General features: G+C 52.3%; 43 protein-coding genes. 20 read left to right on the plus strand and 23 right to left on the minus strand.

Annotated features, from left to right (window positions below; genetic code table 11):
• Positions 1-1026 (plus strand): O-antigen ligase family protein (locus tag ACP5D4_RS03010; RefSeq protein ID WP_428010142.1); only part of this gene is annotated, 1026 nt, incomplete at its 5' end.
• Positions 1027-1376: 350 nt separating this feature from the next.
• Here ACP5D4_RS03010 and ACP5D4_RS03015 read toward each other — a convergent pair.
• The 10 genes from ACP5D4_RS03015 to ACP5D4_RS03060 form a co-directional block, all read right to left on the minus strand.
• Complete coding sequence (locus tag ACP5D4_RS03015) at positions 1377-3794, minus strand: peroxidase family protein (protein WP_428010143.1); 2418 nt, start codon at positions 3792-3794, stop codon at positions 1377-1379.
• A complete protein-coding gene (locus tag ACP5D4_RS03020; protein WP_428010144.1) occupies positions 3791-5176 on the minus strand; it encodes a hypothetical protein in 1386 nt (461 codons plus the stop codon). Before ACP5D4_RS03020 ends, ACP5D4_RS03015 begins: the two co-directional genes overlap by 4 nt.
• Positions 5177-5279: 103 nt before the next feature.
• Positions 5280-5714 carry a type II toxin-antitoxin system VapC family toxin gene (locus ACP5D4_RS03025; protein WP_428010145.1) on the minus strand — a complete coding sequence of 145 codons (435 nt, stop codon included), beginning with the start codon at positions 5712-5714 and terminating at the stop codon, positions 5280-5282.
• Complete coding sequence (locus ACP5D4_RS03030; protein ID WP_428010146.1) at positions 5686-5916, minus strand: antitoxin AF2212-like protein; 231 nt, start codon at positions 5914-5916, stop codon at positions 5686-5688. The genes ACP5D4_RS03025 and ACP5D4_RS03030 overlap by 29 nt, the downstream gene beginning before the upstream one ends.
• Before the next feature lie 92 nt (positions 5917-6008).
• Entirely contained in the window at positions 6009-6278 is a 270-nt protein-coding gene (locus ACP5D4_RS03035) for a hypothetical protein (RefSeq protein ID WP_428010147.1), read from the minus strand.
• A 231-nt stretch (positions 6279-6509) separates the two neighbouring features.
• Positions 6510-8054: a glycosyltransferase family 39 protein gene (locus tag ACP5D4_RS03040; RefSeq protein WP_428010148.1), complete on the minus strand. Its 1545-nt coding sequence runs from the start codon at positions 8052-8054 to the stop codon at positions 6510-6512.
• Positions 8041-9573, minus strand: coding sequence for a glycosyltransferase family 39 protein (locus ACP5D4_RS03045; RefSeq protein WP_428010149.1), 1533 nt, complete (start codon positions 9571-9573; stop codon positions 8041-8043). The genes ACP5D4_RS03040 and ACP5D4_RS03045 overlap by 14 nt, the downstream gene beginning before the upstream one ends.
• 92 nt (positions 9574-9665) lie before the next feature.
• Complete coding sequence (locus tag ACP5D4_RS03050; RefSeq protein ID WP_428010150.1) at positions 9666-11237, minus strand: glycosyltransferase family 39 protein; 1572 nt, start codon at positions 11235-11237, stop codon at positions 9666-9668.
• Positions 11234-12955 (minus strand): hypothetical protein, encoded by a 1722-nt coding sequence (locus ACP5D4_RS03055; protein WP_428010151.1) that lies wholly within the window; start codon positions 12953-12955, stop codon positions 11234-11236. The genes ACP5D4_RS03050 and ACP5D4_RS03055 overlap by 4 nt, the downstream gene beginning before the upstream one ends.
• A gap of 15 nt (positions 12956-12970) precedes the next feature.
• Entirely contained in the window at positions 12971-14845 is a 1875-nt protein-coding gene (locus ACP5D4_RS03060; protein WP_428010152.1) for a hypothetical protein, read from the minus strand.
• 246 nt (positions 14846-15091) lie between these two features.
• On the opposite strand from ACP5D4_RS03060, the gene ACP5D4_RS03065 reads away from it, so the two are divergent.
• Positions 15092-17176 carry an ArnT family glycosyltransferase gene (locus tag ACP5D4_RS03065; protein ID WP_428010153.1) on the plus strand — a complete coding sequence of 695 codons (2085 nt, stop codon included), beginning with the start codon at positions 15092-15094 and terminating at the stop codon, positions 17174-17176.
• 44 nt (positions 17177-17220) lie between these two features.
• On the opposite strand, the gene ACP5D4_RS03070 is transcribed toward ACP5D4_RS03065, so the two are convergent.
• From ACP5D4_RS03070 to ACP5D4_RS03080, 3 genes are all read right to left on the minus strand, one after another.
• Positions 17221-18177 (minus strand): RNA polymerase sigma factor, RpoD/SigA family, encoded by a 957-nt coding sequence (locus tag ACP5D4_RS03070; protein WP_428010195.1) that lies wholly within the window; start codon positions 18175-18177, stop codon positions 17221-17223.
• Between the two features lie 560 nt (positions 18178-18737).
• On the minus strand, positions 18738-19748 hold the full coding sequence (locus ACP5D4_RS03075; RefSeq protein WP_428010154.1) for an EAL domain-containing protein: 1011 nt from the start codon (positions 19746-19748) through the stop codon (positions 18738-18740).
• A gap of 116 nt (positions 19749-19864) precedes the next feature.
• Positions 19865-21028: a response regulator gene (locus ACP5D4_RS03080; RefSeq protein WP_428010155.1), complete on the minus strand. Its 1164-nt coding sequence runs from the start codon at positions 21026-21028 to the stop codon at positions 19865-19867.
• A 277-nt stretch (positions 21029-21305) separates the two neighbouring features.
• Between ACP5D4_RS03080 and ACP5D4_RS03085 the strand changes: the two genes are divergently transcribed.
• Both ACP5D4_RS03085 and ACP5D4_RS03090 read left to right on the plus strand, forming a co-directional pair.
• The gene (locus tag ACP5D4_RS03085; RefSeq protein ID WP_428010156.1) at positions 21306-24644 is read left to right on the plus strand and encodes a PAS domain S-box protein; all 3339 of its coding nucleotides are present in this window, start codon (positions 21306-21308) and stop codon (positions 24642-24644) included.
• Positions 24645-25059: 415 nt separating this feature from the next.
• Positions 25060-25740, plus strand: coding sequence for a response regulator (locus ACP5D4_RS03090; protein WP_428010157.1), 681 nt, complete (start codon positions 25060-25062; stop codon positions 25738-25740).
• Here ACP5D4_RS03090 and menD read toward each other — a convergent pair.
• The 6 genes from menD to ACP5D4_RS03120 all read right to left on the minus strand — a co-directional run bounded on the left by menD (position 25737) and on the right by ACP5D4_RS03120 (position 30129).
• Positions 25737-27488, minus strand: a complete 1752-nt coding sequence (menD, locus tag ACP5D4_RS03095) for a 2-succinyl-5-enolpyruvyl-6-hydroxy-3-cyclohexene-1-carboxylic-acid synthase (RefSeq protein WP_428010158.1) — start codon at positions 27486-27488, stop codon at positions 25737-25739. The genes ACP5D4_RS03090 and menD overlap by 4 nt on opposite strands.
• Positions 27489-27603: 115 nt before the next feature.
• A complete protein-coding gene (locus ACP5D4_RS03100; protein ID WP_428010159.1) occupies positions 27604-28473 on the minus strand; it encodes a M56 family metallopeptidase in 870 nt (289 codons plus the stop codon).
• Positions 28473-28892 carry a BlaI/MecI/CopY family transcriptional regulator gene (locus tag ACP5D4_RS03105; RefSeq protein WP_428010160.1) on the minus strand — a complete coding sequence of 140 codons (420 nt, stop codon included), beginning with the start codon at positions 28890-28892 and terminating at the stop codon, positions 28473-28475. Before ACP5D4_RS03105 ends, ACP5D4_RS03100 begins: the two co-directional genes overlap by 1 nt.
• Positions 28893-29116: 224 nt before the next feature.
• On the minus strand, positions 29117-29404 hold the full coding sequence (locus tag ACP5D4_RS03110; protein WP_428010161.1) for a hypothetical protein: 288 nt from the start codon (positions 29402-29404) through the stop codon (positions 29117-29119).
• A gap of 198 nt (positions 29405-29602) precedes the next feature.
• On the minus strand, positions 29603-29776 hold the full coding sequence (locus ACP5D4_RS03115) for a chlorophyll a/b-binding protein (protein ID WP_428010162.1): 174 nt from the start codon (positions 29774-29776) through the stop codon (positions 29603-29605).
• 125 nt (positions 29777-29901) lie between these two features.
• Positions 29902-30129: a TOBE domain-containing protein gene (locus tag ACP5D4_RS03120; protein ID WP_428010163.1), complete on the minus strand. Its 228-nt coding sequence runs from the start codon at positions 30127-30129 to the stop codon at positions 29902-29904.
• A gap of 76 nt (positions 30130-30205) precedes the next feature.
• Between ACP5D4_RS03120 and ald the strand changes: the two genes are divergently transcribed.
• Complete coding sequence (ald, locus tag ACP5D4_RS03125) at positions 30206-31291, plus strand: alanine dehydrogenase (RefSeq protein ID WP_428010164.1); 1086 nt, start codon at positions 30206-30208, stop codon at positions 31289-31291.
• Between the two features lie 109 nt (positions 31292-31400).
• Here the strand turns inward: ald and ACP5D4_RS03130 are convergent, their stop codons facing one another.
• From ACP5D4_RS03130 to ribE, 3 genes are all read right to left on the minus strand, one after another.
• Positions 31401-32348: a lysylphosphatidylglycerol synthase transmembrane domain-containing protein gene (locus ACP5D4_RS03130; RefSeq protein ID WP_428010165.1), complete on the minus strand. Its 948-nt coding sequence runs from the start codon at positions 32346-32348 to the stop codon at positions 31401-31403.
• A gap of 121 nt (positions 32349-32469) precedes the next feature.
• A complete protein-coding gene (locus tag ACP5D4_RS03135) occupies positions 32470-32997 on the minus strand; it encodes a hypothetical protein (protein WP_428010166.1) in 528 nt (175 codons plus the stop codon).
• A 60-nt stretch (positions 32998-33057) separates the two neighbouring features.
• A complete protein-coding gene (gene ribE / locus ACP5D4_RS03140) occupies positions 33058-33771 on the minus strand; it encodes a riboflavin synthase (RefSeq protein ID WP_428010167.1) in 714 nt (237 codons plus the stop codon).
• A 234-nt stretch (positions 33772-34005) separates the two neighbouring features.
• Between ribE and ACP5D4_RS03145 the strand changes: the two genes are divergently transcribed.
• From ACP5D4_RS03145 to ACP5D4_RS03190, 10 genes are all read left to right on the plus strand, one after another.
• On the plus strand, positions 34006-34515 hold the full coding sequence (locus tag ACP5D4_RS03145) for a bifunctional nuclease family protein (RefSeq protein WP_428010168.1): 510 nt from the start codon (positions 34006-34008) through the stop codon (positions 34513-34515).
• Between the two features lie 129 nt (positions 34516-34644).
• Complete coding sequence (locus ACP5D4_RS03150; RefSeq protein WP_428010169.1) at positions 34645-35775, plus strand: aldo/keto reductase; 1131 nt, start codon at positions 34645-34647, stop codon at positions 35773-35775.
• A gap of 174 nt (positions 35776-35949) precedes the next feature.
• Positions 35950-36165, plus strand: coding sequence for a hypothetical protein (locus tag ACP5D4_RS03155; RefSeq protein WP_428010170.1), 216 nt, complete (start codon positions 35950-35952; stop codon positions 36163-36165).
• Positions 36141-36599, plus strand: coding sequence for a hypothetical protein (locus ACP5D4_RS03160; protein ID WP_428010171.1), 459 nt, complete (start codon positions 36141-36143; stop codon positions 36597-36599). The genes ACP5D4_RS03155 and ACP5D4_RS03160 overlap by 25 nt, the downstream gene beginning before the upstream one ends.
• A 121-nt stretch (positions 36600-36720) precedes the next feature.
• Positions 36721-37452, plus strand: coding sequence for a hypothetical protein (locus ACP5D4_RS03165; protein ID WP_428010172.1), 732 nt, complete (start codon positions 36721-36723; stop codon positions 37450-37452).
• 269 nt (positions 37453-37721) lie between these two features.
• Positions 37722-38801, plus strand: a complete 1080-nt coding sequence (gene psbA, locus ACP5D4_RS03170) for a photosystem II q(b) protein (protein WP_428010173.1) — start codon at positions 37722-37724, stop codon at positions 38799-38801.
• Between the two features lie 602 nt (positions 38802-39403).
• Positions 39404-40501 carry a photosystem II q(b) protein gene (psbA, locus tag ACP5D4_RS03175; RefSeq protein ID WP_428010174.1) on the plus strand — a complete coding sequence of 366 codons (1098 nt, stop codon included), beginning with the start codon at positions 39404-39406 and terminating at the stop codon, positions 40499-40501.
• 169 nt (positions 40502-40670) lie between these two features.
• Positions 40671-41276 carry a 4Fe-4S single cluster domain-containing protein gene (locus ACP5D4_RS03180; RefSeq protein ID WP_428010175.1) on the plus strand — a complete coding sequence of 202 codons (606 nt, stop codon included), beginning with the start codon at positions 40671-40673 and terminating at the stop codon, positions 41274-41276.
• 291 nt (positions 41277-41567) lie between these two features.
• Entirely contained in the window at positions 41568-41924 is a 357-nt protein-coding gene (locus tag ACP5D4_RS03185; RefSeq protein ID WP_428010176.1) for a rhodanese-like domain-containing protein, read from the plus strand.
• A gap of 70 nt (positions 41925-41994) precedes the next feature.
• On the plus strand, positions 41995-43167 hold the full coding sequence (locus ACP5D4_RS03190) for an NAD(P)/FAD-dependent oxidoreductase (RefSeq protein ID WP_428010177.1): 1173 nt from the start codon (positions 41995-41997) through the stop codon (positions 43165-43167).
• A 94-nt stretch (positions 43168-43261) separates the two neighbouring features.
• Here ACP5D4_RS03190 and ACP5D4_RS03195 read toward each other — a convergent pair whose 3' ends face one another.
• Positions 43262-43885 carry a TetR/AcrR family transcriptional regulator gene (locus tag ACP5D4_RS03195; protein ID WP_428010178.1) on the minus strand — a complete coding sequence of 208 codons (624 nt, stop codon included), beginning with the start codon at positions 43883-43885 and terminating at the stop codon, positions 43262-43264.
• A 156-nt stretch (positions 43886-44041) separates the two neighbouring features.
• Here ACP5D4_RS03195 and ACP5D4_RS03200 point away from each other — a divergent pair, with 156 nt between their 5' ends.
• The 5 genes from ACP5D4_RS03200 to ACP5D4_RS03220 form a co-directional block, all read left to right on the plus strand.
• The gene (locus tag ACP5D4_RS03200) at positions 44042-45607 is read left to right on the plus strand and encodes a M16 family metallopeptidase (RefSeq protein ID WP_428010179.1); all 1566 of its coding nucleotides are present in this window, start codon (positions 44042-44044) and stop codon (positions 45605-45607) included.
• A gap of 144 nt (positions 45608-45751) precedes the next feature.
• Entirely contained in the window at positions 45752-47185 is a 1434-nt protein-coding gene (locus tag ACP5D4_RS03205) for a M16 family metallopeptidase (RefSeq protein WP_428010196.1), read from the plus strand.
• 361 nt (positions 47186-47546) lie between these two features.
• Positions 47547-49373 (plus strand): ABC transporter ATP-binding protein, encoded by a 1827-nt coding sequence (locus ACP5D4_RS03210; RefSeq protein ID WP_428010180.1) that lies wholly within the window; start codon positions 47547-47549, stop codon positions 49371-49373.
• A 158-nt stretch (positions 49374-49531) separates the two neighbouring features.
• Positions 49532-52372, plus strand: a complete 2841-nt coding sequence (locus ACP5D4_RS03215; protein WP_428010181.1) for a CBS domain-containing protein — start codon at positions 49532-49534, stop codon at positions 52370-52372.
• 519 nt (positions 52373-52891) lie between these two features.
• Positions 52892-55962: DUF4347 domain-containing protein (locus tag ACP5D4_RS03220; RefSeq protein WP_428010182.1), on the plus strand; the 3071-nt coding region annotated here is incomplete at its 3' end.

Raw genomic sequence — 55962 nt, forward strand, 5'->3', positions numbered from 1 at the left:
GATCGCTCTTTTTTCGGACAACCTGAAATGGGAGATGGTTGGCTGTACTGGTGTCTGATTGCAGCGTTCACCCTATCCAATAGCCTACTGCTGAAACAATCTCCTCAACTGATGCGATCGCAGGCGATCGGTTTACTCGTCGGTGGCGTTCTCCTCGCCATAGCAAGTCTTCCACAACTGGTGAACTGGAAAATCGACTATACTGCGACATCTGGACAACTTCTTCAAAGCCATATTCTCGCCAGTACGATTTTTCAAAATCACCAACCGATCGGATTCTATTCTCATCGCGGTCATGCTTCGGTGGTTCTGGCCATAAGTGCCACATTAGCACTTGCCTTATGGCAGCAACACGGGTTGAAACGCAGAGACTTCATTCTTGCGTTCAGTTTACTCGTCTTGGCGCTGCTTTTCAATGGAACTCGCATGGCAATTCTGGCACTTGTGGTATCTTTGGCTTATCACTTCGGACAAAAGTATTACAAACAACTTGCGATCGCCGTTTTACTTAGCTCGATCGTGGTGGGAATTCAAACAAGTAACAAACAAATTTCAGGACTCTCGATCGCCAAACAAATTACCTCCGATCGCATTTATTTGTGGGACATGACACTTCAAGGAATTCGAGAAAGACCTGGGTGGGGGTGGGGATTCGATGGCTTTGGCGTGGCATTTATTCACGTCAAAGAGACACCTGGACTGATAGAAATAGTAAGTATCGATGATTTTAAATTTACCTATCTCCACCGAGATGGCAGCTTTCGACAGGATTTGATTCGGTCGAGTAAGGGACATAATATCGTTTTAGATTCCCTCGTCTCTATTGGAATCATCGGAACGTCTATCTACTCGCTCTTATGGATATTTTATTCGATTAGTTTATACCGATCGCCCTATCGTCGATTGGCGATCGCTGTTATCGCCTACCTCATGTTTACACTGACTTGGTTTGAGTGCGCTCAGTACACACATTTAGTTTGGTGGATATTAAGTTGTGCCGATTGTCAAGATTTAGCAGCTAAATAATTCCCGAGGCTTTTTGGGTTTCTCAATATTATTTCATCGACATTTTCTTGATGCTGTTCGAGTCATCAGAAGATTATGATGAATTGCGATAAGACTCGCTCCTGATACGGAATCCGCACACCATAGCCCCTTTTAACGAGATTGCCCAAAATCGATTTAAGTCCTGGCGTACAGGGAATTTACGACGAGGACTGCAAAACAGGTTTTTCAAAACTGGATTCCGTATCACCCTCTCAGGGTCGAACTATCAAAAAATAAAGGGTAGCTTAGATGGAGCAAACGCGAAACCCAACAGAAGCTAAATTACCCCGATCGATTTACGATTTTGAGATGCACCCCTAAATTTGGATTCACACCACTCGAAAATCTGCTTCAGAAAGCGTCAAACCCGGTTGTAGGGTGGCGAACTGTCCGCCGAAATCGAAGCCGATGTCCGGACCGTCGGGATTGTAAAATAACGTGCCAGTGGTGCGATCGAACACGATCGCAGCCTCTGACCTATCTGCATTTTCTTCGACCGTTTCCACGGAAATCGTTCCGTCTGAATAAGGTAAAACAAAACTTTCCGCCGAAAGTGCGATCGCATCTTCACCGCTGACAAAATCCGTAATTTCATCGATTCCCAATTCCGAAAATCTCACCCCATCCCGTCCGAATTCAAACGTATCCGATCCCGCACCGCCGATGAGCGTATCGCTGTCGCCATCGCCGTTGAGACGGTCGTTTCCCTCACCTCCCGACAGGCGATCGAAGGCTTTTCCTCCCATCAATACGTCGTTTCCCAACTCGCCCTCGAGAACGTCGTTTCCCTGATTTCCGGCGATCGCATCGTCACCCGCCGCAGCGTACATCTCGTCATCGCCAGCCATTCCCAAAATCGAATCCGCTCCCACCCCGCCGTTCATGGCTTCAGGGTCGCTTTTTCCCACCTTCATTAAGAAAAAGGGATTGTCTTGAATCTCTTCAATGTCGGTGTTTCGTTGGAGAATATCGGAAAACGAGGTATCGCGAATCGCGGCGAGTTCTTCTGCTGTAAAAAATCCCCCTTCCTCCAAAGTTCGATCGAACCAAAAGCGATCGGCGTTGCGAATCCGCTCGAACTGTTCCCGAAAAATCGCCCCCTGCGTCGGACCGAAACTCGACCCCGGAACCGGATCTTCAATTAACAACCCAATCCAAGGATCGATATCCTCAACCGTACCGTAAACCGATTCTAAGGCTGCATGTAATTCCGGGTCGGAGGTAATTTCCGCGAAACTCGTCACCGGACGAATTCCCAATTCCGGGTACTGTTCAGCCAGCGTTCTCCGAAGTTGATTGTAATCCGCCACGCCACGATCGCGTCCCCGTTGCAGATTCGCCGACACCAAATCGAACCCCACCGCACCCAAGGGAATCGGAATCGCTCCAATAAAATTGGGGAGCGCGTTTCGCAAATCGTCAGCCACCCTCGTATCCACATCTTGAGATAACTTCGAGGTCAAACCGCGAAAAATCACATCTAAATCGCTCCCTTCCCTCACATCGGGAGCATCGAAATTGCGGAAAAAGCTGATATTTCCCCGAGAATCGACTTCGCCGTTTTCGTCGAGACGCCAAATCGTCGGACTGACGAGGGTATGACCGATGCGGAACGACGCCGTGACGAAAGCATTGCTAGTTTGAGGATTGAGGCTGTCGTCGTATCCGGTATAAGGACGAAGCGAATTGGGGTTATTTTCCCCCAGCAACGTCGGAAGCCACTGATTGAGAACGACATTTTGATATTGAGCGATATTGAGTTGTCTGGCTCGTTGAAACAGTTGTTCGTCCGTCCAATCCGGGTGAAGTTCTCCCAGTTCCGCCGCGAGGCGGTTGTGATTTCTCAGCCACAGAGTATGTTGCGCGGCGAGGCTGTTGTTTTCGCTGACTCGTTCGTCCCCAGCGGCGAATCCCACTCCTTCAAACGCTCCCGGTAGGGAAATCGGTTTTCCTTCCTGGGTGGGACTGGGACTGTTGACGGGAAGCAAATCCCCCGTTTCCGTGGGAGTCACCCGCAGTTGTCCCCCAGAAAACGATCGCAATTCCCGCGCAATTTCCACGTTCGACCCGTACACTGTGGAGAGGTCGAGCCATCCGGTAATCCGATTCACTCCCGTTCCGGGGATATCGTTCACCCCAGTTCCGGGAGCTAACGCATCTCGCTCGAAGGGAAACTGATTGTTGGGACGCGCACCGGGAGTATTTTCGCCGAAATCGGGATCGTCGAGGGGAATATCGATGGGGAAGGAGAGGTCGCGGTTGGAGTCGGTTTCCCCAAAGCCTTCGAGGGCTAAATCCAAATCGTGGTTGACGAACTGTCCGAAACTCCAGGTTAAATCCGTAGTGTAGCGACGGTTGGGGATACTCTCTCCATCTTGGTCGGCCAGGAGGTTGCTGATAACGCGGGGACTGGGGCGATCGGGGGGATCGAGTTCCAGAAACGGCGCGTTAATGGCAGGATCGGTATTGGGGACAACTGTACGACCCAGCGCAGTCAGGCGATCGACCTCTTCTTGAGTGTAGATGGGAATCGGCTGGCGGTTCCCCACCCCCGCAGGCGCCGCCTCGCCGTCTTCGTACTCCGGCGGAAACCGCCGTAAAAACGGCTGTCCCGAGGCGCCGTAAGCAATTCGTTCCGGCGTCAGGTTGTTACGAGTTCCGTCGTAAGTGCGAATTTCGAGGATTGGGTCGTCGGTGGTTCCGTCTGCGAAGGGGTCTCGTTGAAGTAAGGTCGTCTCGTCGCTCATGTATCCTCCGAAATACGCTGTTGGTTAAACAGACGACGCAACCGTTCGAGTGTTTCGGCGGGGGATTCTCCGGTATTTTGGCGGTGGCGTTCCCAGAATTTCTCCCACCAGTCTTCCGGTTCTTCGTGAGACCCCGGATAATCCGTCAGACGCTGGCTTCGGTCGTCCACGACGAGACTTCCCACGTAATCCGCATCAACGTAAATGCGGGTAATTTGTTCGTGAATGTCGGCGATGTCGGCTTCGGAGACGACACCGTTGTCGGTGGCTTTGTAAAACTGAACGGTGACGCGAATCGGGAAATCCGGGTCCCGCTGGATGGCGAGTCCGTCGATTTCCGTAAACGGTCCTTCGATTTCTCCATGTCCGATAACGGCGTCTTCTACGTTACTGGCTGCACCGTCCTCGTATTCAGCGGACATGGGAACCGCCATCAGTTGGCCGAACCCTCCGCGTATCCGCATTGGGTATTTTTGTTTCAGGGGAACTTGAATCACCATCACCATGTTTAACCCGGATTCTCCAGCGGCTTCGGTGGTGGATGTGTCGGAGGCGTCGCCGGGAGATTCGGCTTGAAAATCGCTCGATCGCTGGCCGGTGAGACTGGCTCGATCGCCGTTTTGGTTGAAAAACAGCCGTTGTCCCCAGGTTTGACCCGCTTCAAACGCATCGCGAGTGTTGTCGATGATGGTGACGCTGGTTCCTTCGCGGGTGGCGAGAATGGTGAGTACGGCGGGGTCGCCTTCGTAAGATTGGTAATTAAAGAGGACAGGGTTGAACTGCGCTTTGTCTCCTTGGGGAATGGGGAGAAAACAGGCTTGTGCGCTGACGAGAACGTGGCTGTCTCGTTCGGCGAGGAGGGAAGTCTTGTCGCCGTCCCAGGAATTGGGGTCGTGGAGGTAGTCTCGCAGGTTCTCGAGTACCTCGCGCAGGGGAACTCGGCGCAAGTCTTCCCCCTGTTCGTTTCCCACGAGAAGGGAGAAGCGATCGAGGGGAATGTCGGCGGTAAAGTCGCTAAAGTTAGGGTAGCGGATGACGGGCATCAGGTGCAGTTCGTATTCGTCGCTACGGGGGTTGTGCTGTTGAACCTGAATCGTCAAGTCGCTGATATTCGGTCCGACGGCGGAATTGGCGTAGCGTCCGGTATCTTCCCACATGACGTTGACGATATCGAGGCCGTATTCGCTGGCGATCGCTCGTGCGGCGTCGTCCCGTACCATTGAGGTGGTTCGATCGAGGACTTGGCGATAGCGATCGTAGTCGTTGAGGGTTTCGTCGGTGGTGTCGTTCATGGTGGAAGCGTCTGGGGATTCCGCCGCCAGAATCGGCGAGGTTAGGGTGAGGGAGGCTGCAAACAGCAGCGCAATGGAGAGGTTGCCCATAATTGGAGTGAAAAATAGAGGTGAATATATCCTCTTTTTGCTCCTAATTTAGCCTCGCTCCGGACGAAAGTATTCAATTTTTTATAATTTTTAATAGTTGTAATCAATCAAGCAATAACGCTTGAAAACCAGCTTGACGAAAATGAACGTCGGCTGTCAGAGCCGCCTGAATTTGATGGTCTTCCATCACTACAAACGAGATACAATCCACGAGTCCCCACTGTTTATCCAAACGTTGGCTATATAGTTTAAATGCTCTAAAATACAAAGCTTCAGACAAAGGAATAATGGTGACTTGTGAATCTTTTTCTAAGATTCTTAAAATTTGAATTGATTGAGAACGAAGGCGAAACCGCGATAAAGCATTACCAATCTCAAGCAAAATGCCTCTAGTCGTGACAACCTTAATTTTTTCGGATTTCAGTTGTCTAGACAATTGAACTGCTCGAGAATGATATTCATCAGAGAAGTTTGCCAAAGCAATAATATAGGAAGTATCTAAAAAAACTTCAGCCTTCCTCGTCACTTTCAAGTCCATACAAGTATTTGTCTAAGTTTTTTGCCCAATCTGAAGGCCCTTCTAAATTGAGAGATTCTACAACATCGAAAAAAGATACTTCTTGGGATTCAGGCATATTTACTGTCTCAATCTCAATTTCAACGATCGTATTCGGTTCGAGTTCAATGGGTTCCGAAGGACGAAACACTTCTCCATCAAAAACAGCTTTAATTTTACTCATAATACAAGATTTTTTGGGATTTTAACCAATTTTGGCGTTTGTCAATTTGCCAGTCACTCGATGCGTTACAGCGGAGCTTTTTCCTCACTTCCCTAGTTTACTCCAATTTCAAATGCCTCCCAGTCTGCTTTAGCGAATTCCGATTCTAATTGCGTCACTTCTTGGATATAGTCCGGATCTTTAGCCATTTCCGCCAATTCAGCATCAATTTCAGTTTGCCTTCTTGCTTCAAGTTCTCGACGCAGTGCCATTTCAACAAATTCATCTAGATTGCCGATTTTTCCAGAATTAATTGAAGTTTCTATTTTATGCAATATCTCAAGAGATATTGCAATGCTTTTTGAGACTTTACGTGATGTCATTTTCTTTTTTACCGCTACTTTGCCAAGAAGATCGAATTTGAATTAGATAAATTATAGTAAATTTTTTTGCGACGGAAAATTCTGCTAAAACTTTAGTGTTTAGAATCTGGTTTTTGTTGTTTTTTAGACATATTTAAAAATCGACTTTTTACCCGTTCGTATTTTTGCATTAAAATCCTCTGTACTCTCTGTGTCTCTGTGGTGATGTTACTCCCTACAAGTTTTATATTTTCAGCGAAGTACCTGCCATAATTTTAGCTCGTCTTTTCGATTTTCAACAAGCTCGAGTTGCGTGTTCGGTAAGGCTTGTACTTGCTGCTGTAAAACCGGAGAGGGATTGAATAAAAAGACAGAACGCTTGTCGGGAAAATCAGGAAGTCTCTCTTCTCGGAAAAGCTGAAATTGGGTTTCGGGTTTGACGCGATAACTGAAGGTGAGAACTTTGACGGGATCTTCTGTGGTAATTAACAGCGGATTGGGGGCTAAGTTAATCTTTTCAGCGGCGGGAATGTAGAATCTGGCTTTGTCGTCGCTTTTGTTCCAGGTGACTTCTTTTTGAAGGTCGATCGCTCCCATAATTGTCCCGACTGTCAGAAACAAGACAAAGACAACGCGCCAGGTTTTCTGTTGCCACAGTTTGACGGAATTAAACTTGGTTGAAAATAAATAGGCAACCGCGATTTGGATTCCCGTATAAGAGGCGAATAAGTAACGCAATCCCGCCGACCGCCGAGAACCCCAGATAATATCAGGTATCACTAAAAATATAGCATTAGTTGCCACAATTGTCAAGACCAAAAACCAAGTTTTTCGCGGATTTTCTCGGATTAAAATATAGAGGGCGTATAGAACAAACAGGACTAAAATAAAGTTGATATCCCCGAGATTGGCGTCGAAGAAGACGCGGTTGAGGTTGCGAAACCAACGATAGACTAAAAAGGAGAATTCTACACTCGACTCCCCTTCTTCAATGGCTTCGCTGGTTCGGGCGGTTTTGGTGACGATAATCCAAATCCAGGGGGAAAATAGCAAGCCGCCGAGAATGCTGGAAACGAGATAGGAAATTACGGTTTTGCTGCGGCGGATTCCTTCGGTTGCAAAGACGTAAATGGCGTGAGCGATCGCCACCAATGCAAAAAGCAAATGCGAGTACAAACCGAGGGCGATACTGAAAGCGTAAATCCCCCAGTTTTTTACGGTAGAACGGCGGAGCGATCGAACCAACATTCCACTAGAAAACAGCGTCACCAACACCCACAAACTATACTGTCTCGCTTCGTGGGCGTATAAAATATGTAACGGGGAAATTGCGACTAACGCCGTTGCAACCCAAGCCACCCGGGAATCGGCGAATATTTCTCGACACAGCCAAAACGCGCAGGGAATCGCCAGTAAGCTAAACACCGCCGAGAGACTCCGCGTCACCGCCACGGAATCGGAAAACCACTGCATCCAAAACTGCACCCAAAATCGCGATGACAGGTAATATAAGGGTGGATGTTCGGGATGGTGGGCGAGGGCGGAAAGGGTATCGGAAACGGTTCTGTTTTGCGGATAGTGATAGGCTTGCAGTTGGCTAAATTCGAGGATTTCTCCGGTGTAGCTGGTTTCGATAACTTCTTCTTCGGTATATCCCGAAATTCGCATGGAAGTCCGAACTTCGTCGCCCCAGTAAAATTTAAAGCCTAAGTTGGTGACGCGATAGAAAATCCCGAGAACGATGACGGCGATACACAGCAGTTTTAAGCTGAAGTTGAGAGATTTAGGGAGTTTCATCGTTGGCTGTAAAGTCGTACAACAAAGCGAAGGCACCGGGGGCGTCGTATCGATCGCGCTTTTGTCCTAAACTGTCAATGTAGCCTAAGACGCGATCGCGTTCTTCTTCTACATCGTCGATATGGGAAAAAATCAGCCAGACGCGAGGATTTCCCTGCAACGCATTTAAATCTTGGGTGTAACGTTCCCACTCTGGCGGCGAGACTTCTTTTCCATCTTCTAAGTCGTCAACGCCGACGATGTAATCGCCCTCTTCATAGCCGAATTTTTCGGCGTAATATTGAAACTGATATTCTCCTCGCTGGAAGATATAGAGAACGTCTCCCGGTTGCTGGTGTTCTTTCACGTAGGCGATGACGGGGCGAATTTCTTCTCGGGTGATAGGATTGACGAATAAGGCGGTAGTTTGGAAAAGGGGTTGGATAATCAGAAGGATGAAGAAAACTGTTCCGATGTGTTTGAATTCGATAAATTTGCGAGAGTCGGTATTTCGTAAGTAATGAAGCCCCTCGGCGATGAGGAGAATGATAAACGGCGTCAGAAACAGAAGTAAGCGATTGCGGAAGGGGTATTGACGCAGATACGCCGCGAGAATCGTCGCCAGGAGAGGCGAGGTGAGGAAAGCCAGGATGGAGGGGTTGCGGCGAAAGAGGGAAAATACGCCGATGAAGAAGAAAACGTTCGCGGCGATGATGTAGTAATTTTCGGAAAATCCCAAGGGATTCTCGAAGAGTTTCCACCATTTTTCGGCTAACCAGTTAATATCGGTAAGTTCTGAGGGAAATGCACTCCGCCATGATTCCATCAGGGTTTCGTTGTTACTCAACGATTGGATGGAGAGGAAGTAAAAGCCGAGAAAGCTGATTCCCCACACGGCGAAGACGGTAATGAGTTTGGGGAGTCGTTGAAAATCCCGGTTTCGCCACAGTTTGATGAGGGAAAATAGGGCGAAACCTCCTGCGACGAGAACGGCGGGATGGGAAAACCAGATGATAACCGCCCCGATAATGCTGTAGATTGCGGTGTTTTTGAAGTTTAAGTCTCGTTTGAGTAAATCCTGTGTCAGCCACGCCAGAATCAAGGCGACGGCGACATCGCTGGAATATTGTTTTAATTCGGTGGTGTAATACACCAAATATTCTAAAGTGGCGAAAAACGCCAACGCCATCGGAACGCCGTAGTGGTTTAAGCTGCGTTTGGCTAAGTCGTAAAATAGGAAAATTGAGGCGATTCCGCAGATAAAGGGAAATAGCCTCAAGGCGTATTCGTTATTTCCAAGTAGCTGTATTGCGAGTTTTTCTACCCAGAGAAATCCAATGGGGGCGCCTTGGTTGTAATCGAGAGGTTCGAGAAGTTCTAGATAGTTACGATCGACGATATTTAACGCCAATACTGATTCGTCCGCCCAGAGCGATCGATTGGCAATATACTGTACGAAACGAACGGCGATCGCATATATAATTATAATCCAAGATAGCGTCTTCGGCGACGTTATTTGAGATTTATTGATAAACAACATTTCCTCTAGCGTCTCCAATTTGAGATTGAATCAATTTTAGAATCCGAAAGCGATGGGCGGTTGGGTTTCGCCAACTCAACGGTTATCAATTCTCAATTATCAATAACAAACAGCCATCCTTGATACGCCCGTTCGATGGGAGCGTTATATCGCTGTGCGATCGCCCCTTTTAACGGTTCTGACGGGCGATACAAAAACACCGGAGAATAGCCATCGGGAATTTCGGGAACTTGGGAAGGTTTCAAAATCTGAATATCGACATCGGGGGGAAGTAAGTGACTCAACGAGAGCAATCTCCCCGGCTTTTCATCGCTAATCACCAACGGGCGATCGCTTTGAGCGATAATTTCAGCGATGGCGGGGTTGTAGCGGCTTTTGGCGTAACTTTTGTTCCACCAAACGGGAATCTGGGAACTCACCGCACAGGAAATAAATCCGCAGAAAAACAGGAATAAAATCGCGTATTTCCAGCGTCGGTGTTGGCGCACTCCCAGCCACAGCGTCGAAAGTTTCGTTCCGAAGAGATACGTCACCGCTAACTGAATTCCGATGACGCAAGGAACCACATAGCGAAGGTTGTTCGATCGTCGTCCCCCAACCAGGATATCAGGAACCAATAACGCCGTTCCCGTCACCCCCATTAACAGTACGACAAACAGCCAAGTTTTCGGGGGGGTCGATCGAACCAAAACCACGATAGAATAGAGAACCAGAAAAATTGCCAAGTACAGCAACGGATTGAGGGGGCTAGTTCCCTGATTTACATCGATAAAAATTCGACTGAGATTCAAACCCCAAATTAAATGCAGGTTATCCCGAGGCGACATGGTACTTTGAGTATTTTTGACGAAATACGATATATTTTGGACAACAACATAGAGCCAAGGCGAAAATAAAATAATTCCTAAAAGCGACGCCCAGCCGTAAGAAATTACGTTTTTAAGTTTTTTCCATCCTTGAGTCAACACCACGTACAACCCGTGAGAAACCGAAACGAACGCCGCAAAAGGATGAGCGTACAAATTCAAAGCCACGATAACGCCGTACAGCAACCACATCGGCGTCGCCACGCGATATTTCGATTCTCGAACCGCCCGTAACAAAACAACACTCGATAGTAAAATTGTTACTGTCCACAAACTATATTCTCTGGCTTCCTGAGCGTACAGTACGTGAAACGGAGAAATGGCGAAAATGGCGACCCCCAACCCGGACATTAACGGCTGGGAAAATAACTCGCAACAGAGCCAGTACATTAACGGAATCGCCAAAATTCCAAAAACGACCGAAAGACTGCGAATAGCAATTACAGAATTCCCGAAAACTTGCAGCCAAAACCGAGCCAGGATATAATATAAAGGAGAATGTTCGGGATGCCGAGCCAGGGCATCGATGGAATCCGATAAATCTCGGGTTTCGTTCGGATACTGATAGATGTTTCTCAGACGTTCGATACTCGTAATTTCTCCGTTCGCCGCTTCGCGAACGAACTCCGCCTGCGTGTATCCAGCGACGCGAAGGGAAGTCATGGTTTCGTCGTACCAATAGACTTTTCCATCGAGGTTGTAAATTCGGAAAAACACCCCGCAAATCACCACAAAGGCGATCGCTCGCTGTAGCCAAACCAAGGAAAACTTTCGATACGCCATACCGACGAAACTCACTGTGGTTCAGCTTTCACGATACAGGATTTCGCGACAACCGCTAAATTTTCGGTTGGATCTTCATTGTAAAAACCTCCGCAGGTTTCGAGGAATCCTTGTAACGCGGGGATTTCTCCGCTGAGAAGCCGTCGGCGAATCGCGTCGGTTTCCTGGGGATACGATCGACGCCATCGGGATTCGAGAAGATATTCCGGAGAAAAGGCGTCGGTATCGATGAGGAAAAAATCGATGTCGTGGGCTTCCACAAACTGCCTCAACTGATTCTCATCTGAGGTATAGTGAGCCTCGAGGAGATCGATCGCCCGTTGGCGAAGTAAGTGATAATAGCCTCGGTGGAAAGGAATCGCGTATTCGTAACCCACGAAGATCGATCGCTGGGCGAAAGTGGGGAGATTGTTGGCTTCCGGCGACAGAGACGCGATGAGAGTATCCTTCGGTTGCTGCTGGAAAAACTCGTAAAGTTGAGGATGGGAACCGACAATATAGTTGGTTTTCGGGTAATTTCCCAAAGAAAACGGATACGCCGCGAGATATCCGAAAATCGCCACAGTCACCGTCACGGCGACACCTCCTCTAAATCTCCGAGATGACGGTTTCGCCCAACGCCACAGACTCTCGAGAATCCAGACGATCGAAATTCCGGCGGCGATCGAGATCGCAATCCGCAAACTATGCTGCGTGTAGCGACTGGGGAGATGCAGGCGAAACGCCAGCAGGTGGGCGAGGAAGAACCACGTCAAACTCGAAATTACCAACGCCGACACTATATATATATGGTGTAAATGAGATTTTAAAGGCGATTTTAAAGGAGATCGCCCTCGCAGCCACAGCGGAAGCAGCAATCCCAAACAGAGTAACGGGGGATCGAGGGCGGGTTGTAATCCGGTTCGACTTCCACTCAGCCAAAACCGCCCCCAGTCTTTCGCGAAATAGGCGGTTCTCCCTCCCGGTTGGAATTCGGGGAGATGACGGGCTTCCACCAGAGAAAACGCCGAACCGAAATCGGAAGTTTTGAAGGCGTAGGGAAGCAGAATCGCCCCGCAGAGGGCGAGGGCGAGGAGATTTCCCGCTGGGGGGAATTTGAGTTGGAGGAAGTTTCGCGGAAACAGCAGCAACACCCCCGCCGCCACGAGTAGATATTGCGGGTAAAAATAGCCCACCCCCAACAGCGACAGCAGCATCCAGGGGGTTTTTCGCCGCATCAGAAAATAGAGAAACGCCAAAAACAGGGGGTTGAGAAACGCCCTCGCTGACGCCGAGGCGAGATCGTCTCGCATCCAGAGATTTTGAATCAACAAAACGCTGCTGAAAAACGCCGCTGAAGGAATCGGGAAAATTTCCAACGTCAGCCCAAAGGCGAACCCCGTCGCCAACAACGCCAGGGGAAAGGGAATCACCCTCGCCACGTCGAGAGGATCGATTCCCAGTTGGGCGAAGATCCAGTAAAACCCCTGATAGCCCAGGGGGGCGACGGATTGGAAATAATCGGCGATCGCATCGTCGGGAAACAGCCCCGAATCGAGAAACCGCCGCATCCAAAACAGATGTTGTCGCCCGTCGTCAGAAACCAGATACTCGTGAGACAGGGCTTGCGAGACGACTCGAAGGCTGTAAAAACTACTCGCCGCCAAACTCAGGGCGAACCAAAACCCGGTAACGAACCGGGGAATTTGGGAAATGGGGCGAATTAAGAAGGTTTGGAGATGTGCGATCGCCATTTTTCTCGCCATTCTCTAGGGGGCTGATAGGAGACAAGACGCCGATAATACCTGATGTTCGGGTGTCTCGAACACTTTACAGGCGGGAACCGAGGCGGCGAGGGCGGGGGGAACGCCACTTTCGAGACGGGCGATAAGTTGGGGATCTCGGATAAACTGGCGTCGCCAGCGACTTCCCCACTGGCGATCGCTGAGATAGTCGGGGGAAAAGGCGTTTCTGTCTAACAGCCAAAAGTCAATGTTATAGTCGCTAATGGTTTGTTTGACGGGTTCGAGGGTGGGGCTGTATTGTGCCTCGAAGACGGCAACGGCTCGATCGCGAAACTGTTGGTAATAGCCGTAATGGTAGGGAATGGCGTATTCATGTCCGACGAGGATCGATCGCTGGGCGAAAGTGGGGAGGTTGTCGGCTTCTTTAGCGGTAGACGCGATGAGAATGTCTTTCGGTTGTTGCTGGAAGAATTCGTAAAGTTGCGGGGCTTCGCCTTCGACGAGACTGTAGGTTTTTGGGAATCGATCGAGGAACACCGGAAAAACGACGATCGACAGAATTAAAAGTAACGCCAACCCCGCTTTCAACCGCCGTCGCTGGCGACAACGCCAAGCCGCATCGAGGAGTGTCGTCGCCGAAATTCCCGCCGCAAAAGACAGTAAAACAATCAGCGTATGTTCGCTGTAACGGCTGGGAAGATGTAATTTGAACAGTAGGGCGTGGGCGATAAAAAATAGGGCGATCGACGTAATCAGGATTTGAAAAAACAGCTTGGCGTTGGCGGTGAGCTGTTGCAATAAAGGAAAGCGATCGCGCCGATACCACAAAATCGGCAACAGCATTCCAACCCACAGCGTCAACGCCGTTTTTTGCGGCAAAAAACCGCTGCGATTTCTCAACAGCCAAAACTCAAAAGGATCGGAGTGAAAGAAATAAATCCGTCCGCCTTTAAGAAATTCGGGAAGTTGTTTCGCGAGTTCCGCATTGACGACAGGGGCGTATTCGTTGGTTTTTAAAGCATAACTTGCCAGCATCGCCACGATGACGGCAATATTCAATAAATGAAATATCGAAGCCCCATTTAATTTTCCAAATTTTTCTCGCCTTTTAGGATCTAAAATCCTGAAATTTCGAGGCGGCTTGCCGTTGTTTGGGTTCCCGTTATTTTCTAAGTTATTTTCTAAGTTATTTTCTAATTCAATCAAGCCCGATTTCTTAAAAAAAAGACTTTTAATAGAATCCGAAATATCTCGGAGTCGAACCCATCCCAATCCGTCTAAAATTAAAATTCCCAGTTCGATGAGTAAAAACTGCGGGTAAAACAGCCCCGTTAAAATTACAAAAACGATAGACATTATCGTATTTTTTTTGGTATAATAGAATAAAAATCCCAAAAAAATCGGATACAAAAAGGCTCGCGGCGTTCCCGAAATCAAATCGTCCTTACACCATAACGTCTGATTGAGAACGAGCGTCGATAAAAACCCCGCAAAGGGAATCGGAAAAACTTGTAAAAACACCCCATATCCGTAAGCGGTGAGAATTCCAGCCAGGAACACCGGAAGTATCTTATTAAACACAAACGGATCGAGTCCAAAACTGGCTGCAAAACGGTAGAGCGAAGCATATCCCACCGGAGAAACCGACTGAAAATAATCCGCGATCGCGTCGTTAGGAAACAAATCCCCATCGAGAAACCGCCGCATCCAAAACACATGCTGACGAGCATCATCTTGAACGATATAGTCTCCATCGAACGACGCCGGAAGCACGGCGATGGCGTAAACTAGCCCACAGACGACACTGGCAATTCCCCAAAATCGCTCGTTTGCGAAACTGCGCGAAATGAGGCTCGATTGCGAGCGTTTATCCTGCCTTGTAAAAAGAGATTGACGCACAGAGCTGCCCCACGTGGTACAACAGAAATTTGGAATTGTCGTCCTTCAGCGTTTCCCCAAAAAGAACGAAAAGCCAACCGCAACAGCGCGATCGAAAACAATTCTAGATATCGAATAGCAAAGCCTCGCCTTTGTCAAGAGACGTTCCCCATCCAGTTGAATCCCTTCGATCGTAAAGTTACCGTGGCGTTTCCTCAACCCAAAAGCCGTTTTTTGGTGTTTAACTCTCTTAAAAGAAATTCATCGATGTTGCCCGAACCTCGCCGCCCGAACTCGCCGAACGCCGATCGATCTTCCCTTTATCTCCTGTTAGCAATCTTTCTCATCGCCCTTTCACTGCGAGTTTGGGCGATTACCGTTCCCCTCAACGTCGATGAAATCTCCTGGCTGCGACGGGGAGCGACATTCGTTCGCGAAATTCTCGCCGTCGATCTCGATAGTACCTACGAACGCCACCATCCCGGCGTAACAAATATGTGGCTGACAGGGTGGGCGATGGCACTCAACTGTACCTTACAACAGGCATTTCCCCAATGGTTCGGCTTAACAGAACCCTTCACCGACTTCGAGAAATGCCTCCGTTACGAATATTACAGCATCAGTTGGTTTGTCCTACCTCGCTTGCTGCAAGCCCTCGTCACCGCCGCCACAACAGTGGGAATCACCGTCTTACTGCGGCGACTGTTTGGAAACGCGATCGCCCTTCTCTCCATCGGCTTACTGATGTTCGAGCCGTTTTTCCTAGGGTATCAGCGATTTTTGACAACCGATGCCCTAATGATAAATTTCGCCGCTCTCAGCGTCCTCTGGGGGCTTCTATATTTACGTTTACCCCCCGATACCACCCCCTTAAAGTTTCCCCAACCGCCGCGAAAACTCACCTGGCTGCTGGCCTCGGGGGTCTCCATGGGACTAGCCGCCGCCGGAAAAATCACAATTCTCTTCATCCTTCCCGGCCTCGTCGCCGCCCTCATCGCCATCGAAATGGGGCGGGCGAAACCCTCCTTTGCCCCTCGAGGCTGGCCACAGCGATCGATCGAAATCGCCCTGTGGACCCTCGCCCTCATCGCCACCGTCGTTTTACTCTGGCCGATGTTGTGGGTGGAACCCTGGGAAACCCTCCAGCGGCTTTACGAAGACTTAGTGGACGAATCCGCCCGCGGCCACTTCTTCTTCCTGGGCGAAACCACCGACGAAGTGGGACTGCTGTTTTATCCCCTAGCGATGCTGTATCGCCTCTCTCCCCTGTTTCAAGTGGGACTCCTGGCTGGAATCCTCCGCCTCGGGGTTCCCCGATGGCGGAAACAGACCCCCTACGTCCCCGAACTGACCGTATTACTGGGGTTGTCGGCGTCGATGTTGGTCGTGTTTTCCGTCTTTTCCAACAAACTCGATCGCTATCCTCTCCCCACCTATCCCTGGTTAGTCGTGGTGGCCGCCGTCGGATGGTGGTCCATCGCCTCCAGCCTCAAACCCTTCAAATCCGCAAAAGTCTTCATCGGAGGACTTCTCGCCGTCCAAGCCACGACGCTACTTCCCTACGCCCCCGATTACGTCACCTATTACAACCCCCTTTTCGGCGGACTCTCAGCAGCCGAAGAAATCTTCACCATCGGACAAGGAGAAGGCTTAGAACGGGCGGCGTGGTGGCTGAACCAACAACCCCAAGCCGAAGGAATGCGCGTGGCGAGTTGGTATCGAACCGTCTTTCGGGCCTATTTCCGAGGGGAAGTGGTAAAAATCGATCGATCCCGCGACACCGACACCGCCCCCGAGTGGACTCAAAGCAACCGAGTCGTGTTGTACGTCAACCAAATTCAGCGAAAGCTTCCAGATCCCAAGATGGTGAATTATTTCCGCCGCCAAACCCCCCTTCACACCGTCAACTTACAAGGAATCGAGTACGCCTGGGTCTATCCCGGTCCCGTTCCCACCCCCAGCGACTTAGACCGGATAATTTCCCTCAACCGTCCCCTGGAAAACCACAGCATCTTAGTCGGACGCGAACCCTTACCCGGATCGATCGAACCCGGAGAATCCCTCGAAATTTCAACATTCTGGCAATTTCTCGCCCGTCCGCCCAAAAACCTCGCCCTCCAACTGACCCTCAGCGACATTCAAGAAACAAAACCCCTCCTCGGCGGCTTTTGGTTTCCCCGCCAAATCGCCCCCAACAGCCTCTTACGAGACGTGCGAGTTCTCCAGATTCCCGAAACCACCGCCCCCGGTCGCCATACCCTCACCGTTACCCTCATTAAAAACGGGCGACCCATCGGATCGCCCGTAACAGTCGGAGAAATTGAAGTCACGAAAGTAAATCGCGCCCTATAACATACTTTGGTTAAAATGTCAACGTTACCCGTGACCCATTCCCCCTAACTGGCCAAATACTCGCCCATATCCGCCTTACGTTTGCGGAGTTTCGTGAGGGATTCCCGTTCGATTTGACGAACCCGTTCCCGGCTAATCTTGAGTCGATCGCCAATCTTCGCCAGCGTCATGGCCTTACCGTCGCGCAAACCGAAGCGCAACGCCAAAACTTCCCGCTGTTGGGGCGTCAAATCCGCCATCAAGGTTTCCAGGTCGCTACGAAGAGAGGATTGAACCGCAAAATCTTCCGGCGAAGGGCCGTCATCTTGCAGCAAATCCGCCAGTTCCGTATCTTGGTTGTCGCCAACGCGCAAATCGAGAGACAGCGGTTGACGGGCCCGTTCGAGGTATTCTCGAATTTGTTTGGGCGTCAGGTTCATTTCTTCAGCGATTTCGGCGACCGTCGCCGCCCGTCCCAGTTTTTGCGTCAGTTGACGTTGAACCTTTTTGATTTTATTGAGTTTTTCCGTAATGTGAATCGGCAGGCGAATCGTGCGACCTTTTTCAGCGATGGCGCGGGTGATGGCCTGACGAATCCACCAGTAGGCGTAAGTCGAAAAGCGATAACCTTTCGTGGGATCGAATTTTTCAACGCCCCGTTGCATCCCGATGGTGCCTTCTTGGATTAAATCGAGTAAATCAACGTTTCGTTTGATATATTTCTTAGCAACCGAGACCACGAGCCGCAGGTTGGCTTCAACCATCTTGCGTTTGGCGAATTCCCCCGCTTCGATCGCCTTTTGCAGAGCCGCTTGAGAAAGGTCGGCGGCTTCGGCCCACTCTTTCAGCGTCGGCTCTCGATCGAGCTGTTCCGCAAGTTGGTTTTTCGTTTCTAGTAAGGCTGTGAATCGCTGAACCTGCTTTCCGTAGAGAATTTCTTCCTCATGGGTGAGTAGAGGAACCCGACCGATTTCGCGCAGGTAGGTGCGAACCAAGTCTGTAGAGGTCTGAGCAGTCTTCATAACGCAGGTTTCGAGGGATGAATGACGACGGACTTCTTGTTGGGCGCGATCGATGACGACGTAACTTTCCTTAAAACGGAATTGCCTCAAGCAGCGGCTCGCGCCGTTGCGGAGGTCGCCGTTCGCCGTGAGAGCGAGAACCAAGGAACTCGGTCGCCACGCGCTCCGCGCCGTTAGCGCGATAGATGCGCCTGGACTATGGACAACTCACCGCGTGTTAACAATTGTAACAGTTTTTAAAAAATAGCAACCCCCTCCCATCGGTGCCACAACAGCGGCTCTCAACGCCGAAGTTGCCTCTCTCTCTGACAGGGCAACCGTTCGAGACGGGTCGAGACGAGCGATCGCCGCCTACCCGATGACGTCTCCTTCACGAGTCCCTTTTTCTCAGGTTAGCGAGAATTCCTCGAACTGATTGCAACTTGGACAACAATTTCGTTGAGGAGATGAGGAGATGAGGGGATGAGGAGATGAGGAGATGAGGAGATGAGGAGATGAGGAGATGAGGAGATGAGGGGATGCAGTGAAACAGCTCACGGTTCACTGTTCACTGTTAACTGTTAACTGTTAACTGTAGGAGTTGGGCGTCCTAACAGGAAACCCTGTCCGAAATCGATTCCTAATTGGCGGCAATAGGTGAGATCGGCGGGAATTTCTAAACTTTTGGCGATGGTGGCGATACCCAAGTTGTCAGCCGTCTCGATCGTGCGAGAGAGAGAGGCGTAGGCGTCGCGATCGCGGCGACTGCGGCGAACCTGCTCCCCTTCAAATTTGATAGCGTTAGGATAGATCTCTTGCAAGCGGCGATCGGCGAGTAAATCCCCACGAAAATCATCGATCGAAATGCCAAAGCCCCATTCCCGTAATTGAGCGATCGCATTTCTCACTCGTTCGGGTTGTCGTAACAACTCCGCTTCAGAAAACTCGAAAAAGAGATTCGTCGTCGGTAAGTTCAACTCCCGCGTCAGGGTGTAGGTATCGGAGAGAAACTGAGGCTGCCGGACTAACGTAACCGGAGAAACGTTAATAAAAAAAGTTTGATATTTGGGAAACTGCGCGATCGTCGGCAAACACAGCGTCCGAACCAAATCGTCAAATTGCGGCGTCAGTCCCGTAACCGTTGCCGCCTCGAGGAGTTGACGACCGTTCAAGCAAGTTCCCGTCGCCGAGGTCGCTCGAGCAAAACATTCGTGTCCGACGATCTCGGCGAGTTCTAAATCGAAAATGGGTTGATAGTTGAAAAATAAAGATTTTTCTTCAAGGAGAGAGGGAAACCAATCATAAGGATTATCTGCCCGAAACAAACTTAACGGTTGAGCGTTTAGAAATTCAAACAGTAAGTTACTGGTTTGGAAGGAGCGATCGGTCACAATATATTGTGAGGCTTCGCGACTGGGAAGAGGAATCGATTCGAGTCGCTCGGCGATTTGAATCCCCCGGACACCTTCGAGTTCCCGATACAGAAATTGCGGCGCGATGGGAACCGGACGAAAATCCTGTTGTACGAGCAAACTCCGAGTTAATACACTGTCGGGAAGGACAATGAGTTTATACGAGATCGGAGGTTTCATGGGAGTTCCTGGGGTAGAGACCCGAAAATTGAACTCGGTCGGCGATCGACTCCACAATTTGGGTGGGAACGATTGGCATTGGAAGGATTGAGGTGGGAAGGATTGGCGTTGGTACATTATGCAAACCTCACTTGAGCGAACGAGGAAGAAATCGAATGGGAAACTTCGTCGTTGGCGTTCGATAGATGTTTGAGGACTGTTGACAGTACCTCGGATTGGGAGACGGGTTTGGCGATAAAATCCGAAGCGCCAACCATCCGCGCCCGCAGGCGATCGACCAACCCATCTCGACCGGTTAAAATCACGATGGGCATCGATTGCAATGCCGACACGCGACGCAGTTGAGCGCAGACTTCGTAGCCGTTTACCACAGGCATTACGAGGTCGAGGAACAGCAAGTCTGGTTTTTGTTGAATGATGGCCGGAACGGCTTCTACAGGGTCTTGAAAGCCTTGGAAGCGATAGCCTGCTTGGGACAGGATCTGTCCGAGGTGGCTGTGAAGTTGCGAGCTGTCGTCCAAACAGGCGATGGTGGGAATCCGCGCTGGCTGTCTTTGTTGTAGGGGAACGTCTTTGAGATCTTTCCAGGTCAAAACGCCCTGTTCGAGAAAGTGGCTCAGCAGGCGAGTCACCACGGACATAGAAGAATCGAGGCGTACCAACAAGTCCCAAACGGTATGTTGTCCGTCGAAGCTTTGCAGGAGGTTGGAAAAGGCAGAACCGGGAGTGCGACAATTACGATCGAGTCGAGGAGCGCGATTGGCATCTTGGGGGCGCAGTCCCAAAGCCTGCCACTGCCGAGCCAACGCCTGTACGTCTCGCAGCAGTTGTTTGAGTTCCAACGCCGACAGGGACAGGGGCAAAAGCAGCGTCTCGTTGTGAAGGGTTTTGTCTTTCCAACGGAAGTTGACTTCCCCGAGGTCTTGCAACGACAGGAATACTTCCCGAGCGCTGGTATATAAAATGTCTCGAGCTTGGGACAGGGTGACCCGGTCCTCGAGCAGAGCTTCTTGCAAACAGTCGTATTCCCACAATTCCCCCCGCCCCGACGGGGTCTGTAACGCTTCCGAGGCTTCGGGACAGTAGCGTTCGAGGGCGCGATACCAACGTCTGACACGATGAACGGGATCGATGGCGTAGGTGAGACGACCGCTCTCGAAATATAAATACCAACGGCGCTGGTTTTCAGCAATCGAGAGTCTACCCGTTTTTCGAGTTTTGTAAATCTGGGCGATGGCTTCGACTAACCGTCGGTTTGTAGATGGTTTTGCTTGAGACATTCCCACACCTCGAACTTACTTCAAACTCCGCCAAACCTCTCGAAATCGAGGGATTGTAAAATTAAATGCCGATCTGTTTGCGGAAAATCAACTTTTTTTAAGAAACATATAGAAGCTTTTAAAGTCGTGTTAAACTTTTAAAAATGCTTCATGTTTCTTCCTGTATATCTATCAGTGTATTCGTAAAAAAAACATTTGAAAATTGTCGATATCGCGGAACTTTTTCTAAGTAAATATAAGGTTTAAGCTATGCGTGTAAATACGGAGAATTAAAATAATGCTATGTTCTCACTCCATCTCGAACCGTCCTCTCACCTTGAAACCCCCCACCATGTTCGATCGTGCGATCCGCCAAGCCATCGAGTGCCCCCCCCCAACGCTGACGCCAGATACTCCCCTATCCGAAGCGATCGATCGACTCTCCGAACGCTGTCAAACCACCCTGTTCGTCTGCGAGAACCATCAGCTCGTCGGAGCTTTTGGGGAAAGCCAACTCTTACATCTGGTTAAAAATCCCGAATTCGATCGAACCCAAGCGGTCGGCGAAGTCATGGTGCGGACGTTCCCCCGAGTCCGAGAGTGCCAATTGCCAGCATGGGACACCCTCAGCCGCTGGTTCGAGAACACGCCCCTACAAACCCTTCCCGTCCTCGACAACAGCGATCGCCTCGTGGGAAGCCTTTCCAAAAACGCCCTGCTGCGAGAAGCAGCAGACTTCAAACAGCACGTCACGGAACTCCAAGAGCGCATCGATCGAGAAACCGCCGAACAAGAACTCTTGCAAGAAAAACTCGCCACCAGTTACTCCCAACTACGGACGATCCTGGCGGCGATGCAGGACATCGTCCTCGAAATCGAACTCGACGGCGATCGCTTTGAAGTGGGACTTCCCAGCCCCGATCCCGTCGATCCCGATGTGAGCCTGTGGATCGATCGCACCATCTCCTGCTTCTTTGAAGAAGGCTACGCCGAAAACTTCACCGCACAAATCCGCCAAGCCCTCGAAACCCATCAAACCGTCCGCTTCGAGTACAACCTTCCCGACGACGAGGAAGCCCCCCTCTGGTTCGAAGCTCGCATCTCTCCCATCGCCCAAAGCTCCGTGGTCTGGGTCGCCCGCAACGCCAACCCGACCGGCGATCGATCCGTTCTCTGGGTCACCCGAGACATCACCGCTCGCAAACAAGCCGAAGACGCCATCAAAACCCTGGCCGACGAACTCGAGCGTCGCGTCGAAGCCCGCACCGCCCAACTTCGCAGCACCAACGAAATCCTACGGGCTGAAATTCGCAAACGCCAACAAACCCAACAAGACCTCCAACAAACCAACGATCGCATGAGAGCCGTCCTCGACGCCATCCCCGGATTCGTCTCTTGGATAGGCAGTGACGGCCGCTACCAAGGGGTCAACCGCCACCTGGCCACCGCCTACGGCCTCGACCCCCAAGACTTCGCCGGTCGGGACGTCGGCTTCCAAGGCAGCAACAACCAATTTTCCAACTTCGTGCGACAGTTCCTCGACAGCGACGCCCAAACCTGCGGCCGCGTCATCGACACCCCCATCGGCGAGACCCTGCGTCAATACCTCGTCGTCGCCCAAAAATACGATCGCGGTCGCGCCGCCGTCACCGTCGGCATCGACATCACCGAACGCAAACAGTTCGAAATCGCCCTACAACAACAACAGCGTCTCGTCCAACAAATCGCCGACGCCACCCCAGACGTTCTTTACGTCTACGATCTGATTGCCGAACGCAACGTCTACGTCAACCGCCAAGTCACCCAACTCCTCGGCTACAGCCCCGAACGCATTCAAGCGATGTCCTCGCAATTCCTCTCGATCATCGTCCACCCCGACGATATCCACTGTCTCAGCCAACAGAGAGAACGCTTCGCCGAAGTCGTTGAAGGCCAAGTTCTCGATAGTGAATTTCGCGTGCGGGGCGCCGACGGCGATTGGCGTTGGATTCACAGCCGCGAAACCATCCTCAACCGCACCGACGAGGGCATCCCCGAGCAAATCGTCGGCATCGCCCAAGACATCACCGTTCGCAAACAGGCTGAAGAAGCCCTGCGGCAGCTCAACCAAGAACTCGAAATCAAAGTTGCCGAGCGTACCGTGGCCTTGCAACGCAGCGAAGCCAAGTTTCGATCGCTCTTCGAGCAGATGGCCGTGGGCGTCGCCCAAGTGAACTTACAAGGACGCTGGCAGTTCGTCAATCAGAAGCTCTGCGATATCCTCGGTTACAGCAGTGACGAACTGGCACAAACCGGCTGTCTGGAAATGACTTACGCCGAGGATCTCGAAATGACCCGCCAGGCCATGCATGACTTGCTGAACGATCGAGCGCCTACCCGTTCTTTAGAAAAACGCTACCAAAAAGCTGACGGTTCCCTCGTGTGGACCAACGTCACGATTTCGATCGTTCAGGATACCTCCGAAACTGAATACGGACCGCTCCCGAGCGTCGATCCCTACTTCGTCGCCGTCGTGCAAGATATCAGCGATCGAAAACAAGCCGAAGCCGCCCTCAAACAACAAACGGAAATCTTCCAAACCATCGTCGATCGAATCCCCGTCGCCATTTGCTTCCTCGACCCCGACGAAACCCCCCAACTCATCAACCGTTGCTTCGAAGAAACCCTTGGTTGGTCCCTCGCCGAAGCCCAAACAATCGACCTCTTCGCCGCCTGTTATCCCGATCCCGACTATCGACAACAAGCCCTCGAATACGTGCGTGCCGCCTCTCCCGGTTGGCAAGACTTCACCGTACATCGTCGCGACGGCCACCAACTGGAAATGTCTTGGGCGACCGTCCGCCTCTCCGACAACACCACCATCAGCTTCGGACAGGACATCACCGAACGCAAACGGGCTGAAGCCGAAGTCATCAAAGCCATCGAAAAAGAGCGGGAACTCATCGATCTCAAATCTCGCTTCGTCTCCATGACTTCTCACGAATTCCGCACCCCTCTAGCAGTGATTCAATCCTCCGCGCAACTGCTACACCGCTACGAATGGAGTCGGGAAGAACAACTCGAACAACTCGATCAAATTCAGTCGTCCGTCCGCCACATGACGGAACTCCTCGACGACGTTCTCACCTTTGCTAAAAGCGAAGCGGGAACCCTCAACTTCAATCCCGGCAAACTGGAACTGATAGACTTTTGCCAACGTCTGACCGCCCAACTGAGCAACAGCATCGGTCGCGATCGCGCCTTTCGACAGGAACTTCCCGCGCCTCCCCTCGTCATTCAAGCGGACGAAAAGCTCTTGCGACAGATTTTGTCGAATTTACTTTCTAACGCCTTTAAATACTCCCCTTCTGAAGCTCCCGTTCGCTTTACAGTCATCTCAAACGAGGATTGGGTTCGCTTCGAGATTGAAGATCGCGGTATTGGAATTCCCAGCGAAGATATTTCTCGTCTGTTCGAGTCCTTCCACCGCGCTAAAAACGTCGGGACGATCCCCGGAACGGGACTCGGTTTAGCCATCGTTAAACGCTGTATCGATTTACACGGCGGAACCATCGAGGTCGATAGCGAATCGGGACGGGGAACCCAAGTGACCGTTTCGCTTCCCCTACGTCAAGGGGATGAAGAGATGAGGGGATGAGGAGATGAAGCTTAGTGGTGCAGAAAAGTCCTGAAACCCTTGTTAGAAAAGATATCGCCGTATTAAAGGGTTGGCCCAAAAATCTCAAATCGGTAAATGGCTGCCGGAGATCCCCGGCATCTTGGAGATGCCGGGGATCTGGCTCCAACTTAAATACATATAATATGAATTTTGTCAATCCCCAATCTCGAAAAGTTTTCTGCACCACTGAACGTCAAAAACTGTCAACTGTTAACTTTTCCCTGACAAATCCTTTCCCCTCGGTTAGTTGGTCTATCTCCTTTCCTTAGCTTTAAAAAACTTAAAGTTAAATAAAATCTGAAAATTTCCTCAATGGTACAATACAAGGGCTTTACTCTTGTAGCGTCCTTAAACTGCCGCTAAAATAGTTACAATCGACGTTTTCTAACGAACGATGAAAAAAATTCTGGTTATCGAAGACGAACACATCTTACAAAAAAACATTCTCAAAATCCTTAAAGCAGAGGGTTTTGAAGCCATTGGAGCCGCCAACGGTTACGAAGGAATCGACCGGGCTCGTGCCGAACATCCCGACTTGATTGTCTGCGATATCATGATGCCAGAACTCGACGGCTACGGGGTTTTAAAAACACTACAAGCCGATCGAGAAACCGCCCTGATTCCGTTCATTTTTCTCACGGCGAAAACCGATCGCTCGGATATGCGACAGGGTATCGAACTAGGGGCGGACGATTACCTCGTCAAACCCTTCGATGCAGACGAACTCTTACGGGCGCTGGAAACGCGGTTTAAGAAACAAGACTCGCTGCTCGATCGCATGGCGCATCTCTCGGACGAACTGACGCGCCTGCAACAGTTTCTCAACGCCAAAGACGGCTTGATGGAAAACCTCGATCGGGAACTGCGTCGTCCCATGTCCAATATTAAAGTGGCCTTGACGATGTTACAAACCAAGAATACCCCCGAAGCCCGCGATCGATACCTACAAATCCTTGAAGAAGAGTTTTCTCGCGAAATCTCGCTTCTCAACCAAGTTTCGGAAATGCAAAAACTGCTCACGCCGGAAAATGTCAGTTTGCTCTGTCAGTTCAACCTATTACAAGGTCGCGGTTAAACCGCTGTGTCACCCTTGGCAACGGTATCGAACAGCCGTTGTCGCCAGGCCGCATCGACTTTTCGATCGGTTTTCAGTTCCAACAGGCGAACTCCCGTTTTGGGGAGTTTTTTCAAGTTGCAGGTTAAGTGTTGCCACGACTCCACCGCTTCGTATTGGACGCCGTAAGCGCGACACAGCGACGGTACGTCCACCGACTGGGGCGTGGCGAAAAACGCTTCAAAGGGCGGATCGAACTTGGAAATCGGGAGCATCTCAAAAATTCCGCCCCCCTGATTGTTGACTAACACCACCGTTAAATGACCGCGAAACCGCTGCCGCAATAAAAAGCCGTTGGTATCGTGAAACAGTGCCAAATCTCCCGTCAGCAAGACGGCGCGAGCGTTCCACGCCACACCGAAAGCACTCGAGAGGGCTCCGTCAATGCCGTTGGCGCCGCGATTGCACCACACCCGGATTCGGCGATCGCTCGGTTGCCAAAACCACTCTAAATCCCGCACGGGCATACTGTTGGCCACAAACAATCGCGTCGCTGGGGGCAATATCTGAGAAAGCGTCCAAACTAACTTCGGTTCCACGAGATCCTCGGTGTCGCTAAAGCGGCGATCGATCCGCTGGCGCATCTCGGCATCCGCCTGACACCACTCCCGACAGAACTCCGACGCTCCCGGCGGCACCACGGGATCGGGAATCGGCAACCGTTCGACGGACACCCGTAACACAGTGGTGTTTCCGTGGAGAGGATCGAGGTTTCGATCGCTGTCATCGACTACCCACACCTGTGGCTGCACCGCCGCCAACCACTCCCGCAAGACTTTACTCGTGGGCAAATCTCCCAATTGCACCACCACCTCCGGCACCAGGGTTTTCGCCCGTTCTGCATCTCTCAACAGTAAGTCGTAAGTGGAGACGAGATGGGGATTGAGAGACGCATAATTCCGCAGCGGCGACAGTCCCTCCGCCAAAACGGGAAATCCCAGGGTTTTCGCGAAATGCGCCACCGCTTGACAGTAGGCTTCAGGGTTGGCGGGTTGGGCGACGCCGGCCACGATCAGACCGCGATCGCTGCGATGCCACGCGGAAAAGGCGCGATCGAGATCCCTCGCCGACGCCTGGAAAAATCCCCCGTCTCGAGGCGTCAAGCCCTCGAAAAAGTCCTCGGGAAATTTAGAGGCGAACGCCTGCGCCTCCGGTTCGGGAAGGGGGGGCAGGGGGTCGCGGAACGGACAGTTGAGGTGAACCGCCCCGGCTACGGGAAACCGCGTCCGTTCCCAGGCGTAGGCGATCGTCTGACGCAGGTAGTGCAACTGCGAAACCTTCAGTTCCGGCAGTGCCAGTTCCGTTTGCCAAGTGGGATAGTGGCCGTACAGTTTCAGTTGGTCGATGGCTTGTCCCGCTTGACAGTGGCGCAGTTCCGGCGGTCGATCGGCAGTGAAGACCAACAACGGCACTCGGCTTTCTCGCGCCTCTACCACGGCGGGATAGAAGTTCGCCGCCGCTGTTCCGGAAGTACAGACTAACGCCGTGGCGCGTCGGGTGCGTTTGGCCAGTCCCAGGGCGAAAAAGGCCGCCGATCGCTCGTCGAGTACGGGAATCGCTTCGAGATCCGGGTGGGCGGCGAAGGCGGTAGTGAGGGGGGTCGATCGAGACCCCGGACAAATCACCGCCGTTTGTAAACCCAGTTTGGCCAGGGTTTCGACGGCGACGGACGCCCAAATGGTGTTTCGGTTGCGAAAATCGACAGCCATGAACAGCGAAATGCGAGATGCGAGTTGAAGATGCCAAAAAGCAAGAATAGAGAATCAGGGTATCCTAATTCTCTATCCATTTTCTCTATTTCTGAGGGATTTCTGTATTTAAGATTTAATAATGAAACGGCACGATCGACATCGGCACGAACGCCAACGCCAACCACTGACACAGACAGGGTTGCCAGTTAGGAATCGGCGGTGTGTCTTCTAACAGCGCCTCGATGCGTTCTTCTAAGCGACTGCGAGGGGCGTCGCAACTCAAGGCCGCACTCACGTCGGATCGATCGCCGAAATCGTCACAAGGTAAAGGTTGAAATGGGGCTTTCGCTACGGTTAACAGGGACTCTGCCAGGAGCAAACCATCGACCTGTTGCGCCGCCCAGCGATCGGCCCGAATTTCTCGCAGCAGCAGCAATTCTTGCCAAACGGCTTCGGTTTTCGGCAACCACCGGGTCAGCCGTTTCAACCAACCCAACCAGAAAAACCAAAAGGTATCGCGATAGTACAGATGGGCTTGTTCGTGGGCGAGAACGGCTTTGAGGCGGGTTTCGTCCAATCGATCGAGCAATCCCCGTCCCACCGCCAGTTCCGGTTTCCACAATCCCACGACGGCGCTGAAGGGAATATCGCACTCGAACAGGCGACAGGACATCCCGAGAATTTGCTGTTTGGGGTAGCGTCGCAGCGACTGCGTTTGTTTGGAGGCGCTGGCTGCGGACAAGATTAACAATCCGAGGGCGATCCCCAGGAAACTGGACGAAATGCCGTAACTCAAGTGAGCCGTTTTCGCCCAGACCATTTCGCCTTCGGTTCCCATACAGACGACCGCCAACGCGGTGGAGATCAGTAACAGCGGCGGAAACACCAGTTGCGCCAGCGCCGCGTACCAGCGTTCGCGGTATCCGGTAATCTCTAGGCGATCGTAACAGCAGCGAAAGGTTAAGCTCCCGAGAACGGCAGCTAAAACCATTAAAAAGTGCATTAGGTCTCTGCCCCCCGCGCCTGACGCATCGATTCAATGCGGGCGGCGATGGCTTCGAGGCGTTCGAGGCGTTCTCCGTCGAGGCTGTCGGCGAATGCCGCTACCACGTCGGGATTGCTAATATCGAGAAACTGTTTCAGGCGATCGTGGGATTGCAGCATTTGCGCTTCCTGCCGCGATAACACGGGCGTCCAGCGAAAGGCGCGATCGCGCTTGTCGCATTCGAGCCAGCCTTTCTTCGTCAGCCGACGCAGTACCGTCGTCACTGAAGCATAGGCCAGCTCGCGATCGGGATCGGCTAAGAGGCGATCGCGCACCTCTTTGACAGTCGCCGAACCCAGGGCGTACAGAATATCTAAAACCTCGGCTTCCAAAGGACCGAGCGAGAGTTGTTTGGGTCGTCGATCGGGGAGTGGCACGGTATTTAGTGAAGGGTGTAGAGGGAAGCGTGAAAACTCTGTTGAGTTCACAAGTCTTATTCTATCACTATATCTTCATCTGTCGATTTCAAGAACCCTCGCCTCTTCTCTTGGGGAACTTCGAGAAACTTTACAAGAAAATTCTTGACAAATACTACAAAGCATGTATTTGAATTGAAAATCTTCTTTGATGTCCGATTCCCCCTCTCCGGAAGCTCCTCTGGTCAGCGGCGACGTGAATGGCTGGTCAAACGAGGGAGGGGTTGCTCGGAACGACTCGGCGGCAGATAGTATTCGGCAGCGGTTTCGGGTTGTCGGTCTTGGACTCGTTGAATTTGCCACCACCGCAGGGCGACAGCGACGCCGATGGTTCCCATGCCGAACACCAGCAGCGATCCGCTTCCGCCCAACCCGCCGAGGGCGGCGTCTACAGCGCCCACCGTCAGAACGAAGCTCGAGATAGGTTCTTTACGATAAATCGATTTAACAATTCGATGCCAAGCAGCATTCATGAGTTTTTCCTTCTGTCGTAACGTACCGAACGCGATCGATCGCGATATCGCGGCTTCCCCTAGCTATCCCATTCCCGCCAACGGGGAGAGACACCGGAGAAAACACCCAGCTCGAACGGCGTTTCGGTCGCAGGGGGGGGGAAACGGTCGAAGTTCGGCGATCGAGGGCAGGCGGGACGCCCTCCCCCGATCTCGATCTTAGATCAAGCCCAACCAAGCAAGTAAACCTTGACCGGACAGATATTCGATCGCCAGTGCAGCCACGAACCCGACCATCGCCGCGCGACCGTTGAGTCGTTCGGCGTATTCGTTGAACCCGAATTTCGGTTCGCTGAGGTTGGGCGTAACGGAAGGTTTGGGAGGTTGGCTCATTAACGTTAAATAATGACGACAAGAGTATAGAGATCGATCGCCTTCTATGTTAGCGGACAAGCGCCATTGCAGCAGTCGCCCGCCTCAGAGCGAAGCCGGAAGCCTCCTTGCCCCTCCCGAAAACCTTAAGTGCGATCGTCGAGTTCTTTAACCACCATCACTTCCGTGGCTTTAATCAACGCCGTCACCTCGTCCCCGAGTTGGAGTTGCAGTCGTTCGGCAGAGCGACGAGTAATCACCGCATCGACTAAATTATCCCCCACCTGTACCGTCACGTGAACCAAAATATCCCCGTACTCAATTTCCGTGACTCGTCCCCGTAATTGATTGCGTCCGCTAATTCGTACTGTCATTTCAATTTAGGATTTTCTTCAAAAGTTAAAATTAAAGCAAAATTAAAGAAAATCTAGTTAGCGCGAATACTCATCCATGGAAATTGGCGTTCCCAAGGAAATCAAAGACCGAGAATTTCGAGTGGGCTTGAGTCCGCAAAGCGTGCGGGTTTTACACGAACGCGGACATCAAGTGTTCGTCGAAACGGGTGCAGGACTCGGATCGGGCTTTACCGACGAAGACTATCTCAAAGCTGGGGGGGAAGTCGTCTCCTCCCCCGTCGCCGCTTGGGATCGCGAAATGGTGGTGAAAGTCAAAGAGCCGCTGCCAGACGAATACCGCTTTTTAACGAGCGATCGCATCCTCTTTACCTATTTACACCTAGCCGCCGATCGCTCCCTAACTGAAGCCTTGGTCAAATCGGGAACCCTGGCGATCGCCTACGAAACCGTCCGACTCCCCAACGGCCGACTTCCCCTCCTCACCCCCATGAGTATCATCGCCGGACGGCTTTCCGTACAGTTCGGCGCCCGCTTCCTCGAACGCCAACAAGGAGGACGGGGCGTTCTCCTCGGCGGCGTTCCCGGCGTCCCGCCTGGAAACGCAGTGGTCCTCGGCGGCGGTATCGTCGGCACAGAAGCCGCTCGCATGGCGGTAGGATTGGGGGCGCGAGTGCAAATTTTCGACATCGATCTCGATCGCCTCTCCTACCTAGAAACCCTTTTCGGTTCCCGCGTCGAACTTCTCTATAGCAATTCCGCCCAAATCGAAGCCGCCGTGCGCCAAGCAGACCTCGTTATCGGTGCCGTTCTGGTTTTGGGGCGCAAACCCCCCGTTCTCGTCTCTCGGGAACTGGTGTCTCAAATGCACCCCGGATCGGTCATTGTCGATGTCGCCGTCGACCAGGGGGGATGTATCGAAACCGTTCGCCCCACCTCTCACACCCAGCCCATCTACGAAGTCGATGGCGTCTTACACTACGCCGTCCCCAATATGCCGGGGGCGGTTCCTTGGACCGCGACGCAAGCCTTGAACAACAGCACCTTACCCTACGTTCTCAAACTGGCCGACTGGGGAACCGAGGCGCTCGATCGCGATTCGGCTTTAGCCCAAGGCGTCAACGTCAAACACCACAAAATCGTCCATCCCGCTGTTCGAGAGGTGTTCGGCGACGAGATTTGAGATTTCCGCAACCGGGGAGATGATACTCCATCGTTTTTCGAGAAGAAGTGTCATCTCATCATCTCATCATCTCATCACCCCATTACCTCTTCCCTGAAACCGCAACATTTTAAGATTTGACGGTACCGCGAACGTTGGCGAGGTACTGGCCGAAAAAGGGAAGTCCGCCCACGGCGGGGAGGAAATACCGCGAGGTGCAGAGTAGGCCGAGAGCCGCTCCCGTTTGGGCGTTAAAGAAGGGTTGATAAAACAAAATTAAGGCAGCGTCTCGCGTTCCGACGCCGGCAAATGTTAGGGGCAACAATCCCGCGAGAATTGCCAGGGGAGAGAGGGCGAGATTGGCCACGAAGGGAACGCTGGCGTTGAGGGCGAAGATAAAAAACCAGATTTGGAGAAGGTGTAGGAACCAAATAAAAATAGACGTGAGGGCGATTTGAGTGAGTTGTTGTTTGTCTCGCCAAAAATAATCGTGCATTTCTCCCCAAGAAATATGAAGTTTTTCCAATTTCTTTTTCGGTTTTTTGGGGGCGATTTTTTTTGCGCTTTTGAAAAAGAAATCTGCGAATTTTTTAGATCCAAGCAGTAACAAACCCAGAATTAATCCAACCAAGACTCCCGCTGCCATGACCCAAAACAAAATATCTTGCTTGGAGTAAATCGCCAAGCCGAAGACGCACCACAGCAAGAGCGAGAGCATATCGCAGGATTTTTCAAAAACCACGAGAGAGAGGGAAAGCGACCCGTTCAAATAACCGCGATCGCGAATAAAATAGGCTTTAGCAATGTCTCCCATTTTGGAAGGTAAGACCATATTTAAAACGCTGGCGGCGAGGGTCAGCTTGTTGGCTTCCCAAAAACTCAACAATCCCGGTCGCGGCATTAATTGCTGAAGTCGCCAGCTCGTCATCAGGGTGAGGGGAACCACCATTCCCAAACTAATCGCCATCCACAGGCGATCGCAGTTTTGAAAGACGCCGATAAGACCTTGGAAATCGATTTTTGAATAGATAATCGCCAGAATTCCTAAACTGACGACGATCGAAATCAGCCGTTTCATAGAAAAAGTCCTAGAACCGAAGACAAAAACCCGACCGACACAGACGAACGAAACACGAGATAGCTTGAAAGCCAATCCTAAAAGTACGTCCCGAAAGGACTTCCCAAAAGTTTAACCGACCCTAGGAATCCATGCGGACGAGCTGCAACCTGCCGCCTCCTTCGTCTTTCTTGATGACGGATAACTCTGTTTCCGAGACGGTAAACTCGAATTCCGTTATGTTTCCCGATTCTGGATTCGTGGCGTAAATCGTGTTTCCTTCGACGCGGTAGGTGCCTTCGAGGTCGCCAATGCGAATTTCTCCGTCTTCGGTGAGTTCCCAGGACAAATCCGCCCGTTGTTCGGGAGGTAAATCCGTCAAATCGATGGTTTCCCCGTCCGGCGTGATAAAGGTGTGGACTTCCCAGCGGCCGTAAAGGGCTTCGGGGGTTGCGTTTTCAGCGTCCGGCGAATTTGAAGTCTGGGAATCGGGAGTTTGCGATCGCTCGACATCATTTTCAGAAGAGGTCGCCTTCTCCGTCGCCTGGGAAGTCGTCGCCGCCGACTCAGCCGCGTTTTCGGGATTCGAGTTGCGATCGGTCTGACATCCTGTCAGCGTACTGGCGGCCAAGACGATAGCAAGAACGCCAAAGCGGAGACTCAACCTCATAATTGCGGTGATAATAGTAGTATCGATCGTCAATTGACTGCCTGGGATTGTAGCACCCGATTAGAGATAGCCGTGTTCGGAAAGAAATTCTGGGGAAATGGTCTCCAAGCCGTTTTCTCGTCTGTTTTCTCCTCCGTTGGAGTTGGGTTTTCCGTAGTGTAGAAACTTCTCGACGTACTTTCCGAGGATGTCGCCTTCGAGGTTGACCCAACTGCCCGGTTGTAATTCCTGTAAGTTGGTTTCGGCGTAGGTGTGGGGAATCACGGCCACTTTAAACCAACGACTTTCTGGGTCGCAGTCAGCCACCGTCAAACTGATGCCGTTGACGGCGATGCTGCCCTTGGGGACGATATAGCGAGCGATGCGATCGCTCCACTGTTTTTCCAGCGACGGAGGCGCCGTAAAGGTCATTTCCCAGGAATTATCCGCCAACACGGAGGATTCTAAGCAGCCAATTCCGTCCACATGGCCGGTGACGAAATGTCCGCCGAGTTTGCTTCCGACCCGCAGGGAGCCTTCGAGGTTGACCGAGGTAGGAGTGGGACTCGGACGCCCGAGGGTACTGCGAGCGAGTGTTTCTGGCGACACTGAGGCTACAAAGCCTTGCGCTAAGATCGTTTCGACCGTCAAACAAATGCCATCAACGGCGACACTATCTCCCACCGCCAAATCCCGCGCGATCGCCTCGTAATTTTGAGACCGATAGCGAATGCGGGCGTAACCGTCAGAGAGCGATTCGATCGTACCGAGAGCTTGGACGAGTCCGGTGAACACAGTACCTTCCTCAGTGAAAACAGACTGAACGAAAAGTGAAGACCAGATGGACGCTTTGTCCACCTCCGAAGCAATTCTAACGTCCGAGAGTCGCGGCGAGACTCGTCAAGTTTCTTAACCCGACGAAACCGGCGATCGAGGTGAATCCGATCGAAGATCGAGGCATACTAATTCTCAGGGATCGCTTTTGCGCTCTCCCTGTTCCCCAACCGTATCGAACGAGAGGCTGAATCGATGATTGAGATGAATGTTGCTGGAATAGCCTTAGATGCAGCAACGCGAAGCCCGATCGTGTTGTTGCGAGACGCAGAGGAGCGCCGTGCCATCCCGATCTACATCTCCCAAGATCAGGCTAGGTCGATTATCAGCGCAATGGAAAATCATACACCACCGCGTCCCATGACGCACGATCTCTTGGTGAACCTGTTGGGAGAATGGAATCTGAAGCTCGATCGCGTCATCGTTCACGCTTTGGAAGACAATACGTTTTACGCGGTGTTGCAAATGTCTCAAGGACAGACGAAGAAGGAAATCGACGCCCGCCCCAGCGACGCCATCGCCATCGCCTTGAGAACGGGAACGCCAATTTGGGTGATGGAAGAAGTGGTGGCGGACGCTTCGATTCCAGTCGATCGCGAAGCGGACGAAGCCGAACGTCAGGCATTCCGAGAGTTTTTGAACAACCTCAGCCCCCAAGAACTGATCGAGCGATCGGGTAAAGGGGGAGAGGCTCAGTACGATTAGATGGGTACGATGAGATGGGTATCATTGGACTGGAATTTCTCGTTGAGTCCAGTCGCCCGATCGAGTTCCCTTAACTGTGAGGCGTCGTCGGACTTGTAAGTACGAGTTCCGAAGCATTTTTTCGATTGTATGAAATACCGTCGATTCGGTCGCACGAATTTAAATCTTTCGGTGTTTTCCCTCGGGACGATGCGTTACTTGGCATCTGAGGAAAACGCCGCGAACACCGTCCGCGAGGCAGTCCGTCGGGGCATCAATCACATTGAAACCGCGCGGGGGTACGGCAAAAGCGAGCAGTATCTCGGGGCAGCGTTGAAGGCGGGCGTCGGCGTTCCCCGAGAGCGTCTTTATCTAACCACAAAAGTGTCGCCCCGTGCGGATAAAATCGCTACCGCCCGCGAGATCGAGGAATCCCTACGCCAATTGGGAACGGACTATATCGACAATTTGGCGATTCACGGGATTAACACTTGGGAACATCTCCAGTGGGTGAAAGCCCCAGACGGCTGCATGGCGGCGGTGCAAGAGGCGATCGATGCCGGGAAAGTCCGTTATGTGGGGTTTTCGACTCACGGCGCCCTGGAGTTGATTTTGGCGGCGATGGAAACGGGGGCGTTCGATTTCGTCAACCTTCACTATTATCTGTTTTTCCAACGTCACGCCGACGCCATCGAACGGGCGAGTCAACTGGATATGGGGGTGTTTGTGATTTCTCCAGCGGACAAGGGGGGACAGCTGTACGCGCCTTCGGAACGACTGCGCCAGCTTTGTCAGCCGTTTTCGCCCCTGGCGTTGAACTATCGGTTTTTGTTGAGCGATCGCCGGGTGACGACGTTGAGTTTGGGGGCGGCGAATCCCCAGGAATTGGAGGAACCGTTACGATCGAGCGATCGCGTCGATCCCCTCACGGAAGAAGAACAAGCTGTTTTGTCTCGCCTCGACAAGGAACAAACGGCGGTTTTGGGGAGCGATCGCTGTCGTCAGTGTTATCAATGTTTGCCCTGTCCGGAAGAGATCCACATTCCGGAGGTGTTGCGCCTGCGAAACCTCGCCGTTGCTTACGAGATGACGGATTTCGGCAAATATCGCTATCGAATGTTTGAAAATGCCGGCCACTGGTTTCCGGGGCGCAAGGGAAACCGCTGCACGGATTGCGGCGACTGTCTCCCCCGCTGTCCGGAAAATTTGCCGATTCCGCAACTGCTGCGGGATACTCACGATCGCCTCTACGCTGGGGAAGGACGACGATTGTGGGATTGACGCTCTCCCCCCAACCCGTTCCGGGTCGGGTCGGAGATTCCTGCTTCACTGGCTCATACCTAGTTGACACTCCCCAAGCCTTCGGCTATGGGTGGAGCACTGCGACGGATCTTGGTAGCGATCGACCGCCTTTGGCTCGTTTTTCACCATACCCGACCCAGGAAACACAGAGGTTTGAGAGGAGCCAGCGTTACCGTCGCCGCGTCGATCGATCCTTTAAACGGCTTGAAACGCAGTTTTGAAGCGATCGCAGCCCCCTCAGTTGCCAATTTTTGCATTAACGTAATCGTAAGGCTTCTCGCCACTGGCAACCAACAGTACGGCGATCGCAGCTTTCTCGTTCACTTACGGACTTTCGGCCAACGATGTCAGGTTCTCCAACTCCCTTAGATCTTCGACAACAGTATCCCTGTCCCCTCTGTCGGCGCGGAACCCTGTCCGAACTGACGCTGACAGAAGCGTTCGGATGCGACGTCTGTCACCATATCTTCGCCGTCAATCCCTCCAAACAGTCCGTTCAAGTCGTCGATCGCTCCCCGCCGTTAACCTGGCGTTGGAACGGCCAGCGTTGGAAAGTCTCCCATCGCGACGACGTGCGCTTGAATTGGGAGGCTTGGATCGCAGCCATCGCCTTCGTCCTCTTTCCCACGGCGATCGTCAGCCTGGCCGCTTACGCCTTTCCGCCGCTTCCTGGCAGTCCGTTGGGTATTTTTCCCATTTTTTGGGCAATCCTCACCTTCTTCAGCCATCTAGCCTGCGTAACGTGGCTGATTTTGGAATACTACCAAGTCCCGGTTTTGAGCTATCTGCGATGGCGACGATAGAACGAAAGGCTTGTCCGTGAAGTGCCAAGAAGTCAGAGCGAAACGGGACAAGTGGCGATCGGGAGGATTTACAGCAACTCTCCACAACTATATATATAAGGTAGTTAAATCTCCACTTTTAATGTTCAAACGACTTTGGCAATGGATTAAAAACCTCGTCCGCCGTCTGTTCGGAACGCCGACGCCAGAACCGCCAGCGGAACCCCAAATATCACCGATGAGCGATGCAGGATACGAACAGCTTTTAATGGAGGTTCTCGACGGCGTGGCGTCAGGGTGGACGCGCGATCGCCTGTTAGCGGAAATCGGCCATCGAACCGAAGATCGATTTTTCCACTCCTGGCTGCATCGCTTCGGAAAACGGCTCCTCTCCTCCTCCATTCCCCATCGAGAACTCAGTCAGCGTCTCGTCCGCTTAGCAGAACTCAACTGCGGCCGACTCAGCGAAATCGCCGGAGAATACGGACGACAACTGCAAAATCGCCCCTTACCGCCCCTCTCAGAAGAGGAATACGAACCACTGTTGGCAGAATTGTTACAGCGAACCACCCAAGGCGCCCCAGAAGTCTCGGCATTTTTAGCGGACTTATCGCCGCGAGTGTCCATCCAACAGTGGACGAATTGGCTGCGAGGATACGGAGAACGCCTGTTAGCCGTCGAAGAACCCGACCAAACCACCGGAAAAGCCTTATTGCGTCTCAGCGAACAGTTACGCCTACAACTCCCCGAACCTTGCGCGACGCCACAAGAGAAGGCGATGTGGGAGTTCTCCCAGGTCGCCGAGGAAATCGGACGAGAGATTCGATCGCGCGAGATCGTCTGGGAAATCTGGGAGTACAGCGAAGAGAATTGATAATGGATAATTAATTAATAATTGACAATTTCTCCTCATCTCATCACCCCCTCACCCCATCACCCCCTCATCGCCTCTCCCCATCTCCCCATCTCCCAAACGATTGCTCTCGAGAAAGTCGGACGCCCCGTCCTATTCAATAACCTTATAGTTATTTAGTTGACAACCATCTAGGAATACGGTTCAATAAGATTGTTCCTCGAGTTCAATGTCAACACCATCGAACTTTAATCGTGAGTCTGTTGTCAGAACCCTAACGAGGTTTTTTTATGACCACCACAACAACGCAACACCAATACAATCTGTGGGAGCGTTTCTGTAACTGGGTAACGAGTACGGAAAACCGCCTGTACGTGGGCTGGTTTGGCGTTCTTCTGATCCCCACCGCTCTAACAGCCGCAATTGTCTTTATCTTGGCTTTCGTTGCCGCGCCTCCTGTCGATCTCGACGGAATTCGCGAACCCATCACCGGCTCGCTGTTAGACGGCAACAACATCATCTCCGCAACGGTCGTTCCGACCTCTGCCGCAATCGGCTTGCACTTATACCCGCTTTGGGAAGCTGCTAGTTTGGACGAATGGCTCTACAACGGCGGTCCTTACGAACTCATCGTTCTGCACTTCCTGATTGCCATTTACGCCTACATGGGTCGCGAGTGGGAACTGTCCTACCGTCTGGGGATGCGTCCTTGGATTTCCGTGGCGTTCTCGGCTCCCGTGGCTGCTGCAACTGCCGTTCTGCTGATTTACCCCATCGGTCAAGGATCGTTCTCTGACGGTCTGATGCTGGGTATCTCCGGAACCTTCAACTTCATGATCGTGTTCAGCGCCGAACACAACATCCTGATGCATCCCTTCCACATGATCGGTGTGATTGGGGTCTTCGGCGGCGCTCTGTTCTCCGCAATGCACGGTTCTCTCGTCACCTCCTCCTTGGTGCGCGAAACCACTGAATACGAGTCTCAAAACCAAGGCTACAAATTCGGTCAAGAAGAAGAAACGTATAACCTGGTCGCCGCTCACGGTTACTTCGGTCGTCTGATTTTCCAATACGCTTCTTTTGATAACAGCCGCTCGCTGCACTTCTTGCTGGGTGCTTGGCCGGTGGTCGGGATTTGGTTTGCCTCTCTGGGGCTGAGTACGATGGCATTCAACCTGAATGGCTTCAACTTCAACCAGTCCGTATTGGATGCTCAAGGTCGCGTCATCAACACCTGGGCTGACGTACTCAACCGCGCCAACCTGGGTATCGAAGTGATCCACGAGCGCAACGCTCACCAATTCCCCATGGACTTGGCTTCTACCGACGCTGCACCCATTGCTCTGAGCGCTCCTGAAGTCAACGGCTAAAGTCAAACCTTGTCTATAGACGCGAGTCGGCGTCTCTGACAAACCCAATATTCCTAAGATCGGTCTGAAATCGGTTCGATTCAACTCCATCCCTCTTCGGTCGGGATGGAGTTTTCTTAATGTTTTTTTTATAAGCATTCAGGATACTCACTACATCGTAAAATCTAGAATCATTTCTTAAATATAGTTCACAAAACGCTATTGTTTTTTATACAAAATTAGGGTAGAAGGGTTTGACATTTTAAGAATAAAACCATAGAATAAATTACAGAATAAAGCCATATCGGTTTTGTTTTTCTGAGGTTGCGATCGCGCGTCAAAGATCGAAAAGTCAAAAACCAAGAATGTTGACGCGAATCCCCGTTATTGGCAACCTTTCGTTCGGAAATCGTATCGAATCGAAACTAGAGCGCATCAAGCAAGGTTTTTCGCCCCGAAAAATCCTCTTTCGACCTCATATTTTCTCATTTGGGCGATCGCTTGTTTGCATTTCGGCGCTCGACTATCCCCTTTCTCCAAACCTGAAAGGGCGATCGTCATTACATAATTTCCAAAATTCGATCCGATACCTCTGTATCATTTTTCATTAGGTATTTGGACTCATGGCTACAAATATTCGCCAACGTCGAGAGGGCGATCTCTGGGCAGTATGGGATCGACTCTGCGCCTGGATTACCAGCACCGACAACCGGATTTATATCGGTTGGTTCGGCGTCCTATTAATTCCCACTGCCCTCGCCGCTGCCACGGCCTTCGTCTTAGCCTTCCTGGCCGCCCCCCCGGTAGACATGGAAGGTATCCGCGAACCCGTCATCGGCTCCATTCTCGGCGGTAACAACTTCATTTCCGCTGCCGTCGTTCCCACCTCCGCCGCCATCGGTTTGCACTTCTATCCCGTTTGGGACGCTGGCTCCATTGAAGAATGGCTGTACAACGGCGGACCGTACCAGCTCATCGTCTTCCACGCCCTCATCGCCATCTGGGCATATCTCGGACGGCTGTGGGAACTGAGCTATCGCCTGGGAATGCGTCCGTGGATTGCCGTAGCGTTCTCCGCTCCCGCTGCCGCAGCCACCGCCGTCCTGCTGGTGTATCCCGTCGGTCAAGGTAGCTTCTCCGAAGCCTTACCCTTGGGCATTTCCGGTACGTTCCACTTCATGATGTCCTTCCAAGCCGAACACAACATCATGATGCACCCGCTGCATATGCTCGGTGTCATCGGCGTGTTTGGCGGCGCGTTACTGAGCGCCCTGCACGGCTCTCTCGTGACCTCTTCCCTGGTTCGGGAAACCACCGAACTCGAATCCGCCAACGAAGGCTATAAATTCGGACAACAAGAAGCCACCTACAACCTGATTGTCGGACACGCAGGCTTCTGGGGACGCTTGACTCTGCCGAGCTTAGCCATGCGGAACAGCCGCTCCGTCCACTTTATCCTCGGCGCCTTCCCCGTCATCGGTATTTGGTTCGCAGCTTTGGCTGTCGGAACCATGGCCTTCAACCTCAACGGCTTTAACTTCAACCAGTCCGTGTTAGACGCTCAAGGTCGCGTCATCCGCACCGACGCCGACCTCATCAACCGGGCGAACCTGGGCATCCAAGTGATGCACGCCCCCAACGCTCACAACTTCCCGTGGACGTTGGCTTCCGGTGACGCCCAACCGATTTCGATGTCTCACGCACCGAATATCGGCGGCTAATCGCTGCAACCTGCAATCGTTCGATCTGGTTTTTTTCGGGGGGAATTCAATTCCCCCTTTCTTCGTAGGGTGCGTGACGTGAAACATCGGGTGTCGCCATGAAACCGAGAACTCGTCACGCAGCGCCCCCAGCCGCTTCACCAGAAGAAATGTTGAGATGGAGGGAAAGATGGTTCAGGACATTAAAATTCCGGCCGGACATCTGAATATTATGGGCTACGTAGACGAGTCCGAAGTCAACGGACCCGGGAAACGGGCGGTGGTTTGGGTTCAGGGCTGTTTGCGGGAATGTCCCGGTTGTTTTAATCCCAGTTCTTGGTCTTTTGAACCCAATCAGGTGGTTTCTATCGAAGACCTCGCCGAACGCATTACGAGTAATTCCAATAACGAAGGCGTTACTTTTTCTGGTGGCGAGCCGTTTTGGCAAGCTCCCGCTTTGGCGGAGTTGGGCAGACGGGTGAAAGCGAAGGGATTGAGCGTGATGTCTTTTAGTGGGTTTACCTTAGATGAGTTGCAGGGAGAGAAGGCTCCGCCGGGAGCGATCGCCTTACTCGAACAGCTCGATATTCTCATTGACGGTCCTTATGTAGAATCTCAGGCAATTAACGACCCGACGTCGTTGGTGTCTTCGCGAAATCAACGGGTTCGGTTTCTCAATCCTGAGTTTCAGAATCGCCTCGATTGGGCGAGCGACCAGATGGAAATTCACGTCCTTAAGGATGGAACGCGGATTATTACCGGATTTCGTGGTGCCATGGGCATTGGTGACGATTAAATCGACTTGGAAAACTGGATCTGGTCTTCGAGGCTGGGTTTCTCAGATTCGATCGAGAATCCTGAGAAACTTCATCGCTAATTGCAAAAAAAGTTTACTTGCATAGTTAACTAAAAAGTTATATAGTGAAATCAGTGAGGGAGCCATCGTGCCGATCGCACGTAGAGCGTTACTACCCGTACAGTCTTGTCAGAGCAGACACTTTCGATAACGATCGCGTGTTTCCCAACCCAGTGTGTTCTGCTCTGACTTTTCCCAATCTTGCCAACAATTTGAATAGGAGGTTTAGCGATGACCACCGCTACTCGTGCAGAAACGGTAACGGACATCACCCCCCAAGAGTTTGTCAACCTCCCCAATCCGCCCGTTCTCATCGACGTTCGATCGAAGCTGGAATATTCCGCCAAACACGCCCCCAACGCCCGCAATCTTAGCCTTCCGAGAGTGATGTTGGGGTCGATGCCCTTGTTGCGGAAGTGGATGTGGCCCGAGTGGTTTCGATCGATCCCCAAAGACGAACCCATCGCCGTTGTCTGTCTAACCGCTCATCGCAGTCCCATCGCAGCGCAACAACTGGCGAAACAGGGGTTCAGCCAAGTTTACAACGTCTCGGGCGGTATGATGGAGTGGTGGAAAACCCTCAAATAGGCGTCAACCCGGCGTCTCCACAGACCCCTATATTTTTTTCCTTTTTTCTTGACGTAAATTCTCAATAAGTATGATTACTCACCCCAAAATTCTCGTTCTCGGTGGAGGCATGGGTGGCGTCGAAGCGGCCATCAATCTCAGCCAACGCCTCAAGGGGAAAGCGCAAATCGATCTGATTTCCAACCGAGAGTTTCTCTATATTTATCCCGCCTCCATTTGGTTGACGGTGGGACATCGAACCGTGGAAGACCTCAGTTTACCGATTCCCCCCTTGGCGGAGATTCACGGGTTCAATTTTTTACAAGAAGAAGTTCAAGAAGTCAATAGCTCGCAACAATATGTAATCACCAATCGACAAAAACGGGAGTACGACTATCTCGTGATTGCGTTGGGGGGTTCCAAACTCAAACCCAAGGGCATCGAACACACGCGGACGGTGTGTCGATCGCCCCAAGACGGCATCGACATTCAAGAGAAGTTTTTCCAATTGGTCGAGCGGGGTCATGGAACGATTGCTTGTGGGTTCAGCGGCAATCCCAAAGATTCCACGGCGGTGCGGGGCGGTCCGATGTTTGAAGTGACGTTCAACTTCGATACCTATTTGCGTCAAAAAGGCTTGCGCGATCGATTCGAGTTAATCTTCTTCACCCCCTCTCCCAAGCCCGGAAAACGCCTCGGTGAAAAAGGCTTGGCGCAAATTGCCAAACTGTTCGAGAAACGCAACATCCGCACGATGACGGGGCGGAAAATCACCGAATTTACCGCTGAAGGGGTGGTGTTTGAAGACGGCACCGAAATCCAAAGCGATTTAACCGTGTTTACACCGGGAATGGCGGGACATCCCCTGTTGAAGAATTCCGATTTACCCCTGACCGAAGCGGGTTTCGTACCCGTCAGCGATACCGCCCAAGTCAAAGATCTCGAGAATTGTTACGCCATCGGCGACTGTTCCTTTTTCGAGGGTCCGGCGTGGCGGGCGCGTCAAGGACACCTAGCGGAACTGATGGCGCGGACAGCGGCGGAAAACATCGAGCGACAGGTCAACGAACAGTTTCCTCGGGCGTCGTTTCGGGAGGATATGCACATTTTGTGCGTGATGGATTTAGGAGACGAAGCCGTGTTCGTCTATCGGGACGACGAGAAAGCGATCGCACCTCAAGGAGCTTGGGCGAGATGGGCGAAACTGGCTTGGGAGCGGTATTACAAGCTCAATAAAGAGAAGAAAATGCCGCGTTTGATGTAAAAGCGGAAAATCCCAAGAGGGTTAAGCCAAAAGGCTTAACCCTCCTCGAAGGTGTGACGTGAAAAGTCCGTTGACCAACCACAGTTGTCTCGCCCTACCCTTCGATGTCTTTGGCGAGAACGCCGTTGAGGAAAATATCGGCCAGTCCTTCAGCCATGTCCTTCATCGTCTGCGGTGAAGGATTTTCGCCCATAAGGGTTTCGTAGCTGAAGCCGGAAATGGCGAACATTCCCAGGAAGACTTTCGCCACCAATCTCGGGTTCATGGGGCGGTAGATACCGCGATCGATGGCCGTTTGCACGAAGGCTTCCGCTACGTCCGTCATTTTTTCGATGGATTCCTTCTGAATGCGTTCTCGCAGTTCTGGATGAAACTGAGCTTCGAGGAAACAGACTCTCATCAAATCCGCGTTGTCCCGCAGGTGGAGGAGGCGGCGTTGCATGACTTGCGAAACAGCCTTGTAACTGCCCATTTCGCTGAGTTCCGTGAGCAAATCCGTGAGCAGTTCCACCCAACCCTGGGTGGCCACTTCCACCAAAATCGCCTTTTTATTGTCAAAATGTCTAAAGAGCGTGCCTTCGGCTACGCCAGCCGCACGGGCGAGGGCGCGGGTCGTCGTTCCTTCAAATCCTTGACGGGCGAACAATCTTCGTGCGGAAGCGAGAATGCGCGTGCGGGTTTCCGATTCGGGGGTTCGCGTCGCGTGTATCGTTTTCATTGTCTTCACAAAACTATGCAATTGTCAGTGTGCCTTGTAACAGTATTGTGAATTAAATTGTCGGTTCCTCGACGAAAGATTCACAGATTGTCATAGGAAGTTATATATCTCCAAACTCGGAGATCCAAGTTCGATCGCGTTCGGAATCATCATGTTATGTATTCGATCCCATCCTATCTTCAAAAGTTGAAAAGCTGTGGTCGTCAAACCTGGCGATCGATCGTGGCGTTGGCTTGTCTGGCGTTACTTTTCGCCACCTTAAGTATTGCCCCCGCTCCAGCGCGGGCGGCGTCAATTCAACCCTATCTCGATCGCGCCATCGATCGCGTGACCGAATTCACCCTAGAGAACGGCATGAAATTCATCGTTCTCGAGCGTCACGAAGCGCCCATCGTCTCGTTTATCACTTACGCCGATGTCGGCGGTGTCAACGAGGTTCCGGGTCAAACGGGCATCGCCCACTTTTTAGAACATTTAGCCTTTAAAGGTACTCAAAAAATCGGCACGACGAACTATCAGAAAGAGCGTCCGCTGCTCGATCGACTCGACGATTTACACCAAAAAATCGAAGCGGCAAAATCTGAAAACAATCTTACGAAAATCGAAGAACTGCAAGGGCAATTCGATCGCGTACAAGCAGAAGCCTCCGAATACGTGGTTCAAAACGAATTCGGACAGATCGTCGAGCAAGCGGGGGGCGTCGGTCTCAACGCAGCCACCTCCGCCGACGCAACGCGGTATTTCTACAGTTTTCCCGCCAACAAACTCGAACTCTGGATGTCTCTGGAGTCCGAGCGGTTCCTCGAACCCGTGTTTCGAGAATTTTACAAAGAACAGCAAGTGATTCTCGAAGAGCGACGCCTGAGAACCGACAATTCTCCCATCGGGAAACTGATCGAAGAATTTATCGATACCGCCTTTCAGGTTCACCCCTACCAACAACCCGTCATTGGTAGCGCCGAAGATATCCAAGGACTCACCCGTCAAGACGTCGAGGAATTTTTCCAAACCTACTACGTTCCCAACAACCTCACCGTCGCCGTGGTGGGAGATGTCGATCCCGATCGCGTCAAAGAACTGGCTCAAACCTATTTCGGACGGTACGAACCCAAACCGGCGCCGCCGCAAGTCACCGCTGTAGAACCGCCGCAAAGCGAACCGCGCACCGTAGAAGTCCGCTTCCAGAGCCAGCCGTGGTATCTCGAAGGCTACCACCGTCCGGCGTTGAACCATCCCGATAACGCCGTGTACGACACCATAAGCGCCATTCTCAGCGACGGACGCACCTCGCGACTGTATCAGTCTCTCGTAGAAGACCAACAAATCGCCCTCGCCGCTCAAGGCTTTAACGGCTTTCCGGGGGATAAATTTCCCAATTTGATACTGTTTTACGCCTTGACTGCACCGGGACACAGCGTTGAGGAGGTGCAAGAGGCGTTGCAAGCCGAAATTCAAAAACTGACGCGCGAACCCGTCGCCGAGGCCGATCTCGAGCGCGTGAAAACCCAAGCCAAAGCGCGGTTGTTGCGATCGCTCGATTCCAACTCCGGCTTGGCGAGGTTGCTCGTCGAGTACCAAGTGAAAACCGGAGATTGGCGCAACCTGTTCCGTCAAATCGAACAAATCGAAGCCGTGACGGCGGAAGACATTTTGCGCGTGGCGAAAGCAACCTTCGTTCCCGAAAACCGCACCATCGGAAAACTGTTACCCATCGACGGTTAAGGGTTCCGAGAAATTGAGACTCGCTCCGAAAGCAGTCCGAGTCAAGATACACACGAAATCGACATGAGCAAACGAAAAACAATGGAGAGAGGGCGCCATCTCTGGCGTCGTCTTTGGACCAAACACCTGCGTCCCTACTGGGCGATGCTGTTCGCGGTGGGGTTCGTCGTCAGCAACCTGTTTCATCCCGCCGCTTCCGTCGCCGCGACGCCGAGACACTATACGGAATTGGAATTTCCGCCGCTTCGGGAACTGGAACTTCCCGACTACACTCGGTTTCAACTGGATAACGGCTTGACGGTGTATCTGGTTGAAGATCGGGAACTTCCCTTAATTTCGGGAAACGCCCTGATTGAGACGGGAAGTCGGTTCGAGCCGTTGGATAAGGTGGGGTTGGCGAATTTGACGGGGAATGTCATCCGCGCTGGGGGAACCCAGAACCACCCTGCTGACGAGTTGAACCGTATTCTGGAACAGAACGCCGCTTCGGTGGAATCGTCGATTGGTTCGACGGCGGGAAGCGTGAGTTTTAGCGCCCTCAGCGAAGATTTCGAGGAAGTGTTCGATTTGTTTGTGGAGGTGTTGCGCCAACCCGCTTTTGCGGAAGATAAAATCGAGGTGGCGAAGAATCAGATGCGGGGGAATATCGCGCGGCGCAACGACGAACCGGGAGGTATCGCCGATCGCGAGTTTCAAAAGCTGATTTATGGGGAAACCAGTCCTTACGCGAGAACGACGGAATACGAGACGCTGAATAATATCCGTCGCGAGGATATTGTTTCGTTTTACGAGCAGTTTTTCGCCCCCGATCGCGCGATTTTGGGGATTGTGGGAGATTTCGACAGCGAAGCGGTCAAAACGTTGATTTCGGAGAAATTGGGGGATTGGAAGCCCGCTTCTGCGCCGCTTCCGGAGTTACCGGAGGTGTCGCAAGCTCGCGAGAGCGGGGTGTTTTTGGTCGATCGACCGCAGCTGACTCAAAGTTATATCGAATTGGGACATCTCGGCGGGTTGCGATCGAATCCCGATTATCCGATTTTGGGGGTGATGAACAACGTTTTGAGCGGTTTTGGCGGACGGTTGTTCAACGAGGTTCGATCGCGCCAAGGGTTAGCCTATTCGGTGTATGCGTATTGGGGCGCTCAATACGATTATCCTGGGGTGTTCGTGGCGGGGGGACAAACACGATCGGAGGCGACGGTTCCGTTTATTGAGGCGATTCGCGCCGAGATCGATCGCATTCGCAACGAACCCATCGACGAAGAGGAGTTGCAATTGGCGAAAGATTCGACGTTAAACTCGTTCGTGTTTAATTTCGCCGATCCCTCTCAAACCCTGTCGCGATTGGTACGATACGATTATTACGACTATCCGTTAGATTTCCTCTATCAATATCAAGAGGGGGTTCGCGCGACGACGGTGGAAGACGTGCAACGGGTGGCGCAGGAATATCTCGATCCCGAACAATTGGTGACGTTAGTGGTGGGGACTTCCGAGGCGATCGATCCGCCGCTATCGAGTTTGAGTCCCGATACCGAAGTGACGGCGATCGACGTAACGATTCCCGAAGCGAGTTGAACTGAGTTTATAGCGTTCTGTTTCTCAGAACCCCGGTGTCTGCGAGATACCGGGGTTCGCTTTTGGGGAAAAGGTTCTCTGTCGCGAAATCTAGACTTTCGATCGGCGGCTTCTCGCACTTGAATTGGCGTTTTTTTACCACAGAGACACAGAGGTTTGTGTCGGAAGATGAGAAACTGCGGTTTGAGATGAGGATGCAGCTTCATCCGATAAAGATAGACTTTCGATCGCGATTCCGACGAAATTATCGATATCGAGTCGGTGACGCGCCCCACAGCCATCGAGAAGAGAGCCTCCGAGTTTGCGCGAATTGGGCGGCGATCGCGATAATGAGTAATCGACTACCGACAACCAGCCCGTTATGACCTCCGATAGTGCTACGCACCGCTTCCGCGATCGCACCGCGCGAAGACGCCGCGAAAACGACTGGCGGCTCTTTTTACGTCTCGTTCCCTACGCCAAACGCCACCAAAAACTCCTGTGGATGGCGTTTGTCTTGCTAATTCCCCTGTCGTTGGCGGGTTCCGTTCAGCCGATTCTCGTCGGACAAACCATTTCCTTCATCCGTCAGGAACCCACGTACTTTTTCCTCGAGGGGAGAACCTTTTCCGACGGAATCGCCATTCTCGTGGGATTGCTGGGTTTGACGATCGCGCTGCGATCGATTCTCGACAGCATACAAAGCTTCCTGGTGCAAATCGTCGGACAGCGCATGACGATGCAGATTCGCAACGATCTCTTCGATCGCGTCACCTCTCTGTCCTCGAGTTTCTTCGATCGAACCCCCGTCGGACGACTCATCACCCGCTTGACAAGCGACGTAGACGCCCTCGGCGATGTCTTCTCCACCGGAGCGATCGGAATCGTCTCCGACTTAGCCGCCATTTTAGTCATCGTCATCGTCATGTTTAGCGTACAGTGGCAACTGGCGCTGATGTTGGTGATGATGTTAATCCCCGTGTCGGTGGTGGTGATTTACTTCCAGCAGCAATTTCGCAAAGCCAACTATCGCGCGCGCGAAGAACTCTCGCGCCTCAACTCCTCCCTACAAGAGAACATCGTCGGAATCAGCATCGTGCAACTGTTCCGACGAGAACCTTATAACTCCGAAGCCTTTCGCCAAATCAACCAACAGTACATCGAAGCAGTCGATCGCACCATCTTTCACGATTCCGCCGTTTCCGCCACCCTCGAATGGATTTCCCTGGTGGCGATCGCGGGGGTACTCTGGTTGGGGGGTAATCTCGTCATGGACAACCCGATGAATTTCGGTTTGCTGGCGTCCTTCATTCTCTTCGCCCAGCGGTTGTTCGATCCCCTGCGTCAGTTCGCCGACAAATTCACCTCCCTACAATCGGGATTTACCGCCATCGAACGCATCAGCGACTTACTCGAGGAACCCATCGACATTCAAGATCCCGAACAACACCAAATCGCCTCGATCGAATCCAACGCCAGCGGCGAAATCCGGTTCGAGAACGTTTGGTTCGGCTACAAACCCGACGAATACGTAATTCGCGATCTCAACTTCACCATTCGTCCCGGCGAAAAAGTGGCGCTCGTCGGACCGACGGGAGCCGGGAAAAGCTCGATTATTCGGCTGTTGTGTCGCTTGTACGAACCCCAAAAAGGTCGAATTCTCATCGACGGAATCGACATTCGCAACTTGCGTCAGTCCGAACTGCGCCAACATATCGGCGTGATTTTACAAGACGGATTCGTGTTCGCCGGAGACGTCAAGAGTAACATTACATTAGGCGAAACCTATCCGATCGAGAAAATCGAAGCCGCCGCCGAACAAACCAACGTCTCGCAATTCATCGAACAACTCCCCCAAGGGTACGATACGCGACTGCGAGAACGGGGAACCAACCTCTCCGGCGGACAGAAACAACTGTTAGCCTTCGCGCGAGTGGCGATTCGCGATCCGAAGATTATGGTTCTCGACGAAGCCACCGCCAACTTAGACGTAAAAACCGAAGCCTGGATTCAAGAGGCGCTCGATCGCCTTCTCGAAACCCGAACCGCGATCGTCATCGCACACCGTCTGTCTACCATTCGCAACGTCGATCGAATTCTCGTCCTCAAACGCGGCGAACTCGTCGAATCCGGAAGTCACGAAGAACTCCTCGACTCCAACGGACTATACGCGAGTTTGTACAAACTGCAATTACTCGGAAGCGCGTAAGGGAGATGATGAGGTGAGGAGATGATGAGATGATGAGGCTTCATCAGTAAAGAGGGAAGAGGGAAAAGTGAAGACAGTTCACCGTTTCTCCCCGATCGCACCATTTCCCCGATCGCACCATCATCCCGATCGCACCGATAGCACCAATCGCACCATCTATGGATCTAATACTCTGTCACACTACAGCAGATTTCGACAGCCTGGGCGCGGCTGTGGGATTGGCGCGATTGCGTCCCGGTTCCCGTATCGTGTTGACGGGGGGATGTCATCCGGGGGTGGAAGAGTTTGTGCGATTGCATCGAGATGAGTATCCGCTAATTGAACGGCGATCGGTGAATCCCGATCGCATCCGTTCGATTACTGTTGTGGATACTCAATTTCGCGATCGCCTGGGGAAAGCTGCTGATTGGTTGGACGCGCCTCACGTCCAAGAAATCGCCCTTTACGATCACCATCCCACGGCTGACTCTGATATCCCCGCGACTCTGCGCCAAGTCGAACTCCTCGGGGCGGTGACCACCCTCGTGGCTGAGAAACTCCAAGAACGAGGGGTGAGTTTGACGGTTCACGAGGCGACTGTGATGGCGTTGGGAATTCACGTCGATAGCGGTTCGCTGACTTACGACCACAGTACGCCGCGAGATGCTCTGGCGTTGGGGTGGCTGATGAAACAGGGTGCCAGCGTTCCGGTGGTGGCTGAGTACATCGAACCCGGTTTGTCGGACAATTTACAGGGTTTGCTGTCGGAGGCGTTGGAGACGGTGGAAACTGAAACGGTCTGGGGGTACGATATTGCTTCGGTTCTGTTGCGGACGCCGCAATACGTTCCCGGTTTGGCGGGGTTGGCGTCGCGTTTGTTGGAACTGACGGATACGGATGCGATCGTGCTGGTTCATGAGTACGCCACCCACGGCGACGCACCGCGAATCGCCGCCATCGGGCGATCGCACGTTCCCGAAACCGACCTCAACCGCATTTTTCAAAAAATTGGCGGCGGCGGACACGCCAAAGCAGCATCGGCGCAATTGAGAAACGCCGATTCCAAAGAAGTCATCAAAACCTTACTCGAAGAACTCAAACAACAGATTCCCCCACCGCCGACAGCACGGGATATTATGTCCTCTCCCGTGCGGACGATTCGCCCCCAAACCACCATTGGCGAAGCCCATCGTATTCTGCTGCGTTACGGCCATTCCGGATTGTCTGTAGTGAACGAAGCGGACAATCTCGTAGGGGTCATTTCTCGGCGAGATCTCGATATTGCTCTGCATCACGGTTTCAACCACGCTCCCGTTAAGGGGTATATGTCGACGCGCTTGAAAACCATCGAACCGGATACGTTACTCCCCGATATTGAGTCGTTGATGGTGACATACGATATCGGACGCCTCCCGGTTCTCGAAGATGGGGCGTTGGTGGGAATCGTGACTCGAACCGACGTTTTGCGGGAGTTACATCAAAACAGTACCCAACTCTGTCCCCTGGGACCTTCGGAACGGCGCGGTTTGGAAACGGGGAAAGGGGCGATCGACAACATTACCCGACAACGGGAAGCGGATTTACTGGAGATGGTTCGATCGAGCCTCTCCGAGCCATTATGGGCCTTACTCACACAAGCCGCTAACGCAGCAGAAGAGCGCGGTTGGCACCTGTATCTCGTCGGCGGGGCGGTGCGGGATTTGCTTTTGGCGATTCAAAGGGCGAACTCGCAAGGAACGCCACTCGATCGGGTACGGGTGAATTTAACAGATATCGATCTGGTGGTGGACGGTTTCCATCGTTCGGCGACGGTGGGGGCGGGTGTGGAGTTGGCGAAGGTTTTGCAAGAGACTCATTCTGCTGCGCGGTTGGACGTTCACGGACGGTTTCAAACGGCGGCGTTGTTGTGGCACAAGGACCCGGTGTTCGATTCCCTGTGGGTGGATATTGCTACGGCGAGGACGGAGTTTTATCCCTATCCGGCGGCGAATCCGGAGGTCGAAGCCAGTTCGATTCGTCAGGATCTTTACCGCCGCGATTTTACGATTAATGCTTTGGCGTTGCGGTTGACTCGTCCTCATGGCGGTCGCTTGTTGGATTTTTTCGGGGGATTGTTAGATTTGCGGGACGGTTGGGTGCGGGTGTTGCATCCGAATAGTTTTATTGAGGACCCGACGCGAATTTATCGTGCGGTGCGGTTTGCGGTGCGGTTGGGGTTTGAGATTGAGGAGCAGACGCAGGGGTATATTCGTCATGCGATCGAGAGTGGTGTGTACGATCGATCCCGTTACGGCGATGGGGAGGGGTCGAAGGGGGAGATCGATCGACTTCCGGGGCTGCAAACCCGCTTGAAAAACGAGTTGAGATATCTGTTGGAGGCGCCTTATTGGAAGTCGGCGTTACAAAAGATCGACGAGTTGCGGGCGTTGCAATGTGTCGATCCGGGGTTGGCGCTGACTCGTCAGATGTGGTGGCAGGTGCGGCTGGTCGATCGCTGGTGGCATCGTTTTCGGGAAACGCGCGATCGATCGCCTATTGCTTCGCCTCCGCTCTGGCAAATGCTGTTAGAGGTGATTTTATCTCACGTTCGTCTCGATCGACGGGGAACGGTGGCGCGACACCTGCAACTTCCCGAAGACAGCATTCAAAGGCTGGAAAAGTTAGCCTCGGCGAGGGAGGATATTATCGATCGTTTGTCGGTGTCCCGCTGTCCCAGCGATGTGGTGCGAGCGTTGCGACAGCACGACTGGCCCAGTGCCATGCTGGTGGCGTTGTCGAGTCCGAGGGAGATTCGCCGACAAATTTGGCGATATTTCGTAGAGTGGTCGCAGGTAAAACCGATTCTCAACGGCCGGGATTTAAAGCGGTTGGGATACAAACCCGGACCGCAGTATAAAGCGATGCTGGAGGATTTGTTGGCGGCGACGCTCGACGGTACTTTTCGTCAAGACGGTGCCGATGTTGAGACCCAAAAACAACGGGCGGAAGCCTTTCTCGAGCAAGCGTATCCCCTGGGTTGACTGACGGTGAATCTTGAGATGCGATCGTTCTCCACTTGTGCTATCCGTATGCATGGAGAGCCATGCGTGAAAATACGTAAGTAATTTCATGATACCTAGAATTGCACTCGCAATCCTTCATTAAAACTCTGCAATTCCGGCTTTTATATAAAGTTTCGATGAAGTTTATCTACGCAATGTTACTGATTTCATATATTGTTGTCTAGTATGGTTGTAGGAAAATCCACGTGAAAGAACAATTGCCCCTGTTTGGGTATCAGACCTCGAATCCTATAACTTTCGTAATTCCACCGAGCCAAGCCCAAACCCGAAAAACCCGAAGACGAAACAATTGAGAGTCAATTGTCCGGGTGTGTGTCTACCCTCGCCGAGTACATAAAACGGCGTTCTCGCTCCCCGATAGCGAAACAAAGTCGATCGTATTTTGAGTGAGGCAAGCTACTTTCCTAGGAAAGGTAGCTTGATTTCGACGTGCTGGATGGCGTCTGGCCAGCTTGTCAGGATGCTGCGAAATCAATGATGATGCATTATCTACCCCGTTTTACCCACACGGTAGTTTCCCGCCTCGAGCGGCTCGTTCTCGTCGATGCCCATGTCGCAGGAGCATCGGCTTTGATCGCGGGACTCGTTCCCGGCAGCGAAGCGATCGTTCTCGATCCCCTGCAAGACGGGATCGTTCAAATTACCGAAATTTTACAGCGTTACCGAAACCTAGGCGAACTCCACATTGTCAGCCACGGTCAACCCGGTGCGATCGCCCTAGGAATTAGCGAACTCAACGAGAGCAACCTCGGCCAGTACGGCTCGCAAATTGCCCGTTGGCGTCGTGCCTTACGTCCCGACGGTGAAGTTCTCGTCTATGGCTGTCGCGTTGCCGCAGGCGTAGAAGGGCGGCGGTTTCTCGATCGCCTGCAGCGACTGCTGCAAGTTCCCGTCAGTGCCTCCGAAACCGTTATCGGAGGCGGCCAACCCTGGCATCTCGACGTTTGTATCGGTATTCGACGAGCAGCGATCCCCTTCCGGGAAGAAGTAGTCGTAGCCTATCAGGAAATTTTAGGATGCGTTTCCAATCTCGTATATGGCATCGACAACGATAACAATATCCGAATTCTGAATCTCGAAGACGGAACCTCAACCGTTGTCGGTCAAACCAACTTTCCCACCTGGAGTTTAGCGAGATTTCACGACTCAAACGATCCCAACGACGCTGGCAACTTGTACTATATCGGTCTCGAAGCCGACGGTACAGCTCGCGTCGCCTATTGGAACCCCAGCGATCCCGATCCGGCAAACGCCCAATTGCTTCCCCAAACCACCGGCGTCTCGACGGGAAACTTTGGCTTCAGCAAAATGGCGCAATCGAGCGATGGAACCATCTATGCCATGACATCGCCGAGTACCATTCTCTATACCATCGATCCCAACACGGGAGAAGCCAAAGCAGTAGCCGACATTCAAGGGGGAGATCCTCCTTTTATCAATGGTGGAGGCGATCTGGCCTTTAATCCCGATCCTCAAAATCCCAATCGCCTTTACATTTCCGTAGCCGGGAGAGATGGCGGACAAGATATTTATTGGCTTTACACGATCGATATTGGCAATATACCGGTCAATCCCAATCCCAACGACCCTCTACCCCAAATTAACGCCACTTTCATTGGCGATACGGGACTTCCGAAAACTCAGGCGGGTTCCTTAGCCTTTGGCGAAGATGGAAATCTCTACACCACTGTTCGCGAAGAAACGCCCAACGATCCCAACGATAACGAATTCAAACTGTATCGACTCGATCCCAGCAACGCACAAGCCACCTATATCGCCGATCTCGACGGCGAAGTAACATTTTCCGACTTCGCTTCCCTCCCGACACCAACCCCCGAAATCGACCTCACAGCCACGAAAACCGACGACACCACCAGCGTTAACGTCGGCGACACCCTCACTTATACCATTACCGTTACCAATCAATCCTCCGGTGACGGCCCCTCTTGTTTGGGGCAAGGGATTCGCGTGGTCGATGACGTTCCCGACAGCTTAACCAACGTAACCTGGGAAGCTGAAATCACTCAGGGAACCGGAAGTTTTCCCACTCCTGAAGATGAGTCGGGAAGCGGGAACGATATCGATGTTACGGTGAATCTCGACGGCGGCGCTCAAGTGACCTACACCATTACAGCCACCGTCACCGATGCGGCAGTGGGAACCCTGGCCAATACCGTCAGCATTTTACCGCCGTCGGGAGTTAACCTCACGTCTCCGACGCCAGGCGCCGATCCCCCCGATAGCTTGCAAGTGACCGACGACGATACTCAAGTTATCGGAAACGATCCGGTCGTAGATTTGAGCGTCAGCAAAACCGATAGCGTTACCAGCGCCCCGGCGGGGTCGCAAGTGGTCTATACCATCGAAGTGGTTAACGATAGCAACACAGACGCCCCCGATGTCAGTGTTGTCGATGACCTCCCCGATACCCTCGTCGATGTTTCTTGGACGAGTGAAAGTAGCGACGGCACCACAGACAGCGGAACCGGGGATATTGACGAAGTGGTGGCGGTTCCCGCTAACGGTTCCGTGGTCTTTACCGTCACCGCAACTATCGACCCCGACGCTAACGTAGGGTCGTTTTTAGGTAATACCGTAACCATCGACCCACCCGATTCGATTATCGACCCCGACCCGAACGATAATGAATCGACGGACGACGATACGGAAATTACTGACCCCGAAACGGACTTGCGGGTGACGAAAACTGACGGACAAACGACCGTTGCCCCGGGCGACACCGTCGCTTACACCATCGAAGTCACTAACGACGGACCGTCGCTGTTAGAAGAATTTCTTCTCGAAGACGACCTGCCTGGCGAACTTGTTGCCGCCTCCGTCGAATTCGATACCCACGGGAACGGCAGTTACGACGCCAGTTCCGGCCAGTGGACGGGGTTAACTCTCAAATCCGGCGAAACGGTGACGTTGACTCTTACTGGAGATATTGACGACAGTTTGACCGTCGATCCGAACGACCCTCTAACCATTACAAATACTGTCACGGTAGAAGTTCCTTCGACGGTGACGGAACTGGACGAGAGCAACAACACCGCCACGGATGAAAATACGGTGCTGGTGGAAACTACGCCAGAAACGGATTTGGTGGTTTCCAAAACCGATGGAAAACAACAAGTTCGCCCTGGCGACGCTCTGACGTACACCATTGAAGTCCAAAATTTGGGCGATGCCGTTCTCAATCAGGTGAACCTAACGGAAAACTTGCCTCCGGAACTGATCGATCCGGTGTTTTCCCCCAGTGAAGGCAACTACAATCCCAATACTGGGGCTTGGACGGGGTTGGATTTGGATACAAACGATTCGATCGTCCTCGAAGTGAGCGGAACCGTCGATGCGAATGCTTCGGGAAGGTTAGAAAACACCGTTCTCGTGATGCCACCGCTGGGAGTTACCGAAACGGACGAGAGCGATAACGAGGCGATCGATCTCACAGAAATTTTGGCGCAATCGCCACCACCGAACCCCGATCCTGACCCCGATCCTGACCCCGATCCTGACCCCGATCCTGACCCCGATCCTGACCCCGA

The organism is Baaleninema sp., from assembly GCF_049974805.1.
Taxonomy (GTDB): domain Bacteria; phylum Cyanobacteriota; class Cyanobacteriia; order Cyanobacteriales; family Geitlerinemataceae; genus Baaleninema.

Coding starts and splice junctions, on each gene's coding strand:
- ACP5D4_RS03015 (WP_428010143.1), bottom strand. CDS start 3,794: ATGAGCGACGAGACGACCTTACTTCAACGAGACCCCTTCGCAGACGGA.
- ACP5D4_RS03020 (WP_428010144.1), bottom strand. CDS start 5,176: ATGGGCAACCTCTCCATTGCGCTGCTGTTTGCAGCCTCCCTCACCCTA.
- ACP5D4_RS03025 (WP_428010145.1), bottom strand. CDS start 5,714: ATGGACTTGAAAGTGACGAGGAAGGCTGAAGTTTTTTTAGATACTTCC.
- ACP5D4_RS03030 (WP_428010146.1), bottom strand. CDS start 5,916: ATGAGTAAAATTAAAGCTGTTTTTGATGGAGAAGTGTTTCGTCCTTCG.
- ACP5D4_RS03035 (WP_428010147.1), bottom strand. CDS start 6,278: ATGACATCACGTAAAGTCTCAAAAAGCATTGCAATATCTCTTGAGATA.
- ACP5D4_RS03040 (WP_428010148.1), bottom strand. CDS start 8,054: ATGAAACTCCCTAAATCTCTCAACTTCAGCTTAAAACTGCTGTGTATC.
- ACP5D4_RS03045 (WP_428010149.1), bottom strand. CDS start 9,573: ATGTTGTTTATCAATAAATCTCAAATAACGTCGCCGAAGACGCTATCT.
- ACP5D4_RS03055 (WP_428010151.1), bottom strand. CDS start 12,955: ATGGCGATCGCACATCTCCAAACCTTCTTAATTCGCCCCATTTCCCAA.
- ACP5D4_RS03065 (WP_428010153.1), top strand. CDS start 15,092: ATGTTGCCCGAACCTCGCCGCCCGAACTCGCCGAACGCCGATCGATCT.
- ACP5D4_RS03070 (WP_428010195.1), bottom strand. CDS start 18,177: ATGAAGACTGCTCAGACCTCTACAGACTTGGTTCGCACCTACCTGCGC.
- ACP5D4_RS03075 (WP_428010154.1), bottom strand. CDS start 19,748: ATGAAACCTCCGATCTCGTATAAACTCATTGTCCTTCCCGACAGTGTA.
- ACP5D4_RS03080 (WP_428010155.1), bottom strand. CDS start 21,028: ATGTCTCAAGCAAAACCATCTACAAACCGACGGTTAGTCGAAGCCATC.
- ACP5D4_RS03085 (WP_428010156.1), top strand. CDS start 21,306: ATGCTATGTTCTCACTCCATCTCGAACCGTCCTCTCACCTTGAAACCC.
- ACP5D4_RS03090 (WP_428010157.1), top strand. CDS start 25,060: ATGAAAAAAATTCTGGTTATCGAAGACGAACACATCTTACAAAAAAAC.
- menD (WP_428010158.1), bottom strand. CDS start 27,488: ATGGCTGTCGATTTTCGCAACCGAAACACCATTTGGGCGTCCGTCGCC.
- ACP5D4_RS03100 (WP_428010159.1), bottom strand. CDS start 28,473: ATGCACTTTTTAATGGTTTTAGCTGCCGTTCTCGGGAGCTTAACCTTT.
- ACP5D4_RS03110 (WP_428010161.1), bottom strand. CDS start 29,404: ATGAATGCTGCTTGGCATCGAATTGTTAAATCGATTTATCGTAAAGAA.
- ACP5D4_RS03115 (WP_428010162.1), bottom strand. CDS start 29,776: ATGAGCCAACCTCCCAAACCTTCCGTTACGCCCAACCTCAGCGAACCG.
- ACP5D4_RS03120 (WP_428010163.1), bottom strand. CDS start 30,129: ATGACAGTACGAATTAGCGGACGCAATCAATTACGGGGACGAGTCACG.
- ald (WP_428010164.1), top strand. CDS start 30,206: ATGGAAATTGGCGTTCCCAAGGAAATCAAAGACCGAGAATTTCGAGTG.
- ACP5D4_RS03130 (WP_428010165.1), bottom strand. CDS start 32,348: ATGAAACGGCTGATTTCGATCGTCGTCAGTTTAGGAATTCTGGCGATT.
- ACP5D4_RS03135 (WP_428010166.1), bottom strand. CDS start 32,997: ATGAGGTTGAGTCTCCGCTTTGGCGTTCTTGCTATCGTCTTGGCCGCC.
- ACP5D4_RS03145 (WP_428010168.1), top strand. CDS start 34,006: ATGATTGAGATGAATGTTGCTGGAATAGCCTTAGATGCAGCAACGCGA.
- ACP5D4_RS03150 (WP_428010169.1), top strand. CDS start 34,645: ATGAAATACCGTCGATTCGGTCGCACGAATTTAAATCTTTCGGTGTTT.
- ACP5D4_RS03160 (WP_428010171.1), top strand. CDS start 36,141: ATGTCAGGTTCTCCAACTCCCTTAGATCTTCGACAACAGTATCCCTGT.
- ACP5D4_RS03165 (WP_428010172.1), top strand. CDS start 36,721: ATGTTCAAACGACTTTGGCAATGGATTAAAAACCTCGTCCGCCGTCTG.
- psbA (WP_428010173.1), top strand. CDS start 37,722: ATGACCACCACAACAACGCAACACCAATACAATCTGTGGGAGCGTTTC.
- psbA (WP_428010174.1), top strand. CDS start 39,404: ATGGCTACAAATATTCGCCAACGTCGAGAGGGCGATCTCTGGGCAGTA.
- ACP5D4_RS03180 (WP_428010175.1), top strand. CDS start 40,671: ATGGTTCAGGACATTAAAATTCCGGCCGGACATCTGAATATTATGGGC.
- ACP5D4_RS03185 (WP_428010176.1), top strand. CDS start 41,568: ATGACCACCGCTACTCGTGCAGAAACGGTAACGGACATCACCCCCCAA.
- ACP5D4_RS03190 (WP_428010177.1), top strand. CDS start 41,995: ATGATTACTCACCCCAAAATTCTCGTTCTCGGTGGAGGCATGGGTGGC.
- ACP5D4_RS03195 (WP_428010178.1), bottom strand. CDS start 43,885: ATGAAAACGATACACGCGACGCGAACCCCCGAATCGGAAACCCGCACG.
- ACP5D4_RS03200 (WP_428010179.1), top strand. CDS start 44,042: ATGTATTCGATCCCATCCTATCTTCAAAAGTTGAAAAGCTGTGGTCGT.
- ACP5D4_RS03205 (WP_428010196.1), top strand. CDS start 45,752: ATGCTGTTCGCGGTGGGGTTCGTCGTCAGCAACCTGTTTCATCCCGCC.
- ACP5D4_RS03210 (WP_428010180.1), top strand. CDS start 47,547: ATGACCTCCGATAGTGCTACGCACCGCTTCCGCGATCGCACCGCGCGA.
- ACP5D4_RS03215 (WP_428010181.1), top strand. CDS start 49,532: ATGGATCTAATACTCTGTCACACTACAGCAGATTTCGACAGCCTGGGC.